49 protein-coding genes and 1 pseudogene (1 of these 50 running past the window's edge) are annotated in these 57,671 nt (G+C 60.3%); 22 read left to right on the forward strand and 28 right to left on the reverse strand.

Annotated features, from left to right (window positions below):
* On the forward strand, positions 1-570 hold a 570-nt coding region (locus tag FJ958_RS25395), incomplete at its 5' end, for a recombinase family protein (RefSeq protein ID WP_140746778.1).
* 95 nt (positions 571-665) lie between these two features.
* Here FJ958_RS25395 and FJ958_RS25400 read toward each other — a convergent pair.
* The 6 genes from FJ958_RS25400 to FJ958_RS25430 all read right to left on the reverse strand — a co-directional run bounded on the left by FJ958_RS25400 (position 666) and on the right by FJ958_RS25430 (position 8,485).
* Positions 666-1,958 (reverse strand): response regulator, encoded by a 1,293-nt coding sequence (locus FJ958_RS25400; RefSeq protein ID WP_140746781.1) that lies wholly within the window; start codon positions 1,956-1,958, stop codon positions 666-668.
* Positions 1,955-2,398: a hypothetical protein gene (locus tag FJ958_RS25405; RefSeq protein WP_140746784.1), complete on the reverse strand. Its 444-nt coding sequence runs from the start codon at positions 2,396-2,398 to the stop codon at positions 1,955-1,957. Before FJ958_RS25405 ends, FJ958_RS25400 begins: the two co-directional genes overlap by 4 nt.
* Positions 2,388-5,087: a hypothetical protein gene (locus tag FJ958_RS25410; RefSeq protein WP_140746787.1), complete on the reverse strand. Its 2,700-nt coding sequence runs from the start codon at positions 5,085-5,087 to the stop codon at positions 2,388-2,390. The genes FJ958_RS25405 and FJ958_RS25410 overlap by 11 nt, the downstream gene beginning before the upstream one ends.
* A gap of 765 nt (positions 5,088-5,852) precedes the next feature.
* The gene (locus FJ958_RS25420) at positions 5,853-6,293 is read right to left on the reverse strand and encodes a MucR family transcriptional regulator (RefSeq protein WP_140746793.1); all 441 of its coding nucleotides are present in this window, start codon (positions 6,291-6,293) and stop codon (positions 5,853-5,855) included.
* An 80-nt stretch (positions 6,294-6,373) separates the two neighbouring features.
* Positions 6,374-7,363 (reverse strand): hypothetical protein, encoded by a 990-nt coding sequence (locus tag FJ958_RS25425; RefSeq protein ID WP_140746796.1) that lies wholly within the window; start codon positions 7,361-7,363, stop codon positions 6,374-6,376.
* A gap of 183 nt (positions 7,364-7,546) precedes the next feature.
* On the reverse strand, positions 7,547-8,485 hold the full coding sequence (locus FJ958_RS25430; protein ID WP_140746799.1) for a DUF1353 domain-containing protein: 939 nt from the start codon (positions 8,483-8,485) through the stop codon (positions 7,547-7,549).
* Positions 8,486-8,742: 257 nt separating this feature from the next.
* Between FJ958_RS25430 and FJ958_RS25435 the strand changes: the two genes are divergently transcribed.
* Positions 8,743-9,054, forward strand: coding sequence for a helix-turn-helix transcriptional regulator (locus tag FJ958_RS25435; RefSeq protein WP_140746802.1), 312 nt, complete (start codon positions 8,743-8,745; stop codon positions 9,052-9,054).
* A gap of 25 nt (positions 9,055-9,079) precedes the next feature.
* Here FJ958_RS25435 and FJ958_RS25440 read toward each other — a convergent pair whose 3' ends face one another.
* The 4 genes from FJ958_RS25440 to FJ958_RS25455 form a co-directional block, all read right to left on the reverse strand.
* Positions 9,080-10,243 carry an SH3 domain-containing protein gene (locus tag FJ958_RS25440; protein WP_246679756.1) on the reverse strand — a complete coding sequence of 388 codons (1,164 nt, stop codon included), beginning with the start codon at positions 10,241-10,243 and terminating at the stop codon, positions 9,080-9,082.
* Positions 10,244-10,356: 113 nt separating this feature from the next.
* Positions 10,357-11,085, reverse strand: a complete 729-nt coding sequence (locus FJ958_RS25445; RefSeq protein WP_140746805.1) for a hypothetical protein — start codon at positions 11,083-11,085, stop codon at positions 10,357-10,359.
* A 14-nt stretch (positions 11,086-11,099) separates the two neighbouring features.
* Entirely contained in the window at positions 11,100-11,639 is a 540-nt protein-coding gene (locus FJ958_RS25450) for a hypothetical protein (protein WP_140746808.1), read from the reverse strand.
* A 12-nt stretch (positions 11,640-11,651) separates the two neighbouring features.
* Positions 11,652-11,975, reverse strand: coding sequence for a hypothetical protein (locus FJ958_RS25455; RefSeq protein ID WP_140746811.1), 324 nt, complete (start codon positions 11,973-11,975; stop codon positions 11,652-11,654).
* Positions 11,976-12,080: 105 nt separating this feature from the next.
* On the opposite strand from FJ958_RS25455, the gene FJ958_RS25460 reads away from it, so the two are divergent.
* The gene (locus tag FJ958_RS25460) at positions 12,081-12,344 is read left to right on the forward strand and encodes a helix-turn-helix transcriptional regulator (RefSeq protein ID WP_140746814.1); all 264 of its coding nucleotides are present in this window, start codon (positions 12,081-12,083) and stop codon (positions 12,342-12,344) included.
* Between the two features lie 387 nt (positions 12,345-12,731).
* On the opposite strand, the gene FJ958_RS25465 is transcribed toward FJ958_RS25460, so the two are convergent.
* Positions 12,732-13,103 (reverse strand): hypothetical protein, encoded by a 372-nt coding sequence (locus FJ958_RS25465; RefSeq protein ID WP_140746817.1) that lies wholly within the window; start codon positions 13,101-13,103, stop codon positions 12,732-12,734.
* 389 nt (positions 13,104-13,492) lie between these two features.
* Between FJ958_RS25465 and FJ958_RS25470 the strand changes: the two genes are divergently transcribed.
* The gene (locus FJ958_RS25470) at positions 13,493-16,351 is read left to right on the forward strand and encodes a plasmid replication protein, CyRepA1 family (protein ID WP_140746819.1); all 2,859 of its coding nucleotides are present in this window, start codon (positions 13,493-13,495) and stop codon (positions 16,349-16,351) included.
* Between the two features lie 274 nt (positions 16,352-16,625).
* On the opposite strand, the gene FJ958_RS25475 is transcribed toward FJ958_RS25470, so the two are convergent.
* The 6 genes and pseudogenes from FJ958_RS25475 to FJ958_RS25495 all read right to left on the reverse strand — a co-directional run bounded on the left by FJ958_RS25475 (position 16,626) and on the right by FJ958_RS25495 (position 22,890).
* Positions 16,626-17,285: a hypothetical protein gene (locus FJ958_RS25475; protein ID WP_140746822.1), complete on the reverse strand. Its 660-nt coding sequence runs from the start codon at positions 17,283-17,285 to the stop codon at positions 16,626-16,628.
* A gap of 236 nt (positions 17,286-17,521) precedes the next feature.
* Positions 17,522-19,330 (reverse strand): recombinase family protein, encoded by a 1,809-nt coding sequence (locus tag FJ958_RS25480; protein ID WP_140746825.1) that lies wholly within the window; start codon positions 19,328-19,330, stop codon positions 17,522-17,524.
* A gap of 9 nt (positions 19,331-19,339) precedes the next feature.
* A pseudogene (locus tag FJ958_RS32220) lies at positions 19,340-19,522 on the reverse strand (ATP-binding protein); the annotation flags it as partial.
* Between the two features lie 185 nt (positions 19,523-19,707).
* Positions 19,708-20,652, reverse strand: coding sequence for a glutathione synthase (gene gshB / locus FJ958_RS25485; RefSeq protein WP_140746828.1), 945 nt, complete (start codon positions 20,650-20,652; stop codon positions 19,708-19,710).
* A gap of 175 nt (positions 20,653-20,827) precedes the next feature.
* Positions 20,828-21,907 carry an AraC family transcriptional regulator gene (locus FJ958_RS25490; protein WP_140746831.1) on the reverse strand — a complete coding sequence of 360 codons (1,080 nt, stop codon included), beginning with the start codon at positions 21,905-21,907 and terminating at the stop codon, positions 20,828-20,830.
* Positions 21,908-21,930: 23 nt separating this feature from the next.
* On the reverse strand, positions 21,931-22,890 hold the full coding sequence (locus FJ958_RS25495; RefSeq protein ID WP_140746834.1) for an AraC family transcriptional regulator: 960 nt from the start codon (positions 22,888-22,890) through the stop codon (positions 21,931-21,933).
* A gap of 221 nt (positions 22,891-23,111) precedes the next feature.
* On the opposite strand from FJ958_RS25495, the gene FJ958_RS25500 reads away from it, so the two are divergent.
* From FJ958_RS25500 to FJ958_RS25515, 4 genes are all read left to right on the forward strand, one after another.
* Positions 23,112-23,906: an SDR family oxidoreductase gene (locus tag FJ958_RS25500; protein WP_140746837.1), complete on the forward strand. Its 795-nt coding sequence runs from the start codon at positions 23,112-23,114 to the stop codon at positions 23,904-23,906.
* A gap of 116 nt (positions 23,907-24,022) precedes the next feature.
* On the forward strand, positions 24,023-24,583 hold the full coding sequence (locus FJ958_RS25505; protein WP_246679757.1) for a TetR/AcrR family transcriptional regulator: 561 nt from the start codon (positions 24,023-24,025) through the stop codon (positions 24,581-24,583).
* 389 nt (positions 24,584-24,972) lie between these two features.
* Entirely contained in the window at positions 24,973-25,665 is a 693-nt protein-coding gene (locus FJ958_RS25510) for an alpha/beta hydrolase (protein ID WP_246679758.1), read from the forward strand.
* Positions 25,666-25,783: 118 nt separating this feature from the next.
* Positions 25,784-26,467 carry an alpha/beta hydrolase gene (locus FJ958_RS25515; protein WP_140746843.1) on the forward strand — a complete coding sequence of 228 codons (684 nt, stop codon included), beginning with the start codon at positions 25,784-25,786 and terminating at the stop codon, positions 26,465-26,467.
* Between the two features lie 208 nt (positions 26,468-26,675).
* On the opposite strand, the gene FJ958_RS25520 is transcribed toward FJ958_RS25515, so the two are convergent.
* Both FJ958_RS25520 and FJ958_RS25525 read right to left on the reverse strand, forming a co-directional pair.
* On the reverse strand, positions 26,676-27,050 hold the full coding sequence (locus tag FJ958_RS25520; protein WP_140746846.1) for a GtrA family protein: 375 nt from the start codon (positions 27,048-27,050) through the stop codon (positions 26,676-26,678).
* Positions 27,051-27,053: 3 nt separating this feature from the next.
* A complete protein-coding gene (locus FJ958_RS25525; protein WP_140746849.1) occupies positions 27,054-28,055 on the reverse strand; it encodes a glycosyltransferase in 1,002 nt (333 codons plus the stop codon).
* Between the two features lie 163 nt (positions 28,056-28,218).
* Between FJ958_RS25525 and FJ958_RS25530 the strand changes: the two genes are divergently transcribed.
* The 9 genes from FJ958_RS25530 to FJ958_RS25570 all read left to right on the forward strand — a co-directional run bounded on the left by FJ958_RS25530 (position 28,219) and on the right by FJ958_RS25570 (position 37,449).
* Positions 28,219-30,012, forward strand: coding sequence for a GtrA family protein (locus tag FJ958_RS25530; protein WP_140746852.1), 1,794 nt, complete (start codon positions 28,219-28,221; stop codon positions 30,010-30,012).
* 211 nt (positions 30,013-30,223) lie between these two features.
* Positions 30,224-31,573, forward strand: coding sequence for an EAL domain-containing protein (locus tag FJ958_RS25535; RefSeq protein WP_140746855.1), 1,350 nt, complete (start codon positions 30,224-30,226; stop codon positions 31,571-31,573).
* A gap of 257 nt (positions 31,574-31,830) precedes the next feature.
* The gene (locus tag FJ958_RS25540; RefSeq protein WP_140746858.1) at positions 31,831-32,598 is read left to right on the forward strand and encodes an SDR family oxidoreductase; all 768 of its coding nucleotides are present in this window, start codon (positions 31,831-31,833) and stop codon (positions 32,596-32,598) included.
* Positions 32,595-33,539 carry a 2-dehydro-3-deoxygalactonokinase gene (locus FJ958_RS25545; protein WP_140746861.1) on the forward strand — a complete coding sequence of 315 codons (945 nt, stop codon included), beginning with the start codon at positions 32,595-32,597 and terminating at the stop codon, positions 33,537-33,539. Before FJ958_RS25540 ends, FJ958_RS25545 begins: the two co-directional genes overlap by 4 nt.
* Entirely contained in the window at positions 33,536-34,174 is a 639-nt protein-coding gene (locus FJ958_RS25550; protein ID WP_140746864.1) for a 2-dehydro-3-deoxy-6-phosphogalactonate aldolase, read from the forward strand. Before FJ958_RS25545 ends, FJ958_RS25550 begins: the two co-directional genes overlap by 4 nt.
* Positions 34,174-35,049: an SMP-30/gluconolactonase/LRE family protein gene (locus tag FJ958_RS25555; protein WP_140746867.1), complete on the forward strand. Its 876-nt coding sequence runs from the start codon at positions 34,174-34,176 to the stop codon at positions 35,047-35,049. The genes FJ958_RS25550 and FJ958_RS25555 overlap by 1 nt, the downstream gene beginning before the upstream one ends.
* A gap of 134 nt (positions 35,050-35,183) precedes the next feature.
* On the forward strand, positions 35,184-36,242 hold the full coding sequence (locus FJ958_RS25560; protein ID WP_140746870.1) for a D-alanine:D-lactate ligase-like protein: 1,059 nt from the start codon (positions 35,184-35,186) through the stop codon (positions 36,240-36,242).
* A 141-nt stretch (positions 36,243-36,383) separates the two neighbouring features.
* Positions 36,384-36,794, forward strand: coding sequence for a RusA family crossover junction endodeoxyribonuclease (locus FJ958_RS25565; protein ID WP_140746873.1), 411 nt, complete (start codon positions 36,384-36,386; stop codon positions 36,792-36,794).
* Between the two features lies 1 nt (position 36,795).
* Positions 36,796-37,449 carry a hypothetical protein gene (locus FJ958_RS25570; RefSeq protein WP_140746875.1) on the forward strand — a complete coding sequence of 218 codons (654 nt, stop codon included), beginning with the start codon at positions 36,796-36,798 and terminating at the stop codon, positions 37,447-37,449.
* A gap of 28 nt (positions 37,450-37,477) precedes the next feature.
* Here FJ958_RS25570 and FJ958_RS25575 read toward each other — a convergent pair whose 3' ends face one another.
* The 6 genes from FJ958_RS25575 to dnaK form a co-directional block, all read right to left on the reverse strand.
* The gene (locus FJ958_RS25575) at positions 37,478-37,765 is read right to left on the reverse strand and encodes a DUF1330 domain-containing protein (protein WP_140746878.1); all 288 of its coding nucleotides are present in this window, start codon (positions 37,763-37,765) and stop codon (positions 37,478-37,480) included.
* Positions 37,766-37,793: 28 nt separating this feature from the next.
* A complete protein-coding gene (gene pyrF / locus FJ958_RS25580) occupies positions 37,794-38,507 on the reverse strand; it encodes an orotidine-5'-phosphate decarboxylase (protein ID WP_181176519.1) in 714 nt (237 codons plus the stop codon).
* Positions 38,504-39,100: an NADPH-dependent FMN reductase gene (locus FJ958_RS25585; RefSeq protein WP_140746883.1), complete on the reverse strand. Its 597-nt coding sequence runs from the start codon at positions 39,098-39,100 to the stop codon at positions 38,504-38,506. Before FJ958_RS25585 ends, pyrF begins: the two co-directional genes overlap by 4 nt.
* Positions 39,101-39,333: 233 nt before the next feature.
* On the reverse strand, positions 39,334-39,939 hold the full coding sequence (pmtA, locus tag FJ958_RS25590; protein WP_140746886.1) for a phospholipid N-methyltransferase PmtA: 606 nt from the start codon (positions 39,937-39,939) through the stop codon (positions 39,334-39,336).
* 169 nt (positions 39,940-40,108) lie between these two features.
* Positions 40,109-41,239: a molecular chaperone DnaJ gene (gene dnaJ / locus FJ958_RS25595; protein ID WP_140612585.1), complete on the reverse strand. Its 1,131-nt coding sequence runs from the start codon at positions 41,237-41,239 to the stop codon at positions 40,109-40,111.
* 303 nt (positions 41,240-41,542) lie between these two features.
* The gene (dnaK, locus tag FJ958_RS25600; RefSeq protein ID WP_140746889.1) at positions 41,543-43,459 is read right to left on the reverse strand and encodes a molecular chaperone DnaK; all 1,917 of its coding nucleotides are present in this window, start codon (positions 43,457-43,459) and stop codon (positions 41,543-41,545) included.
* 486 nt (positions 43,460-43,945) lie between these two features.
* On the opposite strand from dnaK, the gene FJ958_RS25605 reads away from it, so the two are divergent.
* From FJ958_RS25605 to FJ958_RS25625, 5 genes are all read left to right on the forward strand, one after another.
* On the forward strand, positions 43,946-45,928 hold the full coding sequence (locus tag FJ958_RS25605; RefSeq protein ID WP_140746892.1) for a hypothetical protein: 1,983 nt from the start codon (positions 43,946-43,948) through the stop codon (positions 45,926-45,928).
* A 10-nt stretch (positions 45,929-45,938) separates the two neighbouring features.
* Entirely contained in the window at positions 45,939-49,796 is a 3,858-nt protein-coding gene (locus tag FJ958_RS25610; RefSeq protein WP_140746895.1) for a hypothetical protein, read from the forward strand.
* Between the two features lie 223 nt (positions 49,797-50,019).
* Positions 50,020-50,697, forward strand: coding sequence for a ribulose-phosphate 3-epimerase (gene rpe / locus FJ958_RS25615; RefSeq protein ID WP_140746898.1), 678 nt, complete (start codon positions 50,020-50,022; stop codon positions 50,695-50,697).
* A 506-nt stretch (positions 50,698-51,203) separates the two neighbouring features.
* Positions 51,204-51,947 carry a GntR family transcriptional regulator gene (locus tag FJ958_RS25620; protein WP_140746901.1) on the forward strand — a complete coding sequence of 248 codons (744 nt, stop codon included), beginning with the start codon at positions 51,204-51,206 and terminating at the stop codon, positions 51,945-51,947.
* A gap of 172 nt (positions 51,948-52,119) precedes the next feature.
* A complete protein-coding gene (locus tag FJ958_RS25625; RefSeq protein WP_140746904.1) occupies positions 52,120-53,634 on the forward strand; it encodes a malonyl-CoA synthase in 1,515 nt (504 codons plus the stop codon).
* A 20-nt stretch (positions 53,635-53,654) separates the two neighbouring features.
* Here FJ958_RS25625 and FJ958_RS25630 read toward each other — a convergent pair whose 3' ends face one another.
* The 3 genes from FJ958_RS25630 to nagA all read right to left on the reverse strand — a co-directional run.
* Positions 53,655-55,748 carry an ABC transporter ATP-binding protein/permease gene (locus FJ958_RS25630; protein ID WP_140746940.1) on the reverse strand — a complete coding sequence of 698 codons (2,094 nt, stop codon included), beginning with the start codon at positions 55,746-55,748 and terminating at the stop codon, positions 53,655-53,657.
* 73 nt (positions 55,749-55,821) lie between these two features.
* Entirely contained in the window at positions 55,822-56,934 is a 1,113-nt protein-coding gene (locus FJ958_RS25635) for an NAD(P)/FAD-dependent oxidoreductase (protein ID WP_140746907.1), read from the reverse strand.
* Positions 56,935-56,944: 10 nt separating this feature from the next.
* A protein-coding gene (gene nagA, locus FJ958_RS25640; RefSeq protein ID WP_140746910.1) for an N-acetylglucosamine-6-phosphate deacetylase crosses the window boundary here: on the reverse strand, positions 56,945-57,671 show its 3' portion. Its footprint extends 446 nt past the window's final position; the window shows 727 of its 1,173 coding nt (coding positions 447-1,173); the start codon falls outside the window, past its right edge; it ends in the stop codon at positions 56,945-56,947.

Raw genomic sequence — 57,671 nt, forward strand, 5'->3', positions numbered from 1 at the left:
CCAGCAGACATGATGAATCAGATATTCTCGCCGATGGGAATCCCTCGCGATTCCATCAGGTCAGATTATGCTCTAGCAAAAACGATAAATGCCGCGAAAAAGGCCGGAGCTTCCCTTCTAATCGCCAGGCTTGACCGCTTCTCCAGGCGTGTCAGCTTCATTTCAGCGATGATGGACAAGGGAGTCCGCCTGGTCGTCGTTGAAATGCCAAATGCAACGGACTTCCAACTGCATATCTTCGCCGCGCTTGCCCAGGAAGAGCGTCGGCTGATCTCTGAGAGAACCAAGGCGGCTCTTGCTCAGGCTAAGCTAAGGGGGACCGCTCTCGGAAAAAATGGGAACGTCCTGGCAAGGATCAACAAAGAAGCAGCGGCGGATTTCGCAAACCAAATTCGAGAGAAGCTGCCCAGTGCTTGGCAAACGATGTCATACTCAGAGTTAGCCCGCCGCTTGAATCAGAGGGGCCTTACCACCATTAATGGCAAACGCTTCCACCCTCAATCCGCAAAAAACCTAGCTAAAGCGCTAAATTCACCGCTTAGAGCTCTTAGTATATGGCGCAGTGGCTAAAGAACCGCACGGCCGGCGTCTCACCCCGACGCGAGATCGAGAACGATCGTGAGATTACCTCTCTAAGCGGTCACGGAGGTCGGGTGCGGTATGGGTCAATTATCTCGGGAGCCCGTCAACCGCTGCAGAAATGTCTTAAGAACTATCGCTGATAATTCGCTTGCGAGGGATTGTGCCTCATCCCCTTTCTTGCCGTCGGCAAAGTCTGCGACGCCCTTGATTGCTAACAGCTCGCCCCTGGCTCCCTTAGCCATCTTAGCTGCCATGTAGACGGCAAAAATCTCCATCTCAAGCCCAAGTGCGCTCGGAAACCGTTGATTGATTTCCTTTCTAGTCTCCTCGCTAGCGACGATAGACGAGCCACTTACCACTAACCCCGGCTTTAAGCGAGGAGCCCTGGAAATAGCAGCGCCGTACTTGTCGACAAGTCGCGTGAATTCAACCGACTGTGCGACCTTCCTCATTGCTCCTTCGTATATGTCACCATCAATCTCCAGGCTCCGATCGAACTGCTCGCCAAACCCTTCGGAGCAAGACAAGATCTTTCCCCTTGGGTCGAACAATTCACCTTCCGCGTCGTCATAAGTCTTTCCTTCTTGCCAGCAGCCTGACTCCCTCGCCACCAACACGTCTAATAGCCGGAGCCCCTTAATTTCGAAACCGGCACACATCCCGAGCATGACTATCATCCGTGGACGCAGGATCTGTATGGCCTGGGTGGTCAAGGCCGCTGCGGGTGCGAGGCCAGTAGAGCCGATGCAGAGCAAGCCGGCCCGGAGCGCCTTGCGCTGGCCAAGAGCAATGCGGCCGAAGTGCGAGCCCTTGTCGTTCCACAACGGATGTTTCTCACCGGATTTGCTGCCAAAAAGTACCTTCTTAACGGGTAGGAATTCGTTGCGATAGCGAGCTGTTACAATCAGGAGGTCGTAGTCAAAGCCGTTCAATCTGTATGAGGCGCCACTCGCTACGGCACTGGTCAGGTATTCGATCTTGCTTGCGATCGCCTGAGCCCAGCCGTCTTCGTCCCATAAAAATACGAAGAGGCCGAAGAGGTTTTTGTCGTAGTGTTCTCTTTCCTTCTGCACCACGTCCCTATACTCGGTTAGCCCGAAGACGTGCATCGGAAAGCACAGGCTGCCCTCCATAATTTCTGAGAGCAGAAAGCGAGACCACTTCTCCGAGGGTAATTCGTCTCCGGCAGGAATCATTAAATCCAGAATGACAAAGTCATAATTATTTTGTCTAAGGGCATCTCGCGCTGATTCGTAATCATCCGCTTCATCAAAGACAATCTCGACAGAATGGGAGTGCTGAAGCAGCCGGTTTATTACCTCCAAGCGTTTCTTGTCTAGATCGTCGACAACAAGGACTTTTACATTCGATTTCAAATGAAATGCTCCCGCATCAAACCTATAAGCTGGTCGCGCCAGCGCGTTTCCCCCAGGTCGACCTCAACAATTCCCCGATAATTTCGTCTAAATACACGGCGGAGGCGGTCCCCGAGCTGGTCGGCACTATCGAAGTTTCCGTATTTTGTGTTCACAAATGAACCGTGCTGGGTCGCTATAACCACCGGACAAGAAATTCGCATTTCATTCAACTGTTGCAATATTTCAATTCCGGCCAGGTAAGGTCTGTCAACCATATCCGCAGTCTGCTGCGTCTTATGAAATGCTAGGTCAAGAACGATACCGTTCCACAGTTGTTGCTCGATGAGCTGGCCCGCGATCGCAATTGTATCTGTTGTTTGAGGTTCGCACTTTCCTAATGCCTGGATCACGCATTCGCGGATCGCTATTGCTTTCGTTTTTGAATCTTCAACGATCAATATGCGCTTTTGTGACAATAGACCCACCGTTGTATCTAATATCGACCGAGACCTTCAAGCTCAGTGGCTTAGCCCCTAACGTTAGCTGTATACGCGGGACGACGCCGAACTCCTTATTGCAGGACCATGCGATTTTGGAGAACCCGGATGAACTGTCCTCAGACGCCTTGGCTAGAGCGGGGTTTTTTGCCTCCTTCCGAAGCGAATCTAACGCCTGGCTCAATTGTCTATATCTCGGCGTGCTCAACGAATTGGTTAATTCAACAGTCAAGCGTCCGTGTCCAATAACTACCTCGATAACAGCACGAGTGTCGGTTCCCTGACCGCTGTGCCTGTAGCAATTTCCAATTAAGTTCTTACAAATACTTTCGATCAGTTCAAAATAGCGTCCGTCTATCTTCGGCTCTCCGGCGAAAATAACGATCCCCTCGCCCTTTCTGCGCCCCGAAACCACGACTTTTAAAGAGTGCTTCTTTCCGCTCGTAGGAACGTGCGTTACAAGGCAAAGCTGCACAATTTCGGTTATCGTAAAGGCGCGTGGGGTGCCGCTTATCTTTGACAGCGCGATCCATTGCTCTGATTCTTCAAGAGCAACATACACCTGCTGGCTCAGTGATTCCGAAAACGCTGCCTTGTTAAAAGATGCCGTTTGGTGATTGCCACCAAATGAAATGGTATTTATAGCACTGGATACGTATGCCTTGATGCGCTCAGCGAGCTCTGCCCGAGCGTACCTTAACATATCTTCTATCTCGCCTCGGACCTGTGCTTGCCATTCTTCCGTGACAGGGCTGATAGGCTCTTGAATGATTAGCGCCGCTACGTAATTGACGAGTTTCGATTGGACTCTCCGATACAGCGATCCAGATTCATCCACAGTGAGGCACTGCTCATTGAATGCCCGGATGGTCGCGACCAGCTCCACACGCAGGGTCAAGATCCAGTGTAGAGGGTGCTGTGCGGACACTAAGGTCGCGATGAACGCACTAATTTCGCTGATAGAGGGCGATGTGAGCGATAGTGCCTTATCGAAAGCTTGTAGGAAGCGGTTCGGAAGTTGACCATGCCGCAAGCTGTCACTAATTATTGTCTTAACGTCACTGGGTCCGCTAAGAAGGACGTGATTGGCGAGGATAGTTCCCAGCTGATTTGCTACATGGTCAATATACTCTTCGGGACCTAGGAGATCGGGTGTCGTCAGTAGCCTTTTCACAAAGAGAATTGCGTCCCCAAGCTCTTCAGCGAGGAATCTTTGCGAGTGAGCAAAGTTGAGGTGGACCAACCCTTCAAGCTGTCGCCCGCGCAGATATGCCACCTTGAGTGACGTTTCGGCTTCCGACTGAATCGCTTTCGCTTCGTCAACTGAAATTAGTTTGGCACGCTGGAATGCTCTAGCTGCGTCTCTACGAAAAGCGGTACCGCGAGCATCAAATGTCAATGCCTTGGTCTCCACAAGGCGTTTGGCCCAAGGTGCGTCGTAGCTCAGTATGCTACATAGCATTGAGGCGGTGTCGTTTCGCAATACGGACTCTATAAGTAAACGTCTGCATCGACCAGTTACGATCGCAATTCCTTGGGCCAAAGCTTCTAGCGTCTTCTTTTCTAAGCCTCTCACGGCCGCTCTTAATGAGCTTTCGAACGCGCCATCACCTTCGGCCAGTTTTATGTCCGGGAAGCTCTCCCCGACGAATGCCTGCCCTAGCAGCAGATGGAAGGTCGCTATTGGAAAGCCCTCCATCCTCTCTGCTATAGCGATACATTCATAGACGTCGTCCCAGTTTATCCAACTGACTAACAGATCGTCGGCATTGTAAATATCCAGAACGGTGGATACTGCAGCCTCTGCATTTATGTCATCAACGAAACGGTTCAGCGAGCGAAGGCGAGTTAGACCGGAGCTAAGAACGTCATGGCTGTCGGAGGGCAACCGAAATTCACCTTTATTGAAAAAGCCAGCCGCTTCCGCATCGACATTCGTTTTTCGAAGTTCCCGAAGTTCCAGGCACTTCAGAAATAACGGCCCGCACCTCCATCTTGATGTGATTGCCAAGGCACGGGCGATGCGCTCGTCCGACAACATGTAGCCGGGATCTATTAGCCTCTGGAAAATTGAGGTTAAGTCCGGACCGAGAATGTGTACCGTTGCTTCCTTCAATACCCCTAGCATACGGTGTACGTCGGAGAGACTCTTCACCGGACCAATCTGCGGCTTTGCTATCCGGCCGTAATGGCTGGCGAGCTTCTCGAAACTGTCAATCTCGATATCACCGGTGCACAATATTTGACTAAGCGACTCAATGCCATCTGAAACGACTCGACACAATTGCGCGTCACCGAGAACGTCATTTTCATGTAATGTTTGAACAACAACGCTCATTTGCTCGACGCTATAGAACTCGCCACCTATCAACCCGTATGGATTCTTGGCCAGGTCGCCAGAAAAATAATAGGATAGCATCAAATCGCGATATTGATCAGGAAGTAGGTTCTCTAAGCTCGCGATGTATTGCGTATACGACCATGACTCAGAAAGAAACCGTCGCGAAAACTCGCGCAAGTCGAGCTGTGTGAGGTCGTCGGAGGGCGGTCGCCTGCCATAGCCGCCACCAGTAGCTCCAGAAATAAGCTCCGACAGCTGCTTTGCTCGCAGTTCGAAGCCCAGTCTAAGCTGATCAATACGTTCCTGCACAAGAAGGCTCTGACTTTATCGCTCTCGCTCTCAATGTGGCGATCGCGAAGATCGATTCTTATTTATGGTTTGGACTTTACCGACGCGTTGTCCGCTTCCCCGTCGGTAGCGGATCGCTATTTTGCGATGAAGTCAAGCGCGGGAAGAATAATTGGCATCGTACAGTATTAATACAGACATATTTGGCTATATGCAGCAGAGGCTGTCGGTGTGGAGTTGGTGGGAGTTGCTATCCCGCCCGCTCCTGGGTTGACATCGTCCACTCAGGAAGCGGGGTCATAAAACTGGCTTCCCCGTGCTGCCTAAGCCCGTCCGGGCGGTATGGCTTCATCACATTGTACTGCAGTACCTCCGACAGGGCGAACCTGTCCAAACACACCTACTCATGAAGTGTCGCATTGACCGGGGTGGTTCTCACGAACGGTGCGATGAACCGGAATACGGTGCCCTGACGTTCGTCATGTTGTGGGCCTGCTGCGTCCGGAAAGACATTCAGCCAGTCGTCATCGCAGAGAAGGCCGGCAACCTTTGCCGAGTCGACCATCCATTTCAAAGAGGCGTCAGAAAGTCGGGAGTCGTTCTCCGTGTAGCTACCGCCAACATCGGAGTGATCGCCCGCGAGCCACATTCGTTAAAGGCGATTTGCCCCTTTCATCAACCTCGTTTGGATCGGTTTTCGTGCCTCCAGCCTTGCCGGTCTGCCGGCTATTGCCACCTGGATGCTAGCCCTGCTTGCCAGGTAGCTGCCGTTAGATCGCGAGACTTCTAGCCAGCCTTCTTCCTTCCCTTGCCCGCAGCTTTCTTAGGGGGTACGGCCTTACGGCCGAGACCCATCGGTTTCGCCAGAGAAGATCGAGCCTCTGAGTAGCTCGGCGCCACCATGGGGTAATCGCGCGCCAAACCCCACCTCTCGCGGTAGGCTTCCGGCGTAAGGCTGTAGTGAGTCATTAGATGCCGCTTCAGCGATTTGAATTTTTTCCCATCCTCCAGGCAGACAATGTAGTCCGGAAACACGGATCGCTTCGGATTGACCGCAGGCGTCAAAGCCGGCTTCTCCGGCTCAGCAGGTTGTCCGACCTTCGAAAGCGACGAATTCACGCTTTGGATCAGCTCCGGCAGTGACGTAACCGGCACAGGATTGTTGCTGACGTAGGCGGAAACGATATCTGCGGTTAATTCGATCAGGTTTATGGTCTCGTCGGCCAAGGGCTTTCTCCTTTAAAGCATTTAGCCTTCCTAGCTTTTGGAGACCGGCTAATCAACGGGCAGGCCGAACCCTCAAAATTCTACCTCGCACAAATCCACTCCAACATTCCTCCACCTCCGTTGCCGATGAACACATAGGGCACGCCAGCCAGCACTTCGCTAATCTGGTTTATGGTGACACTTGGTACGCGGGCATTTGCTGGACCCGCCCGCTCAGATAATACCCAACCGGCGGGACCACATCTGCAAAACGCTAGCAGCGTCGGAGGACAGCCATCCCAGCGATAGAAATAACGCCGACCCGATTGGACTGATGCGAGCGCGAACGCGAGTTCCTCCCCGCCCTTCAGGCAATTATTGAACTCCTTGCCGGCATCTCGAAGCTGCTCTGCCGTGGTGATCGGAATGAAAGAGCCAAGCTGCTCGAAAGGCGGTTTGGGGAACGGCGCCAGGCTGAACACGTTTGCCAGGATCGATCCCGGTTGGCGGCCCTGAGCGACGCATTGAACCATTTGCTGCTCGCCGTACGTCAGTGTCAGCCTTGAGATCACCCAAAGCAGCTCCAGCAGTACTTGGGCGGGCATCTTGCACTTTAGCAGGGCTCGGATAACTCGATTCGGCACTGGCAAGTGAACCGCTGATGCAAAGGCCATTAGCTCGTCGTCTTCGATTTTCGACGATTGGTGGACATGATTTGCCAGCGATCCACCGGCCGAAAGAACCTGGTGGAGCGAGAAATAGGTACGTTGTGGCCTTGCAAACGGTCCAAACTTGCCGAGTGCGGAGACTATGCCAGGAGGGCAGTTCCCGAATGTATCCTTGAGGATTTCTCGGGACTTGGCGAAGGTGAGAAACCGGTACATTTCTGCCGCGTCGCGGACCGTTCCATGAACGGCGAGCCATGCATGCCAGGTGTGTCGTCGGCTATCCGATGCGAGCAGGTATTCACAGATGCGGTCATTCTGCCAAATCAACCGAACTTGAGCGCTGTCATGCCGCGCCATGAAGTCTATGATCGACTTCCCCGATCCAACGCGGCTGAGTTTCGGGCTGTTTGGATTGTGATGCATTTCGGCTATCTCCTGATAGCCCGCTTGTCCTTTGGAGACCCGGAGCAGACAACGCAGCCTCTAGACTCGCATTGGTCTCACACTGTCTCTGTGAAAGTTGCCGTTCTAATGGCTTTATCCGAGTCAAGCGGCCGGATCACCCGCCACGGCATCTCACACCTGCGGCGTCCCGCTGCGAACAGCCTATTTGTCTGTGCTGTCTTTCAGCAGTTTATCTGGAAAGTCCGTGGTTTGAAGCTTGAGAGCGTCGTAGGTCACATACGGTTGGTATTCAGCGCCGTTTAGCTGGAGCAGCTTGGGGAATGTCAAGTTTTCAGCCTTCATGTAAGTATCGAGAGCGGGTATTTGGCCTTCCGCCCACGGCGATAGGGGCACCGCGTATTTCTCATACCTCTTCAACTCGGCCTCAGACACCACCGAGAACAGACCGAGTTTGTCCTGCTCCACGTCGAAATTCTTCTCCATCGCAGATCGTAGAAAATCGAGGTGCCTTTCTGCTTCGTCCGTTTGCGCTAGGATGGCCTTGCCATCGACTACATCCAGCACTTTCCCGTTGCTGGTCTTGAGCGTCCTGGCCATACCAGCGAACTTCCCGATCGCGATGGCGCGAGTGCGTTGATCGCTCATTTCGTACAAAGATTTCGAGACGACGTTGTCGGTGCGACATGGAACGGGGGCAACGGCGCTCGGATCGATGCTCCAGAACGCTGGCCCACCGAACCGTACCGCTGACCACATGATATACGCCATCGTGTCGCTTACACTGGCAGCTCTCATCCCCATCCAAAACGCGTGATGTGTGCTGTAGTACTCGCGGCTTTTGGTGCAACAGTAGTAGTCATGGATTATTGCGGCATCGAGGTAAGGCCCGTCGAACGGCCCGCCTACAATGCTCCAAGCAAACTGCGGAATGCTCGCACCATCCGTGACTTCTCCCGCAGGAACAGTCCAATCCAGGCCGTTCGGGTCACGATAGACAAATGGTTTGTTGAGTTTGAATAGTGGTCTGTCCGTACCAGGTATGAACGTTCCGTCCGGATTGCTTAGAAACTGACCGTACTCCTGGCCAAACGCACCTGTGCTCAGGCCGCAAAAAGTCAGTATTAGAAGTAAAATCCGCATTTACTCTCCCCCCTTTTTGTGCTGCCAGCAAATCACCACACAGGCTGCATTGCAAGGCCGATTACCCGGTTGGCGAGCCGGAGTGACGCTCCTAACTCGATCCTAAAGGACATTCTAACTCATTCCTTGGCGGAATTGCCTTTTACATACGAGTTCGCGAACGTCGTCATCGAAGAAGCCACAATGTACACCGTTGTCGATAGCCGCTTACTTCAGGATAGCGCCACTCATCGGAAACAAGCTTTTGGAGAACGGTCATGGATCCTCGCGTCATCAAGGCGCTGGCTTGTGAAAGCAGGATGAAAATCCTCGACTTTCTGAACTGGCCCGAGCTGTATTTCCCCGACCTTCCCAACGCGCGACAAACCGGTCTGACGAATAAGCTGATTTGCGGCCGACTTGGCATCACGCAGGAGTCAGTTAGCCTGCACATGCGGTGGCTGACGGAGGCCAGCTTGGTTTCGGCAACGAAGGTCGGAACCCGCGTTTTCTATAAGCGAGATGAGCGCGGGATCGACGATGCCGTCGCCGGTCTGTGCGAGTTGCTGCAAAAGCAGACATCGACATAAAATAGCCAATCAGGCCCTAACGTGGCTATTGGCAGCACACCTTGCGAACGTAGGTGTTGCCGAAGGTCGCGTAGGCGTCGTCTGGGATCGCTCCCCTTGCTCTCATCTCGCTGACGAGGCTCTTAGCCATTTTCTCGTCGAATGTGCTGTCGAGGGTGATCGCGAACCACCCATTATTGGCAAGATAGGCTGACAGTGGGATCGATGATGAGCGGACATATGCCTCGGCTTCAGCGTAATTATCGAAGCTCTTGACCTGGATGTGGCGCCGACCAAATGGGCCGCCGTCGTACTGATCCCACGTGTCATGCATGTAGCCGATCTTGTTCCCAACCTGAACGCGATACCAGCGACCCGCGTTACCGATGATCGTGACTGCCATTCCGTTTCTCAGAACGGCTACATTCGTTGACCTCGCCTCTGGCAGCGCCTTTAGCGGCGCAGAACCCTTTGGATAACCGATACGGCCGGAACGGGCGTCGGGAATCGAGAGCGACGGACTTGCGGATGGTGGAGGCTGCGAGGCAACGGTCGGGGGCTCAGGCTGAGGTGGAGGTGGTGTGTAGGATGGCACCTGAGTAGCTACGGCCGGTCGATCGCCACCAGGCGAGGACGTGACAACCCGATATTTGGCCATCTCGCTCATCGACAGATAGCGGATGTCGTTGCTGTCATACTGAAGCGAAAGCTGAAGCAGGGCAGGGTCCACACCCATATCGATCATGTATGTGATGACGTCGGCGGTGATCTGCTGAACAGCGGAAACAGCATCCTGTGTGCTCAGGTGAATATCGCCTTGGAACGACGATTTGTGGACGCCGATCGACCCAGGATCGGCATAGCGCATCACTCCACCTAGGAAAGCTAGGGAGCATGCCGATGCGCACTCGGCAGCCCTGAACTGAGCCGTGTTAAGGCCCAATTTGCGGATCAGCCGGCCGAGTTCCATCGCCTTGTGGATGTTTCCGCCAGGAGACTTAAACGTGACAGCGCTCACTCCGTTGGTCCTAGCTAGATTCTCGAAAGCCGATAGATCGTCCTCGTAAGCGAAGTCACCTGAGACGACTATAAAATGAAGCCCGCCCGTGGTCTGCCCGGCGTCGAATTGCAAGCCAGCGTGAGCCGCCGGTGAGTCCAGCAAAGCCAATGCAATAAACAGTGATAAGCAAACGGAAAAAACGCGAAACATGGCCCAGAGCAACCCCGGCCATACGTCTAGCGCCGATAGCGAGTGCCTGTCGATTCAATGTTGGGAAATTGGTGAACTTCAGGCCAGATTTCCGCGCCGCTCGTGTAGCGGCGCTAGTAGTGGATCGAGCCCTTGCCGCACCGATGCCATTTGTACTGGTAGCCAGATTGGCCGTTCTTGCCATAGCACCACTTGGCGGTTTCAAGCTGGCGTGCGAACGTGTCCCGCACATCGCACGCCTCCATGGTTTTGGGATCATCTCCTGAGCCGCCACGGCAATTCTCATTGGCGACCTGCCATTGACCTATCAGCTGGCCTGGCGAATTTGCCTTTGCAAGCTTGGCCTTCGGGACGGGCGCTTCGCCTGAAGGCACCATCTGAATTCCTGGAAGCGAAGCGCCTTTAGCCGGCTTGCCGTCTGATGTGCTCAGCTCACATGAGGTCAGTTGCTCGCCGTCAATTCGTATCGTCTTGGGGCTTTCTACATCCAATATGAACGAGCGCTGGAACGGGTTGCCCGTCTCCAGGCAATCGGCATCAACCGAATAGCGATCTGCACGAAGCGGTTTGACTGTCGCGACCACGCATCCCACTTCGGGAACATCGTAAGCATGACCTCCCTTGGAGACCGAAAACTCGATGGAATCCAGCTTGCCGTCCCGAAATTGTCCGCACAGGTCGGCTGATCTCATATAGGCGCCGTCGGAAATCGGCAGTGCATCTGTCGCATTGCCAATCTGCACGCCCGCGACCAAGAAGAGGAGCGGAAGCATGCACCTGGAGGGATGTCGTGCTAGCAAGCCGGCCAAAAAACCCTCCATACGCTGCGACATCAGCGTCATCGAACAGATATAGCCTAGAACTTCAAACCCTTACCCGATCCTGGCTTGATCTCTACAGCGACATATAGCGCCCAGGCGTTGCAATCCTCTTCTATCCGAAACAGTTCGCCTTCGGAGGTTCGGCCCTTGAACGCAAACGGCTGAGCGCCTTTGCATACCTCATCGGAAATCACTTCCATCTCGGCCGATCCACCGAACTTATCGACGAACTCCTGTGTGATTTGGCGCAGTCCAAGCCCTTCAGCCCCGAAAAAACATGCGGCAAACGCCATTTTTTCGACCTTGCTGTCACCGTTGAACGTGATCCATCCACACTCGTTATTCCCGTCAAAAAGTGTCAGATGCTTGCCTTCGCTATCGTCGCCTCGCCATTCAAACTTGAACCCCTGGCTCTTCGCAGTGGTTTCGACCTGATCGGGGCTATCCGACACGGTGAACCCACGGAAACTACTGTCGGCCAACAGTTGGGTCGGGGTGGCAATAGCAATCGCGAGCGCAGCCAAAACGATTAGACAACGACGTTTGCGGGGAGAGACAACGGAAAAGATGCTCATTTCGGGCAGCCCTCAGTAGTAGTATCGCTTATTTCGAAACAGATACATCAGCAGGTAGACCGGAGCCCACAGGCCGCTGGTAATGATCGAAAGCAGGATGTGAAACCAGTGGGGGAAGCGTCTCAACGTAGCGATCCCTGATGCAGCCGCGGCTGCTCCGCCGCCCGCATTCATGAACACCTGAGGGCTGTTTCGCTGGCTCTTGAGAAGCTCGATCTCACGCATTTGCGGATCGAGGATTTCCCCACAGTGCTTACACTTCTTGGATTTGGCATTGATCGGCTCCGCGCAATACGGACAGTCAATCGTAGCGGCCGGCGAAGCGGTCTCGTCCATTATTCCCCCAACAAGTTTGACACCCCGAGGAGATGAGCCCTCGACCCTTAATCATGGTCTTATATTACGTGGTTTCGTGGAAGGGCAACTGATTGCTTCCTGAAAATGGAAGTGCAGTCACTGGTCGCTTGGAATCTCCGGCGTTTGAGGGTTGAACGAGGCATCTCACAGGATGACTTGGCCCTCACGGCCGGCGTTGAGCGGGCCTATGTCGGATATTTGGAGCGCGGAGCGCGCAACCCAACCATTGTCACGCTCAGCAAGCTGGCTGATGCCTTGAGCATCCACATTTCGCAGCTGTTTCGAGAGCCAGTGGAAGGAGAGAACGTACCAACCACCTTGAAAGCCGGGCGAAAAAGGACAGGTTAGCCGTTTTTTCCGGGGCTTTGGGTGCGATTGATTTAGTAGTTTGAGGGGGATTGAATGGCGCTAAGCCCAAAACAAGACGGTCAACTAACCCGTGAGCTGGTGAAGCACTGCGACCGAATCCAGCAAGAAACCCCATACAACCCGAAGGAGCTTCGAAGAATGTTGAGGGCAGATGGGGCGCAAAACATCCTCCGGAGGATAAGTAGGCGCGAAACCACGGGGCTTGCCAGGCTTTATGAATTGAATCGCCCAGACCTAGCTATCGAGAGACACATTTTGAACAGCAACTGGGCCACATTGCTCGAACCTGCCATTGTGGCCCAGTGCCGGACTAACCTGGGACTGACGGACTGATCCTCCATTGCCGTCCTTGGATCGACCGCTTTTCTAACGTCCCTTCTTGAACCTGGCCCTGACCTGCTCGGAAACAGTGGCCAACTGAGCATCGAACGTGCCGTCAACCGCAGCAGCGCGTGCCTTCTGAAGAGCATCGGTTACGCCGGCGATATCAGCGCATGCTATCGCATGCTTGCCTTTGGCAAGCTCCAGGGGGATTTTGCCGTACTTGATTGCCAACGTCGGCTTGCCGTCGATACCGGTTGTCCACCAGCGGCCACGGAATTTCCGGCCGACGTTTTCCGGTTCGGCCATATACAGCTGATGGTCGATCTGCATGACCAGCCTTTGCCGACGCTTGGATGCGGGGTCCGATGCGTCCTGCGTCGGTGTAGCGACCAGCTTCAATCCTTCGAATGCCATTGTTGATCTCCTTCCGTTTGATCGACAGCGGCATCCCGTAGAACGATTGAGAAGGTCAACGCGGCCCAAGTCAGGCATCTTGAAGCTAACTTTTTTCAAGCTCAGCAGCGTGGGTTTGACGGCCGTGTGGCTTGTCCAGCCAGGGGTTCGCACAACCCACTGATATCTCGCTGTTTTCTGCGCAATAAGTTAAACCAATAGAGTATTGGTTTAACTTAAGTATAGATCAGTCGAATTTGCCAAGATCTTGCGATATTCGAACAAAAATGCTATACCGATGTCAGTGATAAAGCGGTTTCACATTTTTAAAAATTCATATTTTCAAAAATTCCAGCATCCCGCTGGGCCACCAAAACCTTAACTCAAAACCCAACATAAAGGATATTCTAATGAATGGTTTCACAACCAAACCCCTCCGCTTGTCTATAAACAAGCGGCTCATCAACAAAGACGAACTCGGCGACACTCTAGCAAGGGCGGATGGGTTCGAACCCTGCCAGGTCACCGTCGGCGAGCTGATCGCCAACATTAAAAACGGCTACGCCTACTGTGCCGAACTTAACGGGAGGCGTAAGGCCGATAACTTCGTTGCCACGGACATTTTGTCCGTGGACGTCGATGGAGGGATGACCCTTTCAGAGGCTCTGGCCCATCCCTTCATCCAGGAAAACGCGTCTTTTATATATTCGACGTGCAGCCACACCCCTGAGCGGCATCGGTTCCGGGTGGTCTTCACGCTTGAGGAAACACTGCTCGACGCTAACGATGTCAAGGCAGCTACCCGCTCTCTTGCGTTGAAGCTCCATGGCGACCCAAAGGCAATCGATCCTGCTCGCATGTTCTACGGCAACACTGACGCCGAGATCTTTGAGATCAGGATGACACTTGCGCCGGCTTTGGTTCATGCATTGATCGAGCAGACGGCTGCCGCCGGATACAACGACCGGTCAATTGGTGCGATTGGCACAGGGCGTTCTAGAATCCAGTTGCCGCCAGAACAGATTGTTCGCACCGCAAAGGGCATCGAAATTCTCCTCGTAAACGCTCCCGCCAAAACAGAAGTGCATTGCCCTGTTCACGACGACAAGAACCCGAGCGCCTTCGTCGTTGAAAACGCCAACAAACGGAACAAAGGCGTCCATTGCAGCGCTTGCGGTGTCACCTATTGGCAAGGATACCCCGAACCGCAGGATTTCGATGATTTCGACAAGGGGGCACAGAATCTCTCGCGTTCGTCACAAGGTCAACCGAGCTCAGCTCATGAGGAGCCAGCTGCCGGTTTGGAGGGTGCGAAAATCGCGTTCCGCGATGAGAAGTTCATCAGCGCAATCCGTGTCAAAGACGGCACTACGTTCATAAAGAGCCCGAAGGGTTCCGGAAAGACGAAGCTGCTTGCCCAGATTGTCGCGTCGACGACAGGTCGCGTCCTTCTGATAGGGCATCGACGTGCCTTGATTGACTCGATGTGCTCGGCAATGGGCCTTGCGTGCTACCTCCATGACGATCAGGTCGACGAACCTTTGACGAAGCGCCGACAGCGCTATGGCATCTGCCTCGACAGCATCTTGAAAGTGGTTGAGGAGGCCCCGTACAAACTCGTAGTGATCGACGAATCGGAGCAGGTGCTTGCGCATCTACTTTCTCAAACGCTCGCTGAGAAGCGTCCCGACATTGTACAGGCATTGATCTGCATACTTGCTAGAGCAAAGCGGGTCATCGCTTCGGATGCGGACCTATCGTGGACATCATTCAACTTCATTAAGGAGTGGGCCGAGCGCAGGGACGGGCCGACGAGCAGCCAGGTCGTCATTAACCAGTATCAGTCACCTAAGGGCAAACTTGCGGTCTTTGCGTCGGAGACCCACCTGATTGGCGACTTCGTAACCGCCATCAAAGAAGGCAAGCGTTGCTATTTCACGTCGAATTCCAAGGAGAAGATAAAGGACATTGCGACGCAACTCGCGGAGGAATGCCCGGAGATCGCATATCTAGTCGTCACGTCCGAAGAGACGGCAAGCAAGGACCCTGCCGCGATGTCATTTATCAAGAGCCCATCCGTCGAGGCGCGGAAATACCAGGCCGTCTTGTCATCGCCGTCCATTGGGACTGGCGTGGACATTACGTTCCCAAATGAGGAGCAGTTCTATGACACCGTGTACGGCCTGTTCGTCCCACAAGTGCTAACCCATTTCGAGTGCGACCAACAGTTGGGCCGCGTCCGTCACCCTAAGCAGGTTAAAGTCTACGTTTCACCGGCTACATATGCCTTTGAAACCGACCTCAGCGTAGTGAAAAAGGACGCGCTCGACGCCTACGTCTTCAGCAGTTCAGCTCGTGAATGGACAATGGATTTCATACCCACAAGGATTGTTCGCCCCGATCCGCTTCTGGACATCGCAACGGCGATCATCTCACTACAGAGGGCATCCAAAAACCACCTGTGGAGGAACTTCCTGCATTACAAGGTGCAGCAGGGTTGGGAAATCGACCACATCGGTCAGCATGCGGAAATCGCTCACTTCGGATCGGACATCCTCTCACACGGCATAGAAATTCGGGCAAAACTCCGCGTCAATCGACTGATGCAGGCAGAATCCTTGTCAGAAGCCGATTTCCAGCGAATTGATCGTCGCATTAGAAGGTACGAGTTCGCCGACGATCGCGAGCGCGCAAGCTATGAACGATCGGCGACAGAGCGCTTCTATAACCAGCCCATCTCGAACGAACTGATTACGCTCGATGATAGGGGTCGCTTCCGTGCCTGTGTGACCAATTTCGAAATGATGCTGGACCCCAAGACCGGCGACGCACTCGGTGGTGGAGTCCATGATCCAGACAGGCGTAAACAGTCAGGCATGCTGATTCCAAACGCCGGGAGTGGGCGTATTTTGCTGATGGAAACGCTCTCCACGGCACCTTTCTACCGGAATTTTGCGTTCCGGTCCGACCTCACGTTTAGTAAGGGTAACCTCAAGCCGTTCATAGATTGGATGAAGGACAATCGGATAGCTATCCAACAGCAGTTCAACATCGCTTTGAACAGGAGCCTCGACCATAACCCGATCAGGCAAATTCGACCGTTTTTGGAGATGGTAGGGCTGAAGTTGGTCAAGCTGCCCAAAACCCGTGCAGGTGGGGCGCTCGTTATCCGATATAAGATCGATCCTGTCAGCTTGGATCAAATGAAGGAGATTGTGGCAATCCGCAAAGCCAAGAATTGGTCTGACCGACTTCCATTAGCGGCATAAGGGGACTGACAGTCAATTAGCTATATCTAACACATGCCCTGCCCCTCTCTGTTAGGGGGTGGGGCATCTTCTTTTCGGTCGCTGAGCAAATCCCATCCTCGTCCTTGAAAACCACACCAAGACACACACGCCGGGCTCACGGCGAATCCTGCTTCCTCAGTAAATTCGGGCAGGGTTATGTTAGGTCCAGGGAGATTTCTGGCGGTGACGTCACACTCGATCCAACATGCTGAATCCGACTGCCAGATAGCCTGCACCCTGCCTGCACCCTGGATCACTTCACCGTTTTCTCGACCTGAAATGGCAGCACCCTGAAATCGTCAGCGACTTTCAGCTCGTGATTATTGTGCACCATGAATTTCGCCATGTACGATGATGCACGACTCTCACCCATCGAATTTCGATGGTCATGATCCAGCTGCTGGATATCTAGCTCTCGAATCGAGAACCGTTCTTTGATGGATAGAAGCCGTTCTTTGTCGGCTAATAACTTTAGGAATCCATCTCTAGTTTGATCGGTGAATATCCAGATCGAATGGATGTGAGCGTTCTCTAGCTCTCCCATCGATCTCCAGTATCTCGATCCGTTCATGTCCAGACAACCGATAGCTAGAGGTTTGACGTCATGGAATGAGGGGCGATGGTAGTTCCGTCCAATCAGGTCCCGGCAGATCAAGTTGTATAAGTCCTGGAACGTGTCCATCTCCGTTTTGGCCCCTGGGCCATCGATCAGTTCGGAACCTTCTTGCCGCTGTTTGCGACTGCTGTGATCGAACGAGATCGTGATGAAAAACCCGTTCCGTCGTTTGAAGAAGGTGGGATGGTCGAATTTCCCTTTGTGAGCTTCGATGAATTGCTCGATCCTGTCATCGAACCAGCATGCATATTGAGACGAGATTGAGGATGGAGAGACATGTGAGTGGCTTTGCTGCATGTGAGTTGGACTTCTTTCATACGGGTATAGACCCATCGATTTGATGGGGTGAAATTGCGTTGGGTGTTTGAAATCGTGCGAGGATGGCCGTCGGCACGGTTCAAAGACCGATGTCGGGGAAATGAGAAAAGGGAAAAGCGGTTCTGAAGGTTCTGAGAATGATGGCCGGATGATCAGGCACGGCTATTTATGGCGATGAGATCGCAACCACTGTGGGTTGGGTGGAAAACGTCAGATCACTGAGCCGTCGGAGGCTGGTCAAACACGTTTTCCCACCCTTCAGACCCAATCGGCATACGACGATCACTGCCGGAGATCGTGCCGTCCTTGTCGACGAGAACTTCGGCGATGATGTCAGTCGGGTCGTCACTTTTCACCACGACATAGCGTGAAACGCCATCCGCAAGCACGACCCGGAAGCTGCGATTGTGCCGCTGCGCCTCTCCGTTGGACTTTTCGATGTGCCTGAGCAACCGATCTCGTTCCTCCTTGTCTAGCTCCTGACTTTCCAAGAAGGTTTTAATTCCCTTCATTTTGGGGCGTCTCCCATCTGCTGCAACCCGCAACGAGGTTACGAGTATGCTCAGCCGGTTGGCCACCGCCGCACGACGCTCGAAAATGTCTGGTGCAGACATATCTTGGATCGACGCGATCAATGAACGCAACTCGTCGGCAGAGATGGTTGGCAGCATATCGGCGATCGATCTTTGCCCACGGATTTGCGCGATGAGTGCTACTTCGGCAGCGATTGACGCTTCACACTCGTCAAGCTTGCTTTTGATAAATACCGTGGATGATCCTGGCTCGGTCAACAGGTCGAAAATCCGCTCCCGCTTGGCGCTGAGTTGGTGGATCTTCTCCTCGATGGCCGTGATTTGCTGCTCGACCGATGCACGCTCCGAATTCTCCGCTGCAGCCTTCAGCGTAGCGGTGAGGTCAATCTCTTTGACGAAGTAGAGGAACGATGTCTCGAAATCGGAATATCTCCAACTGATGCTCTCACACCCGAGGCCACGAACTGCGTTTGTGCATTTCAACGCCTGCGACCCTTTGGGAGGACGCCCCTTGTGGACGAACCTCATCGGGGCGCCGCAGTACTCGCATTTGGCTATCTTCGTGAACAGGTTGCGGTATTCAGGGCCCTTTCGTCCTGCTCCTTCAACGAGCCTCCTTCGACGTGAGGCTTGGACACGATGGAACTGGTCTTCTTCAATGATCCTCGGAAAGTAGTCTGCAACCGGTTCGCCGTGCGGGACACGGTCCCCATGGTCATCGTAGCGATGCGGCTGGAACTCGCCAATCACGGCTCGATTATTGAGGATCTTGGTCACGTAGGACTCGTGCCAGCCATTTGATTTGGTAAATGTCGGCACGGCTGACTGATTGAGCCGGCGCGCAATGATAAATGAGCCGTGTCCCGCGTCAGCCATCTGAAAAATCTGGCGGACAACAACGACACGTTCGGAAATCGTGTCGAAACCCGTCCGGTCCTCCTGCAACGATAGCCAAGCCGGAGCTACTTTGGTGAGTTTCCTGTTGCCGGCGTTCTTCCGCTTGTTCTCCCAAGCTGCACCGACTCGGATGCTCTTGGTCTTGGATTCCTCATAAGCTCGACCAAGGACCACAACCGAATAGATCACGTCAGCAACATTGGTGTCACCCGCTCGGTAGATATGGTTATCGGCAAGGGTGACGACATTGATCCCGCTTTTCACGAGATCGAAGAAAATCGGCACTGAATCCAGTATCTGCTGACGGCTAATACGATCTAACGACTCGACTAGCAGATACGAGCCCTTGATGATCTGCCCGGTCTTCACAAGGTCTAGGAACCGGCCGAGTGCCCCCGATGACACGTTGGCGCCTTTGAAAGCGGAGACGCCAATATCCTCGAGTTTGAAGTCCTCAACGAGATGCAGGTCATGTTGCTCTGCATATCTTTTCGAGGCCTGTTCCTGCCTCCGCAGACTGTCTCCCCGCAGCTGAATATCGGTCGACATCCGAATGTAAGAGTATGCCAGTGGGCCTGAGACATCTGAGGTCATAGAAAGCTATGTAAACCGGCTGATATCCAAGCTCAACGCGCTTCCTAGCAACCGGCACCGACCGCTGATTTAGAAGAAATTAATCCACCTTACCATTTGCATGCCGACCTTGCCCGGCGCGACCATCACCTGCACGTCGACCGGCACGGCCTCGATGCCCTGAAAAGCGACCGTGCGAACCCGCGCCACCATCGTGTTGCCCCCGGATACAGGCTGGCCTCAGCCCGTGCGATCAGGCCGAAATGGGCCTCTTCGGCAGACAATCACAGTTTCTTGATCAAATCAAGAACATTACAGGAACAAGCCGTCGCGGAAGTTGCAACGGAATTGTAGCCGATTGCATAGACAGAACAGGGTTAATACGACATGAAAACGGCCTACTTCCGCCTTTTGTCCTCGACCGCGCCCCAGAACAGGCTGGCGATGTCGGCGCCGCCGAAGCGGGCGACTTCGCGCACGCCGGTCGGCGAGGTCACGTTGATCTCCGTCATAAAGTCGCCGATGACGTCGATGCCGACCAGGATGAAGCCGCGTTCCCTGAGCGACGGCCCGATGCGGGCGCAGATCTCGCGTTCGCGCCCCGTCAGCTCCGTCTTCTCGGCACGGCCGCCGACATGCATGTTGGAACGGGAATCGTGCTCGGCCGGCACCCGGTTGATGGCGCCGACCGGCTCGCCGTCGATCAGGATGATGCGCTTGTCGCCCTTGCGGACGTCCTTGAGGTAACGCTGCACGATATAGGGCTCGCGAAACAGCTGGCCGAACATTTCGAGCAGCGAGGCGAGGTTGCGGTCGGCTTCCAGCAGATGGAAGATGCCGGCGCCGCCATTGCCGTAAAGCGGCTTGATGATGATGTCGCCGAACTCCTTGCGGAAGGCGGCGACTTCCAGCGGATCCTTGGTGATCAGCGTCTCCGGCATCAGGTCGGAAAACTCGGTGACGAAGATCTTTTCCGGGCTGTTGCGCACCCAGGCCGGATCATTGACCACCAATGTCTTCGGATGGATGCGCTCCAGCATATGCGTCGTGGTGATGTAGTTCATGTCGAAGGGCGGGTCCTGGCGCAGCAGGACGACGTCCATCTCGGACAGGTCGGTGCGCACCTTCTCGCCCAGCGAGTAATGATTGCCCTTCTCGTCCCGCACCTGCATCTCCTCGATGCGGGCAAACACCTTGCCGTCGCGCAGCGACAGCCGGTCGGGCGTGTAGTGGAACAACTGGTGGCCGCGCCGCTGCGCTTCCAGCGACAGCGCGAACGACGTGTCGCCGGCGATCGACACGCTGGAGACATGGTCCATCTGGACGGCGATTTTCAACTTCATGGCGGGTCCCCAGCGCAGTCGACGAGAGCGATATAAGGGTCGCCGCGCCTTCTGCCAATCCGGCCAGCGCCTTAACGGTTGAAGACCAGCCCGGGATAGCCACCGGCGGCATGGCCGGAATGGCAAACGGCGGCCTCCGGCGCGGGATCAAAAGAAGGCGCCAGCCGGCCGCCGTCTAGTCCGCCACGGCGTCGGCTCCCTGTCTCCATAGGCGGGGCGTTCGGCCCACGCTGCTGCGAAACACCCGCGTCAGATGGCTTTGATCGACGAATCCACAGGCCAAGGCCACTTCGGAAATGCCGAGCCTGCTTTGGCGCAGCAACGTCTTTGCCTTCTGGATGCGCTCGTTCATCAGCCACTTGTAGGGCGGAACGCCAACGGTCTGACGAAAGGCGCGGGCGAAGTAGCTGACCGACAGACCGCAGGCCTGGGCGATGTCGGCGATGGCGATGTCGCCGCTCAAATTGGCCAGCATCATCTCGCGGGCCCGCTGCATTTGCCATGGCGCCAAGCCGCCAACGAATCTGGCAGGCCCGTGACTGGGGGCGTAGGTCCTAACGAGGTGGGCATGGAAGGCCAGCGCCACTTGATCGACGAACAAATGGTCGCTCGATCCGTAGAAGGCAGCCTTCGCCTCCAGGGCGCGGCTCAGGCCATACAGGATCGGATCGTTCACACCGCCCAGGATCGTTCGCAGACCGACAGGCGGCCGCTCACCAAAGTCGTATGCGAGATCGTGCAGGGTCCGCCTCGATATTTGCAGGCGCAGAAAGTCCACGGATTGATGGAGATGCGCGATCGGAGATGCCTCCAGGTCCAGAAGGACCACATCGCCGGCATTGACTTCGGGATAGTTGACGTGACGACCGTCGATCCAGCCCTCCATCTTGGCTATTGGCGACAGGTAGACGATCACCGCGAACCCTGGCTCGGGTGCCACCGCGCGGGTGAGGCATGGCCCGGCCTGGAGGCGGCTGATCGCGATCGGGTCCTTCGAGATCGTCTTGGAGAAAAAGGCAGTCTGGACCGGGGCCTTATACCGAAATGCCAGGTACGATTTGAAAACCGCCAGGTCCATATTCTGGCGCGGCACGGAGGCTTCGTCCGAGGCGTTGAATGGTCCGCCGTCTTCGGCGTCGCTTTGCAATGCAGAGCCTTCGCCTGCGCCGAACATCCCGCGCAGAAACGTCTGACGCTGCCGCGCGTGCTCCGGTGACAGGTCTTCCGGGCTGAACGAACGCGAACCGAAAGTCATGGGATGCCTACTCCAGCCAAGTCTCAGGGCATCGCCGCCGCTTGGAAGCGCGGCAGATATTGCCTTGGGTCGTCGAGGCGCAACCGCCGCCACCGCGCAGGGCTCTTTCCTTCAAGTTGCGAGAATATGCGCGTGAAATGGCTTTGGTCGGTGAACCCGCAGGCCACGGCGACCTCCGCTGCTGGCATTTCCATGTTCAGGAGAAGGTTCTTCGCCTGTCTGACGCGCTCCCTCATCAACCATTTGTGAGCGGGCATTTCGGCCGTGCGCCTGAAAGCCCGGGCAAAGTAATTCACGGACAGTTCGCAGGCCTCCGCCAGTTCCGCGAGTGTAACGCCTTCCGCGATCCTTGCGGACATCAACTCGGTGGCACGCCGGTATTGCCAGGGCGCCAGTCCTCCCCGCAGAGGCTTGATGCTGCGGAGTTGGCCGTAGGTCTGGGCAATGTGAAGGTGAAAGGCGAGCGCCACGTGGTCAAGGAATAGAGCGTCCTCATCGCCGAACATCTGCGTCTTCTTCAGCATGGCGGTGCCTAGCCCGAAGAGGACCGAGTCCTCCACGCCGAAGGTGGGACGCAGCGACCCGATCGGCGGCCGGCCGAACTCATCAGCGAGATCATCCAAGCTGCGCTGCGACATCTGCACCCGCAGGGTTTGCATTGGATCTCGGATCAGAACCCTTGGCGAGGTGCCGAGGTCAAAGATACAGATTTCGCCGGCTCTCATCGCCCCCAAGACTTCCTTGCGCCCCTCCATTCGCGCCTCCAGTCTCGGCAAGGGCGTCAGGACGATATGGACCGAAAAGGCCGCTTCGGGTTCCGGCTTTAACGTCCATATGCCGGAAGGTTCGGGTACGGCGACATGCGTGAATATCGTTGGGTCTTTCGAGATGCCCTTGGCGAAACAGCTTTTGGTGGAGGCCGCACGGAATCGACGCTGTATCAGGGCGTCGTGGTGGTCGATCTGCGTGGCCGGATCATTCATCCATCTTCACCATCTGAGCTAACCTTGCGCTCTGCGGCCTCCGATTTCCAGAGGCTCTTACGAAGGGGCGGACTCCGCACGGCCAGCGAACCGTCCTCGGCCGCCGCTCGCAAACACAAGAGATACCTTGTTTTCATTGGCGTAGGCGTTATGGACAAATTTGTCCATAACGCCTACGCTCAATTCCGTGTGATCAATGGAAAAGCGAGGCAAAGAAGCTGATGACCACCACTGTCTTCATCACCGGCGCATCACGAGGTGTCGGGCGCGCTTGTGCCACCGCGTTCCTCGACGCTGGCTGGAATGTTTTCGCGACTGCTCGTGATCCATCCCAAATCGGCATATCTCCAAGCGAAAGGTTGGCCACGGCCAAGTTGGATTTGGAGGATGATTCGTCGATCTCGGCGGCCGTGGGGCACGCCATCGGCCGTTTCGGATCGGTCGACATTCTACTCAATAATGCCGGGATCGGCCTTGGCGGCCCTGTGGAAGCGGTGAGCCGCGAGGAATTCCACGCCTTGCTCGACGTAAATGTGGTCGGCGCGGCGCTTGTGACGAAAGCTCTGCTCCCGACGATGCGGCTGAAGCGAAGCGGCTTGATCATCAATGTGGGATCGCTGGCCGGAGCCGTCGGCCTTCCATTTCTGGCACCTTACTGTGCAAGTAAATTCGCATTGGCAGGCTTGAGCGAGGCCATGCGGTATGAGCTTGGACCTTTCGGCATCCGGGTAAAGTTAGTCGAATTGACTGGAAGTCGGACGCGGTTCAAGCAGCCAATTCTTCACCACGAGGCCTATGCAACGAAGGCCGCCGCGGTTGAACGGCGTCTGCAGGAAGGGCTGGCTTTATCCACTCCTCCTGACACTGTCGCAAAGGAGATCTTGCGGATCGCGGGCTCGAGTTCCGATCGGTTGCGATATGTGGTTGGAACCGGCGGCCTTCTAGCGAGGATAAGGGGGTTCCTGCCCGATAGGATGATCCGCTCGACGTTGGCACGCGCATTCGGCTTGATCTGAAACCGCGAGCCTGCCTCGTCTCGACCGGGACGAGGCCGAGCCGCCCCATATTTGGATTGTGAGCCCGGAAGGAGCAAATCGTGGCCAGGCCCCGGCAATTCGATCATGACGCCGCATTGAACGAAGCGATCAAAGTCTTCTGGATCAAGGGATACGCCGGTACATCAACCGATGATCTGAGAAAGGCCATGGGATTGGGCCGCCAAAGTCTCTACAACGCCTTCGGAGATAAGCGGCAGCTCTATCTGGAAGCTCTTTCGGCCTATCTGCGACGCACCATCTCTACACATCTCGATCGCCTCAGTTCGTCTTCATCACCCTTGGCGGGCATTCGGGCGCTGCTGCTGGGAGTAATCGCCGAGGATCAATTTGAGCGAGAGCTTGGATGCCTGGGTGTGGCATCTGCCAGCGAGTTCGGAACGCGTGATCATGAACTCGCCCAACTGCAAAGCAAAGCAGGTGCCGCGTTGTCTGCCAGACTGATCGAACGGGTAGGCGAAGGCACAGCCAGCGGAGAAATTGACCCGCAGGTGAACGCCGAGGATGGCGCGTTCTTTATTCAGATGACCATGAACGGACTGCAACTCGCCGCCCGCGCTGGCGCACCCGTGAATGTACTGCGCACCATGGCAGATTTCGCTGTCGAGCGTTTGCAGGCGCGACTGGCAGCCGAATAGCGGCCTGACGCGAGCAGAGAGTCCATGCAAATGGGCTAGGAAATCGCGCTCGCGCCAGAGCAGTGGACGCTCAGGTCAAAGATGCCGATCTCACCGGCTTTCATTGCCCCCAAGGTTTCCTTGCGCCCTCCATGCGCCTCCAATCTCGGCAGGGGGCAGCACGATATGGGCCGAAAAGGCAAGCCTCGGGCAGATTGGGCTAAGCCCGTCCAAAACACGCCATGAATCTACCAGCGGCAGCGGGTGCCTTCGTCCATCGTCAGGACGTCGTCGAAGTTCTCGGCGCCTCGACATGGCTACAAGGAGCTACTCACATGACCACGTTATCAGTTGTCTTCCGGCGGATTCACATTGTTGCGGCCGCCGTTTTCAGCCTCTCGATCATACCGGTGGCCGCCTCGGCGCAGTCCGCGCAAAACGTCATTCTCGTGCACGGCGCCTGGGGCGATGGAGCGAATTGGTCGAAGGTCATTCCCATCCTTGCCGCAAAGGGTTTGAACGTCACCGCGGTCCAACTACCGCTGACTTCGCTCGCTGACGATGCAGCGACGGTGAAACGCGCGATCGACCTTGTGGACGGGCCGGTCGTGCTGGCGGGGCACTCCTATGGAGGTGCGGTGATCACCGAGGCCGGAAACGATCCCAAGGTTTCCGCGCTGGTCTATGTCGCCGCGTTCGCGCCCGATGCTGGTCAATCCGCGGGGTCCTTGAACGCAACCGTAGCCCCCACGCCGCTGGCGGCGGAAGCCAAACCCGACGCGGAGGGCTTCATCAAGCTGACCAAGACGGGCGTCTACGACGATTTCGCCCAGGATGTGACGCCGGCTGAAAAGCAGCTTCTCTACGTGACGGAGTCGCCAACCAGCGTGAAGTCCCTGGGAGGCAGCATCACCGACGCCGCCTGGCACAACAAGCCCTCCTGGTACATCGTGGCTTCCCATGACCGGGCGATCCAGCCGGCGCTGGAGGCGGAAATGGCCAAGGCGATCAAGGCGAAGACCACGACGGTCGAAGGCAGTCACCTGATCATGCTCTCGAAGGCCTCCGCGGTGGCCGCGGTGATCGAGCAGGCCACCCACTAATCCTCAGCTGAGCGGCATCCCGAGCTCCCGCGCTTTCAGTACGCGGCGAACCGCGGATGCCGCTCGGCCTGACCTGCAATTGCTGCAGTCCCATCAACGCGAATGTGGAGTTTCTTCCATGACTGCGAAATCTGTTATCCTGGTACACGGGGCATGGGCGGACGGATCGAGTTGGAGCAAGGTTATTCTCGATCTCGCAGCCGAGGGGTTGTCCGTGACGGCAATCCAGATGCCGCTTACGAGCTTCGGCGATGATGTCGCGACCCTGCGCCGCGCCCTTGCGCTCGTCGAAGGCCCAGTCATTCTTGTCGGACATTCATACGGTGGTTCGGTCATCACCGAGGGAGGCAATGACAAGAAGGTGGCCGCGCTTGTATTCATAGCCGCCTTTGCGCCGGACAGCGACGAGTCCGCCGCTTCGCTCGGGGAGACCGTGGATCCCCCTCCCATGGCCGCTGAGGTTCGGCCCGACTCAGCGGGATTCCTGAAACTGACCGAGAGCGGAATCCGCGATCACTTCGCCCGGGATCTTTCCGACAGTGAGAAGACGGTTCTGTTCGCCGCCCAGGCGCCTACCGCCGTTGCGTCCTTAACAGGAAAAATCACGGAACCCGCGTGGCAATCGCGCCCAAGCTGGTATCTGTTGGCAACCGAGGATCATGCCATCGCGCCCAAACTCCAGCACATCATGTCGAGCCGGATAATGGCCAAGGTCACGGAAGTCGCTTCGAGCCATGTGGCGATGCTGTCCCATCCCGACCTGGCCACCCGTCTCATCCTCGAGGCCGTTCGCGCGGTCTGACTTTCAGCCAGGCCGGCTGACTGCCCAAGACGCGGCTGGCCGCGTCGTCATCCATGCAAAAGCTTTCAAGCATCACCTTGAAAGAATCCAAGGACCGCGACTCCGCCCTCGCACGGCATCTGAGCCGAGGCCCGAGCTTCGCGATCCCCTGGATTGCGGGGGCCTCGGCCCGGTCCGGGGCGGGCTCTTTGCCAATCCGGCCAGCGCCTTAACGGTCGAAGACCAGCCTGGAATAGCCGAGGAAGGAAAGCGCCATGGCGGCCAGCGAGGCGGCGGCAAGTGCAGCCAGCGGCGGCATGGCTGGGATGGCAAACAGCAGGGCGCAGTAGACGAGATAGTTGGCGACGCTGGTGGCGATGCCGACGCCGCCATAGCGGGCGCCCTCTCGCGCAATGCCGCGGCTCGATGGCGCGAAGGTCAGGCGGCGGTTGATCTGCCAGGTGACGCAGAGCGCGAATCCGATCGACAGGATGCGGGTGCCGAAAGGCCCGAGCGGCGTGGCGGCCAGCAGCAGCCACAGTGCGGCGGCATCGGCGACCAAGCCGATGCCGCCGGCGAAGACAAACCTTGCGACGCGTCGCATCGTTCAGGCCGCGCGCGGGGTCTTGCCCGGTTCCGGCTTCTGCGCCACCGCGCCGGCGCGACGCTCGGAACGGCCCGAGGGCATGGAGAGATAGAAGATGCGCTTCTGCTCGGCCCGGCCACGCGACACCGAATCCAGGATCAGCCCCGTCACGGCCGCCAGCATCGACAGCAGCAGCAGCCCGACCGACAGCACCCAGGTCGGCATGCGTGGCACGAGGCCCGTTTCGGCGAACTCGACCAGCACCGGCGCCATCAGGAACAGGCTGGAGGCCAGGAAGAAGAGCGAAAAGGCGCCGAAGAAGCGCAGCGGCTGCGTCTCCTTCATCAGCATGACGAACATCCACAGGATCCTGGTGCCATCGCGAAAGGTCGACAGTTTCGAGGAAGACCCGACCGGCCGGCGGCCGTAGTCGAGAGCGATTTCGGCGACCGGCAGTTTGAGCTGCGAGGCGTGCACCGACATCTCGGTCTCGATCTCGAAGCCGCCGGAGACGGCCGGAAAGCTCTTGACGAAGCGCCTGGTGAAGACGCGGTAGCCCGAGAAGATGTCGGTGAAATCGCTGCCGAAGAGCCATTTGTAGAGGCTGTTGAAGACACGGTTGCCGAAAGCATGGCCGGTCCTGCCGGCGTCGTCGATCACGCCGCGCCTGGTGCCCACCACCATGTCGCAATGCTCGGTCAGAAGCGTATTGATCAGCTGCGGCGCGTCCTCGGGCGCATAGGTGCCGTCGCCGTCGGCCATCAGATAGATGTCGGCGTCGATGTCGGCGAACATGCGCCGCACCACATTGCCTTTGCCCTGGCGCGGTTCGCGGACCACGATGGCACCGGCCGCACGGGCCCTGAGCGCCGTCAGGTCGCGCGAATTGTTGTCGTAGACATAGATGGTGGCGGCCGGCAGCGTCTCGCGGAACCGCTGCACCACCTCGGCGATGGTCAGCTCCTCATTGTAGCAAGGCAGGAGCACGGCGATGACGGGTTCATGGCTGATGTCTTGCGGCATTTTCGTCTCCGGATGCCTGGCCGACCACACGGTCGCGCGCCGGAAACCGGCCTCGTCCAGGCGGTTTTACTATTTATTGAAGCCGTTAAGGCTAGGTTTAAGGCCGACTTCATGAGTGTCGATTGGCCTTGAAAGGTCCGGCATTCCCGCCAGGGGCATCGGGATGGGCACAGCAAGGGGAACTTCCACCTGGAGGTCCGATATCGCGTTCGCGCTGCTTGCTGCACTGCTGCTGCTGGCTCTCAACGCCCAGGCGGGGTTCCCGCAGCTGGCCAATCCAGCCGGGGACAATGATAGCCTGCTGCAATTGGTCGAAGTCCGTGACCTCATGGCCGGCCAGGGCTGGTTCGACCTGCACCAGTACAGGATGGGTCTGGAAGGCGGCTTCGTCATGCACTGGTCGCGGCTGCTCGACGCGCCGCTGGCGCTTGCCATCCTCGCCGTATCGGCCCTGACGGGCAGCCGCGCTTTGGCCGAACAAATCGTGCAGATCGCCTGGCCTGCCCTGCAATTCTGGCTTGCTGCCTTCTTCATCATGCGCGCGGCGCGCGCTTTCGCCGGTGCTCATGCGGTGCTGCCCGCCGTCGTCGTCGGCGGGGCGGCCCTGTACTATATCGGCATATTTTCCCCCGGCTCGCTCGATCATCACAATGTCCAGCTTGTGCTGACCCTGGCGAGCCTCGCCTTGCTGCTCGAGGCGCCCACGCACCGGCCGGCTGCCTTGGTCGCGGGCATCTGCGCCACGCTGACCCTGGCCATCGGCATGGAAAGCGCTCCCTATGCCGGAACCCTCGGCGCCGTCGTCGCCCTGCTGTTTCTCGGCAATGGCGCCGGCGAAAGGCTGATCGCCAGGGATTTCGGTCTCGGTGTCGCCGCCGTCGCGGCTTTGGTCTTCGCCATCACCGTCCCCGTATCGTCCTGGGGGCAGGCCCAGTGCGATACGTTCTCGATCGTGCAGTTCGCTCTCGCCGCGCTTGCCGGCGCCGGTCTGGCGGTCGTCGCGTCATGGAAGGCCGCCAACGCGACGCTCGTCCGGCGCCTGATATCGCTCGGCTTGCTTGCCGCCGTCCTTGCTCTTGTCGTGGTGTTCCTGTTCCCGCAATGCTTGGCCGCGCCCTATGCCAGGCTCGACCCGCGTCTCCAGCAGATGTGGCTCGGCCATATCGAGGAGGCGCAGTCGATCTTCCAGCTTGTCTTCGATGATCCGGCCAGGGCCGTGGCGCGTTTCGCCACGCCGCTGGTGGCGATCATCGTGATGGCGCTTCACTTCAGCCATGGCGGATGGCGGCGGCAGGACAGCCTCGTCGGCGCGCTGCTGGTGGCGGCGTTCCTGGTCAGCGCCTGGGAAGTGCGCGGCTCGACCTTCTCCATCGCCTTCGCGGTGATCCCGCTTTCGGCATGGATCGCCAAATGGCGGCAGCGGGCCGAGACCAGCCCGTCCGGCGGCTCGGTGCTGAGGATGGCCGCGGCCTGGCTGATCTCGGTCAATGCCATCTGGTCGGGCGCCGCCGATGCTGCATCGAGCGCCTTTGAAATCGGTGCGCCTCCCAGGGACGCCAGTATCGATTCGCCCTGCAACAGCAGAGGTTCGTTCGCCGCACTTGGGCGGATGGCCCCCACCACGGTTCTTGCCATCTCCAATCTTGGGTCACCGATCCTCGCCTTCACCGGTCATCGCGTCTTCGCCGGGCCCTACCATCGCAACGTCGCCGGAAATCTGCTCGCGCTCGATGCCTTGCTGGGCTCCACCGCCGATGCGAAGGCAGTCATCGAAAGCCACCATGTCGGCCTCGTCGCGCTCTGCCGCGGCAACCCGGAAAGCCGGCTGTTGGCGGCCAGCGCGCCGGGCGGCTTCCTGGCCGGACTGGTGCACGGCAGCGTGCCGGAATGGCTGGAACCGGTGGCTGAGACCCGTGGCGCCCCGCTCGAACTCTATCGCGTCAGGTCCAGCGGCTGAAATCCCATGCGAAAACAAAGGTTTGATGCGAGGCCGCGCCAGTTTCGCAAAGGCATCCGGCTTCGCGTTTGGGCATGATCTCCAGCGAAGGCCGGATCCCATTTTTCGGGATCATGCTCCGGCTAAAAAAAATCGTTTTCAGGATACGTTTCCTAAAGGGTTTGCTGCCAGTCTCGGCAATAAATACCGACGTCAAAAAACAGGGACACCGATGCAAACTCCGTTTGGCACCGGTCAGGCAAACAGGGAGAGCACGGATCTGGCCTTCACCGATCCGTTGACCGGGCTTGGCAACCATCGCCGCTTCTTCGACAAGGTCGATCGCCTGATCAGCGACCGTGCCGACGATCCCGCACCCTTCACCGTCGGCATCCTCGACCTCGACGGCTTCAAGCCGATCAACGATCTGTTCGGCCACAAGGCCGGTGACGATATCCTGATCCAGGTCGCCATGCGGCTGCGCGCCTCGATGGATGGCCATTCGACGGTCTGCCGTATCGGCGCCGACGAATTCGCCTTCCTCTATCCGCTGGTGTTCAGCGAGGAAGCGGCGGCGGAAAAATCCCGCATGCTGATCGAGATCCTGTCGGCGCCCTATGATGTCGGCGAACGCACCGCCAGACTTTCGGCCTCGGTCGGCTGCTCGCTGTTCTATTCCGGCGACGAGACCACGGAGATCCTCATCAACAAGGCCGAAACGGCGCTCTACCACGCCAAGCGTTCCGGTCGTGGCCGCGTCGTCGTCTATACGCGCGAGATGGAAGAGGCGGCCAAGCGCGTCACCCGCATCGAACAGGCGCTGCGCCGTGCCGTCTCGGCCGGCGAGGTGGAGCCGCACTTCCAGCCGATCGTCGATCTCAACACGCGCCGCACCATCGGCTTCGAGACGCTGGCGCGCTGGACTGATCGCGATCTCGGCGCGGTGCCGCCGACGGTGTTCATTCCCATCGCCGAGGAACGCGGCATTATCGGCCCGCTGTCGCAGCTGGTGCTGCGCAAGGCGACCGAGGCGGCGAGAAGCTGGCCCAAGGACCTGTTCCTGTCGTTCAACCTGTCGCCCTCGCAGCTCGTCGACCAGAACACCGGCCTGCACATACTGGCGATCCTCGACCGCACCGGCTTCGATCCGCGCCGGCTGGAGATCGAGATCACCGAGACCGGCCTGATGAACGACCCTGCTTCCGCCGCGCAGATCGTCGAGGATCTGCGCCGTGTCGGCATCCGCGTCTCGTTGGACGATTTCGGCACCGGCCAGTCGTCGCTCGGGCGCCTGCGCGAATTCCATTTCGACAAGCTCAAGATCGACCGCGCCTTTGTCTCTTCCATTCTCGAAGACCGTCCTTCCGAACACATCATCCGCGCCATTCTGGCCATGTGCGAAGGGCTTGGCATGGATGTGGTAGCCGAAGGCATCGAAGAGGAAGCGCAGGCCGACCGCCTGGTCCAGTTCGGCTGCGCCGGCGGACAAGGCTATCTGTTCGGCAGGCCGGCCGATGCCGACGCCACGCTCGGCTATCTCCGCGATTCCTTCCGCGGCGCCCTGCGCGCCAAGGCGATCTGACCGGCGATCCCGGCGCTGCCCACCGTCGCGGCTTCGCGCCGGGCGGGGCGCAAAGTCGTTTTGTCCGACATAAGCACGGAAATCCGACGTTTCGCCCTTGCCCGCGCGACTTGCGTGGCTAGGATGCGCGCCGTTCTGGCTACAGCGCCGCGCATCTTTCAGAACGCGCAAAGGACGCTGTAGAATTTTATTTGCGCATGATCCCTTTCCGAAGATCGATCCGATTTTCGGGGGGTCATGCGCGCGGAGAGAAAGATATGATGCCATCGGCGCATTTTCCCGACCTCGAAGGAGCGTCGGTGCTGATCACCGGCGGCGGGTCCGGGATAGGCGCCGCCCTGACCGAAGGGTTTGTGCGCCAGGGCGCCAATGTCGCCTTCATCGACATCGCCGACAAGCCCAGCGCCGCGCTTGCCGACCGCATCGAGAAGGAGTTCGGCCGGCGGCCGCTCTACCTCAAGACCGATCTGCGCGATGTGGAGGCCATGCGGGCATCGGCAGCCAGGGCGGCCGAGGCGCATGGCGATGTCACCGTGCTCATCAACAATGCCGCATGGGACGAGCGCCACGATGTCGTGGACGTCACCGTCGAGTTCTGGGACGACAACCTCGCGATCAACCTGCGGCCGCATTTCTTCACCGCGCAAGCTGTGGCGCCGGGGATGAAGCGGGCGGGTGGCGGCTCGATCATCAACTTCACCTCGACATCCTATCTCATCAACCATCCCGACATGCCGGCCTACACCGCCGCCAAGGCGGGCATCCTCGGCCTCACCAAGGGCCTGGCCGGCAAACTCGGGCCCGACCGCATCCGGGTCAACGCCGTTGCCCCCGGCTGGGTCATCACCGAACGGCAGCGGGAACGCTGGGTGACGGAAGAAGCGCTTGCCGCCCATGTCGCCAAGCAGTGCATCAAGGACGTCATGCGGCCGGACGACATGATCGGCACGGTGCTGTTCCTGGCGTCGGACGCTTCGCGCATGCTGACGGCGCAAATGCTGATCGTCGACGGAGGCTTTTTGTGAACGCGGTTCCCGCGGTAGCGGCGCTCGATTGGGGCACGACCAGGCTCCGGGCATGGCTGATCGACGGCAGCGGCAAGGTGCTTGCCGAGCGCCGTGGCGATGATGGCCTCCTCACCGCGCGCGAAAAGGGGTTTTCCAACGTGCTCGAGGGCCATCTTGGCGCCATGGGGGCACCGGAAACGCTGCCGGTTATCATCTGCGGCATGGCCGGCTCCCGGCAAGGCTGGCTCGAGGCGCCCTATGTGACCGTGCCGGCGCCACTCGGCGCCATCCTGGGCGGCGCGGCCCGGGTGCCGGATCGGAAACGCGACATCCGCATCGTCCCAGGCCTTGCCCAGCGTCTGACCGACGCGCCGGACGTCATGCGCGGTGAGGAAACACAGCTTGCCGGCGCTGGTTTGCCGGCAAAGGGGCGGCATCTCGCCTGTATGCCCGGCACGCACTCGAAATGGGTCGTGGTCGAGGATGGCGCGGTTGCCGGCTTCGGCACATGGCCGACGGGCGAATTGTTTTCGGTGCTGGCCGCGCATTCGATCCTCAAACATTCGCTGGGCGAGCAGCCCGCTCCGGTCGCGGCGGACAATCCATTCTTCCGGCAATGGTGCGAACGGGCGCTTGGCGAGGGCGGCGACGTCACTTCGAAGCTGTTTGCCATCCGTGCCGCCGGGCTCCTGCAGGACCTGAAGTCGCAGGATGCGGCGGCCTGCCTGTCCGGGCTTTTGATCGGCGGCGAGATCGCCTCGGCCAGGCGCCGCTATGGCACCGGCGATGCGCCGGTCGTGCTGATCGCTTCCGGTGCACTGGCGGGGCTCTACCAGGCCGCGCTGGTCCTTGCCGGACTTGATCTTCGCACCGTCGACGCCGATGAGGCGGTGCGTGCAGGGCTTATCGAAGCCGCGCGCGAGAACGGCATGATCGCCAGAACCGGAGCTTTGGCATGACCGAGACCGCCCCATTCCCGAAGCTCAAGCGCGGGCTGGTCGCCATCCTGCGCGGCCTGAAGCCCACCGAGGCGATTGCCATGGGGCAGGCGCTGTTCGACGCCGGCATCGAAGCCATCGAAGTGCCGTTGAATTCGCCTGAGCCATTTGCCTCGATCGCCAGCATTGTGGAAGCGCTGCCGAAAACGGCGCTGGTCGGCGCTGGTACCGTGCTGACTGCGGCCGATGTCGACAGGCTGCACAAGGCCGGCGGGCGGCTTCTGGTCAGTCCCAACATCGATGCCGAGGTGATGGCGCGCGCGATGCATCATGGCATGGTGACCATGCCCGGCGTGTTCACGCCCACCGAGGCCTTCCAGGCGATCCGGCTGGGCGCTTCGGCGCTGAAGTTCTTCCCGGCGAGCGTGCTCGGGGCATCAGGCATTTCCGCGATCCGGGCCGTGCTGCCGGCGCAGACCCTGGTCGGCGCCGTCGGCGGCGTTTCGGAGAAGGATTTTGCCGGCTACAAGGCGGTCGGCGTCACGGTCTTCGGCCTCGGCTCCAGCCTGTTCAAGCCGGGCATGAGTGTCGATGAGGTGGCGATACGCGCGCACGCCGCCGTATCGGCCTGGGATGCGGTGTTCGGAGACGCATGATGAGCGAGGTTTCGGTTTTCTCCGATCATATCTGCCAGCTCGGCGAAGGGCCGAGTTACGATCCCGCCACCGACGCGCTGTTCTGGTTCGACATCGTCAACGGCCGTCTTCTGGAAAAACCGGTGTCCGGCGGCGCGCGGAAGATCCATGAGCTCGGCCAGATGGCGAGCGCCATCGCCATCATCGATGAGCAGCGACAGATGATCGCCACCGAAACCGGGCTTTTTGTCCGCGAGGTCGCGACCGGCAGGATGATGCTGCACACACCCATCGAGGCCGACAATCCGCTTACCCGCTCCAACGATTCCCGTGTCCACCCCTGCGGTGCGCTGTGGACCGGCACGATGGGCAAGAAGGAGGAAAAGGGCGCCGGTTCGATCTATTGGTTCCTTAAGGGCGAGTTGCGCCGCCTGTTTTCGGACATCACCGTGTCGAATTCGATCTGTTTTTCGCCGGATGGCGCGCTCGCCTATTACACCGATACCGCGACCGGCCTGTTGATGCGCATCGCCTGTGATCCGGCGACCGGCCTGCCCGCCGGCGAGCCGAATGTGTTTGTCGATCACCGCTCGGCCAAGGGCTATGTCGACGGATCGGTGGTCGACCGCGACGGCGTGCTGTGGAACGCCGTCTGGGGCGGCAAGGCGGTCAAGGCCTATGCGCCCGACGGCACGTTGCTGCGCGAGTTGGCTATGCCGGTGACGCAGCCCTCCTGCCCCGCCTTTGTCGGCAAGAACGCCGACCGGCTGGCGGTGACTTCCGCCTGGTCGGGCAAGGATGAGAAACAGCGGCAGCTCGATCCGCAGGCGGGCATGACCTTCCTGCTCGATATCGACGTCAACGGCCGGTTCGAGCCGCGCGTGCTGATCGCCTGAACAGGCCGGGCGATCCGCGCTGCTCATCCTGGCGGTGCTGTCACGCAGGCGTCCGGCTTGGGTCGGTTTCGCGAAAGCTGTTTGCGTCGGCCGTGCGATGGTAGGCGATCACAGCGTCGGGAATCATTCATCTCATGTCGAGCCACAAGCCAAAGCTGATCCTTGTCTACGAGCCGGAAAAGGCTTGCTTCGATCACTTGATCGCCGACGGTTTCGCACCGCAGCGCGCCACCGAAATCTCGTCCTATCTGGCGCAGTCGACCGATCTCGCCCTCGAATTCGAGGCGCTGGCCGCCGCCTGCGGGGCGCGCGGCCTGTCCTTTGCGCCGGTTGCGCTCGACGATGCGGCCCAGGCGCTCGATGGCGAGGATGCGCGGAACACGCTGGTTTGGACGTTGTCTGACGGCATCGCCTATTTTCGCGGCGGCGCCGCGCCCGCGCTGGCCAGGCTCAAGGGGTTGCGGACGATCGGTGCCGATGATTCGCTGTTCGCGCTCTGCCAGGACAAATTCCGCTCCGGCGCCGTGCTTGGCGCGCTCGGCCTGCCGGTGCCGTCGGCGGGTCTTGCCCGGGATGGCAAATGGCTGGTCGAGCCGCCGGCTTCCGCCGCCGGCTGGTTCGTCAAGCCCAACCGGCTCGGCGCCAAGATCGGCATCTGGCCGGATTCGCGTGCGGCTGATCTCGGCCATGCGCTGGAGCTCAGCCGGCGTGTCTTCGCCGCCTATCGCGACGACGTCGTCGTCCAGCCCTATGTCGCCGGCCGCAACGTGCGCGCCAGCTTCCTCGGGCTGGTGCCGGAAGCAGGCGTCGAGGCGCTCGGCATCGCCTTTGTCGATTCAGGCGCGGATTTCCAGACCATGGCGGACAGCCTGGCGCTCTATGGTGAAACCGGCGAGGCGGCGAAGGCGGCCGGAAATTATGTCGAACCGGAACTCGTTGCGGTTGCCGATGCCCAGCCGGCCGCCGACGCCAGCATCAGGGCGATCGCCAACCAACTGATCAGCGGGCTCGGCCTGCGCGACGTGTTCTCCGTCGATCTGCGTGTCGAAGCCGACGACACCGTCCATCTCATCGAATTCGAGGTCTGCCCCGGCCTGCCTTGCTTCGATTTCCGCGCCTACTGCCGCTCGCAATGGGGGTTGAGCCTGGCTGACGCTATGGCCGAGACCGCGGCGAACAGGCTGCTGGGCTAACCGCGCCTTGACGCTTTCCGCTCTGCTTTTACGATCTGATTCGGGCAATATGTTTGCGACGATTAATAGCTAGCCTATGGAGTGTGGTGCTTCTCGCAACATGATAGAGAGATGCTAAATACCTGTCACAGAGGGGGATGATTGGAACCTGAATTCCCCATTGACTTCATCGTGTATGGCACGCCGCCTTCACTCCAGCGTAAGGGGGTAAAGGGGAAAACCGAGTGGAAGCAGGCTGTGAAGGACGCATGCGCGCCTTTGCTTCCGGAAATGCATTTCGCCACAGCCCGTCCGCTAGGAGTTACGCTCTACTATTTTCCTGACGGTGAGATGGAGGGCGATATCGACAACATTGTGAAGCTCACTTTGGATGCGCTGTGCATGTACCTCTTTCAGGACGACCATCAAATTGAACGAGTTGTCGTTCAAAAGTTTGAAGCCGATAGAGTTTTTACGTTCTCGTCGCCGTCCGCGACACTAGTCGATTGCGCCCTGGGAGATAAGCCGGCGCTCTATATACGGATCAGCGACAACCTCGATGAGGGACTATGACATGAGTGATGCAAAAGCTGCTGAGACCGAAATCCTGCGAAACGTTGCCGCAGAACTCAAAAGTGACGGGTATGATGTAGTGCTAGAGCCGCCTCCCGGCGCACTGCCCCCCGCGCTAAAAGACCTTCACCCTGACGCCATCGCCATAGGTAGAGAACCAAACCTCGTGATTGAAGTCACGGGCGCGGGGCAACAAGCTACCGACAAAGTACGAGCTTTGCGCGAAGCAGTAAGCCATGAGAACGGGTGGGTTCTTAGGGTAATATATAACAGCGGTGCCCATGAAAAACGCCTTTCGGCTCCGTCGATAGAGGAGTTGTTCTCGACGTACGAGATGATCCCACAATTGCAAGGTATTGATGAGCGCGCTGCCTTGTTGACCGGATGGGCCGTTCTCGAAGGGTTAAGCCGCTCAGTTGATCCGACGCAATTTGAAAAGCGGCAAACTCCAGGTCGAATCGTGGAGCGGATGTCGGCTATGGGGCAGCTGCGGCGGGAAGAAAGCGATCTGCTCAGAAAGCTAGCCACCAAAAGAAATGACTACATTCACGGTGGCCTGGACACAGTTGTTACGAATACCGAAGTATCGCGTTTTTCAAGAGTGCTTGCCAGATTGCTAAAGGAAGCTCAACGACGGGTGGTGCCCACGAGCTAGTCCTCCTATCACATTGGCTTGACGGCGTTCAAACGCCTTCGACCAGCACGATCTCGCCATCGGCGACCTTCTGGCGGATGGCGACGGCGCGCTGGTATTCCGGCGAGTGATAGCAGTCATGCGCGACCGCGAGCGATTCGAATTCGATGATCACGTTGCGTGCACGGCCAGGCCCTTCGGCCTTTTCATGCGCGCCGCCGCGCGCCAGGAATTTCGCGCCGAAGCGGTCGAAGGCCAGCTTCGAGGCGGCGACATAATCCTTGTAGCCTTCGGCGTCGCGCACATCGACACGAGCGATCCAGTATCCCTTGGGCATGTTTTTTCTCCGGGTTTGTATCGGGGCGTCAGGCCGAGCGCATTTCATCGAGGATGGCTTCGGCCGCTTCGCGTTTGTTGGGCGCGGCGACGATCGGCCGGCCGACAACGAGGTGGCTGGACCCGTTCCGGATCGCTTGTCCCGGCGTTACAACGCGCTTCTGGTCGCCGTGGTCGCTGCCCATAGGCCGGATGCCGGGCGTCACCACAGCCATGTCGGGCCCGACGATGCGGCGCACCGCTTCGGCCTCGGCGGCCGAGCAGACGATGCCGCCCATGCCGGCATGCAGCGCCTGTTCCGAGCGCCTGAGCACGAGCGTGTGCGGATCATACTCATAGCCGACGTCGATCATGTCCTGCTCGTCCATCGAGGTCAGCACGCTGACGGCGAGCAGGCAGAGGTCGCTGCCCCTGGCCGCTTCCACCGCTGCCTGCATCGCCTTTGGATAGGCATGGATGGTCAGCATGGTCATGCCCATCCTGACGATGTTCTCGACGCCCTTGGCCACCGTATGGTCGATGTCGAGCAGCTTCATGTCGAGGAAGACTTTCGTTCCGCCGCTGGCCAGTTCCCTGGCGAAGTCGAGGCCGCCGGCGAAGGCCAGTTGATAGCCGATCTTGTAGAAGGAGACGATGCCGTCGAGCTCGCGCACCGCCTGCTCGGCTTCTTTCACGGTCGGCAGGTCGAGGCCGACGATCAATCTTTCCTGCATGGATTGGGCCTGCATGGTTGCGGCGTTCACGCCTCGATGCGCGTGGACAGCATGCGGGAGGTTTCGATCAGCGTGCGGCATAAATGCTCCATCGAATTGTGCAGTCTTTCGTCACGGAAATGGCCGTCTGCGTCGAAGGCGTCGCCTCCATCGGGCACCGAGCATTCCGTGGTCACCACCTCCATCTGGCAGCGCACCAGCACGGCGCGCAGATGGTTGATACAGCGGATGCCGGCAAAATGGCCGTTGGAGGACGAGCAAAGGCCGGCGACCTTGCCGGCAAGCGGCCTGACCGATCGGCCGCCATCCCGGCGCACGCGGCTCACCCAGTCGATCGCGTTCTTGAGCAACGGCGGGATCGAGCCGTTATATTCCGGCGTGGCGATCAGCAATCCGTCATGGGCGGTGATCAGCCGCGCAAGCTTCTGGGCGTTTTCCGGGACGCCGTTCTCCTTTTCCAGGTCCTCGTCGAGGATCGGCAAGGGGTAATCGGCGAGCGAAATGCGGGTGACCTCGGCGCCTTGTACCGCGAGTTCCTTCTGCGCCACGTCAGCGGTCCTGCCGCTATAGGCGCCGCTGCGCACCGAGCCGGCGAAGACGAGGATTTTCGGGATCACTGCCATTGGCTCCCCTTGTTCCCGGACAGGTACAGCCGGAGGCTGCGCAAATCAACGCTCCAGCCCGAAAATCGAAAACGATCTGGGCGCAAACGCGTGAGGGTGCGTCGAGATTCAGGTCAGGCCGAGTCGAAAATGGCTGATGCCGAGAACCGGAGCGGAGCGTACTTTCGTACGTGAGCACCGGAAGCGCAGGTATCAGCCATTTGCAGGCGGCCTCACCTGAATATCGGCGTACCCTAATGCGCCTCGCGCCGGTAGATCCACAACTGCGTCGGCGGGATGTTGCGGAAGATGAAGTCGAAATGCTTGACCGTGTAGTTGCCGCGGCCGGCCGGGATCGGCGACATCGGACCATAGGTCAGCTGCACGACCGGCCGTCCGGCCGGGATGCGGTCGAGCAGGCTCTCTATATAGGCGATGCGCTGGGCGACCGGGAAGTTGAGCAGCGGCACGCCCGAAACGACGGAATCGAAGATCATCCCGCTTTTCTCGCCGAGCGTGGCGTTGAGGTTGAAGGCATCGCCCTCGATGACGTTGACGCCGGGATAGAGCCGGCGCAGATGGCGGACGAAATCGGCGGAATATTCGACCGCGTAAAGGTTTTCGGGCCGCACCCCCTGCGCCAGGATGGCGCGGGTTATGACGCCTGTGCCGGGGCCGACCTCGAGCACCGGCAGGCCGGACCTGGGATTAACGATAGAGGCCATCTTGCGGGCGGTGATCGAGCTGGTCGGAACAATCGAGCCGACCGTCTTCGGCTTGTCGATCCAGCCCTTGAAGAATTTGAGTTCGTCGTCGAACTTTTCGGCAAGCGCCTTCCGCAGTCCGTGACTACGCGTCATGCAAGCTCTCCTCAGCGCTCCCCTTGAAGCTACTTAACACCTGGTTGACGCAAGGCAAGGCGCGGCCATGCCGACGTCGTGGATAAGATAGATTTTGTCGCGCCTCAAAATGCGCGGTTTCTGGCGGCACCCTCGCGCTTCCGCCCAATGCAGAAGCCGGGCGGCGTGCTCAATGCTCGCCAAAGGATTCGAAGAAATCCTTCATGCGGGCGAAGAACCCGCTCGATTGAGGCGAATTGTCCTTCGATGAGAGTTGTTCGAACTCCTCCAGCAGTTCACGCTGGCGACGGGTGAGGTTCTGTGGCGTCTCGACCGCGGTCTGGATGTAGAGGTCGCCGACATTGGGCTGGCGCAGCACCGGCATGCCTTTGCCCTTGAGCCGGAACTGACGTCCGTTCTGCGTGCCTTCCGTCACCTTCACCTTGGTCTGCGTGCCATCAAGCGTGGTGACCTCGAAGGAGCCGCCAAGGGCGGCGGTGGTCATCGAGATCGGCACCTTGCAGTAGAGGTCGGCCCCGTCGCGCTGGAAGAATTCGTGCGGCTTCACCGCCAGGAAGATGTAGAGATCGCCGGACGGGCCGCCGCGCAGGCCGGCCTCGCCTTCATTGGCAAGCCGGATGCGGGTGCCGTCCTCGATGCCGGCCGGAATGTTGACCGACAGCGACCGCTCCTCGGTGACGCGGCCCTGGCCGGCACATTTCGGGCACGGATCCTTGATGGTCTGGCCGCGGCCCTGGCATTGCGGGCAGGTCCGCTCGATCGAGAAGAAGCCTTGCGTGGCGCGTACCTTGCCGTGGCCATTGCACATCGAGCAGGTGACAGGCTGGGTGCCTGGCTTGGCGCCGCTGCCCGAGCATTCCGAGCAGGAGATCGAGGCCGGCACGCGGATCTGCGCGGTCTTGCCGGAAAACGCTTCTTCCAGGGTGATTTCCATGTTGTAGCGCAGGTCGGCGCCGCGCTCGCGGCCGCCCGACGATCGGCGCTGGCGCCCGCCCATCATGTCGCCGAAAATGTCCTCGAAGATGTCGGCGAAGCCGCCGGCGCCAAAGCCATGCGCGCCGCCATTCATGCCGCCCTGTTCGAAGGCGGCGTGGCCGAACCGGTCATAGGCCGCGCGCTTCTGCGGATCCTTCAGCGTCTCGTAGGCTTCGTTGATTTCCTTGAACTTGTGCTCGCAGGCATGATCGCCGGGATTGCGGTCGGGATGGAACTGCATGGCGAGCTTGCGAAAAGCGCTCTTCAGCTCCTTCTCGTCGGCGCCCTTTTGCACGCCCAGCGTTTCGTAGAAATCAGCTTTCATTTTTTCCCGCAGTCCGGATGCTCAACGTCTTGATGCATGTTGTTGCGTCGTTTGCCGGCACGTTGTCTCGATTTAGGAGCGGTGCTGCCCCGATGCTAGAGCCGGCACGTTTCTGTTCGTGTTTTTCAGCGATTTTTCTGCAAGGGGTTGCAAAAAAGCCCGGCTTTGCGCCGGGCTTCCTACAGCGCCGCGCGTCCTCTCGGACGCGCAAAGGACGCTGTAGCACCTTTGAGTGGGCGCATGATCCTTTCCAAAATCGATATCGATTTTGGGGTCATGCGCATTACTTCGCCGTCAGGCCGTTCAGGCCGACTTCTTCTTGTCGTCGTCTTCGTCGATTTCCTCGAAATCGGCATCGACCACATCGGAGTCCTTGGCGGCGTCAGCCTTGGCGTCGGCTTCCGCCGTTTCCTTCTGCGAGGCCTCGTACATGGCCTGGCCGAGCTTCATCGAAGCTTCCGCAAGCGCTTGGCTCTTGGCCTCGATATCGGCCGGGTCATCGCCCTCGGCCGCGGTCTTCAGCGCCGCGATCGCATCGGCGATCGCCGTGCGGTCGGCCTCCGAGACCTTGTCGCCATATTCCTTCAGCGACTTCTCGGAAGAGTGCACCAGCGCCTCGGCCTGGTTGCGGGCCTCGACGACGGCGCGACGCTTCTTGTCGGTCTCGGCATTGGCCTCGGCGTCCTTCACCATCTTCTCGATGTCGGCGTCCGACAGACCACCCGAAGCCTGGATGCGGATCTGGTGCTCCTTGCCGGTGCCCTTGTCCTTGGCCGAGACGTTGACGATGCCGTTGGCGTCGATGTCGAAGGTGACTTCGATCTGCGGCACGCCGCGCGGCGCCGGCGGGATGCCTACCAGGTCGAACTGGCCGAGCGCCTTGTTGTCGGCGGCCATTTCGCGCTCGCCCTGGAAGACGCGGATGGTCACGGCCGACTGAGAATCCTCAGCGGTCGAGAACACCTGGCTCTTCTTGGTCGGGATCGTCGTGTTGCGCTCGATCAGACGGGTGAACACGCCACCCAGCGTCTCGATGCCGAGCGACAGCGGCGTCACGTCGAGCAGCAGCACGTCCTTGACGTCGCCCTGCAGCACGCCGGCCTGGATGGCGGCGCCCAGAGCGACGACCTCATCGGGGTTGACGCCCTTGTGCGGTTCCTTGCCGAAGAACTGCTTCACGATCTCCTGGATCTTGGGCATGCGGGTCATGCCGCCGACCAGGACCACCTCGTCGATCTCGCCAGCCTTGAGGCCGGCATCCTTGAGCGCCGCCTTGCAGGGGTCGATGGTGCGCTGGACGAGGTCTTCGACCAGGCTTTCGAACTTGGCGCGCGTCAGCTTCAGCGTCAGGTGCTTCGGCCCGGTCGCGTCGGCGGTGATGAAGGGCAGGTTGATTTCGGTCTGCGTCGTCGACGACAGCTCGATCTTGGCCTTTTCAGCCGCTTCCTTGAGGCGCTGCAGGGCGAGCTTGTCGGCCCTCAGGTCGATGCCCTGCTCCTTCTTGAATTCGGCCGCCAGATACTCGACCAGACGCATGTCGAAATCTTCGCCGCCGAGGAAGGTGTCGCCATTGGTCGACTTCACCTCGAACACGCCGTCGCCGATTTCGAGCACCGAAATGTCGAACGTGCCGCCGCCAAGGTCATAGACGGCAATGGTCTTGCCATCCTTCTTGTCGAGGCCGTAGGCGAGCGCTGCCGCGGTCGGCTCGTTGATGATGCGCAGCACTTCGAGGCCGGCGATCTTGCCGGCGTCCTTGGTCGCCTGGCGCTGGGCATCGTTGAAATAGGCCGGAACGGTGATGACCGCCTTCTCGACCTTCTCGCCGAGATAGGCTTCCGCCGTCTCCTTCATCTTCTGCAGGATCATGGCCGAGATCTGCGAGGGCGACTGCTTCTTGCCGCCGGCCTCGACCCAGGCATCGCCGTTGTCGCCCTTGACGATCTTGTAGGGGACAAGCTTCTTGTCCTTCTCCGTCACCGGATCGTCATAGCGGCGGCCGATCAGGCGCTTGACCGCGAAGATGGTGTTTTCAGGATTGGTGACCGCCTGGCGCTTGGCCGGCTGGCCAACGAGACGTTCGCCGTCGCTCGAGATGGCGACGATGGAAGGCGTCGTGCGCGCGCCTTCAGCATTCTCGATCACTTTCGGCTCCTTGCCGTCCATGATCGCGATACACGAGTTGGTGGTGCCGAGATCGATACCGATTACTTTTGCCATTTTTCTAGTCTCTCCGCTAAGCAGGCTTTCAGGACCCGTAAGGCGTTCCGGCGAAAGCCCCTGTTCACAAGAAATCCCGTTCGGCAACCGGTATTCCGGCGCCGGACGGCTTGGCGCGTATATAAGAACAGCCAGCATCGGGCGCAAGCATTCTGCGCGAGGCTTCCATGAACCTTTCCACTCCGGCCTGCGACTGACGTCCAGGTGCCGCATGGCGCGGCCCGGAAAGGAAGCCCAATGACCAGCAATCCAGAGACTCCAGGGTCTCCGGGAACAACAGGAACTCGGCGCGGCCACCGCCTTCGGGACGGGGTCGATGCGCTGGGCTTTCGGCTGATTCCGTTGACCCTGCACAGGAGCAGGCGTATCGTGGAAATGAGGAAAGCAGACAATTCGATCAGGGAAGAACGTGCCGGAACGCCGCGCCTTGCCCTGGTTTGCGCGGCAACGCCGGATGTTTCTCCCGTGGCTAACGGGGGTAGCGCCATGTCTCGCGTCCGCGGCACGCTTGTGTCCTCTCTGAACAGCGGCGTGCGCGGTGCGGCGCGTGTTGGCGGCGGATTGCTGGCGCTGGCATTCACCGCCAGCCTGTGGCTTGGCGGCGCCCAGGCGCAGGAGAGCCAGACCCGGATCATTTATCCCGGCTCGATGGCGGTCACCGGATTTTCCGGCACCATCATCCCCAATCTCGACCCTCCCGATTCCGAAAGCGGGGGCTTGCCGCCCGGCGTCGATCCCGTCGATGAAACCTTCATCGACACCACCCAAGCCACCTTGCGCGTGTTCGACGTCTCCCATCTTGGCGGGCCGGCTTCCGGTCAGCTCGTCTTCACGCCGCCGCCATTCGAGGTGACGGCGGGCCAGATCGGCCAGGTGTTCGGCCTCACCTACGACGACGGTGTGCGCGACGGCGTTCCGTCGGGCATTCCCAACCTCTACGCCGCCGCCACCTCGCTGCATGGCGTCGAGATCGTCACGCCGGACGCCGACAAGGACGGCAGGCCGGAGCGGCAGCGCCGCGGCAAGGCTGGCGCCACTTTCATGGACGGCCAGTTCGGCACCGAAAACGGTGGCGGACCGGGCACCATCTGGAAGATCGACGGCATCACCGGCCAGGTCTCCAAATTCGCCGATGTTGGCACCAACAGCGGTCCCGGTATCGGCAATCTCGCCTTCGATCCCAATCACCGTCAGTTCTTCGCTTCAGACCTCGACACCGGCCTGATCCATCGCATCGACGCCAACGGCAAGCTGATCGACACGTTCGACCATGGCGTTGCCGGGCGCCCGGCGCATGGTCTGGCTCCGGTCGCCGATGACGGTGCGGTGATGGACATACAGGGCGCGGCCTTTGACGCCGAAGACCCCGAGACCTGGGGCTACACACAGGACGGGCGCCGCGTCTGGGCCGTCTCCTATCATGGTGGCCGGCTCTACTATTCGGTCGGCGAAAAAGCCGAGATCTGGTCGGTGGGCATTGCCCGCGACGGCACCTTTGCCGGCGACCCGCGCTGGGAACTGACGGTCAAGGCCGACAAGGACTACGCCGTCACCGACATCGCCTTCGACAACAGCGGCTTCATGTATCTCGCTCAGCGCGGCCCGGTCGAAAACCGCTATGACTACAGCCGCTTCGCCGATTCCGGCAAGGGCGAGGCGATCCGCTACTGGCGCGAAAATCCCGGCGATCCGGCGACGGAATCGGCCTGGGTGCAAGTGCCGCAGGAATATGCCGTCGGTTTCCCGCAGGCCAACCGGCAATCGGCTGGCGGGCTCGACCTGCAGTATGGCTATGACGCCGACGGCAATCTCGACACCTCGGTCTGCACGCAGACGCTCGTGAACACCGGCGACCGATTGCGTGACAATCCAGCACTCGCAGAGAAGCTCGCCGCCGGCGGGCCGCTCGCCGTGCATGGCGTGCAGATCACGCCCAAGGACCTGGTCAAGCCGGCCAATGTGCCGCCCTTCGGCTCCTGGTTCGTCGACTTCGACGGCTATTTCGAGGATCCCGAAGTGGAAAGCCATGTCGGCGATGTCGCCATCTGGCATCCCTGCGAGGGCCGCGCCGGCTATTATGAAGATATCCCGGGTGGCTATCTGCCCCCCTTCTACCCGCCGGACTTCCCACCGCCCGGAAATCTGCCTCCCTGTCTCAATGTCGACGACGTCCAGTATTACTGCACGCCCTCAGGCCTCGAGGCCGATCTCTATCTCCATGACCATGCCGGTTTCGGCGGCGATTCGATCAAGGTCCAGTCCAGGACGCCAGGCGTTGGGGTGACCACACCCATGTCGCATGCGCCAGGCAGGCCGTACACGATCGGCATCACCGGCCACAGTCCAGGCGACAGGGTCGATGTTGGGCTTTGCTTCTACAGGAGGTCCGACAAGGACAAGGGTGGCTACTACCCCTGCTGCAAGATGACCTTGCCGCTCCGCACGCCAGCCATCAGCTGCGAACGTTGAGGAGGGAAAGATGACCATTCTTGCTCCTTCCCCGCTCGCGGCAAACCCTCAAAGAACCGTCATGGAGACGATCATGAAACCCCTGTCATATGCCAGGCGCGGTGCGCGCTGGCTGATGGCGGCCGGTATCGCGGTCGCTCTCGCGCCCGCACTGCCGGCTGTCGCCGCCCAGGACGTCCAGGCCGCCAGCCCGGATGTCCAGCCGCTGCAGTTCGACAATCCACGCATCATCAATCCTGAACCCGGACGCGTGGTCCCCTTCTTCACCAAGACGGGCGGCCAGCGCGGCTGCGACTACGTCTTCTACACCTTGACCTTCGGTCTGCGCGGCGATCCCCAGAGCTTTGCCAACCCAGGCCTCGCGGCCGCATTGAAGGCGGCAAAACTCGAATTCAAGGACCAGCTTCCACATGGCCTCTCGATCGTCGACGTGCAGGTCGCCGGCGACGGCACGGATGCCTCCGGCGGGCCCTTGCCCGGTGCCGTCATCAGCAATTCGGCCGGTCCCAACGATACGGCAACGGTTTCCGATTTCCGGATTTCGGCTTCCGACCTCGATGGCTCGGGCGCGCTGAACGAACGCGTCATCACCTTCAGGATCACGGCCAAGATCGACCATGCGGCGTTCCCCGCGCCAACCGTGGTCGACAACCAGGGCCTGATCAAGGTCACCGTCGGCACCGGCACGGGCACCATCATCCCGTCGCAGGATCCGGGAAAGCCGGATGACGGCGACCTGCTGACCGGCGAAAAGACCTCTGTCCGCATCGACGTCACCAAATGCGAACCGCCGCCCCCACCCCCGACCGACCATGAATGCTTCAAGGTCGAGCGCGGCACGGTCGATTGCGTGCCCGGCGGCGGCGCCTTCATCTACCACATGCCGGTCGGCCCGGAGATGGGCGGCAAGTGGGTGCAGCTTTCGACGACGACACCAGGCATCGCCATCATCCCCGACACCCAGCAGGTGCCGGCAGGCGGCGGCATGCTCAACTGGAAGATCGTCGGCGCCTCACCCGGCGAGACGATCCACATCATCGTGACCGGCATCAACACCTATGCCGGGCCGAAAGAGGGCTGGGGGCTCTGCTGCACGCAGACCATCGACATCGTCATTCCGCCCGAGCTGAAATGCCCGCCCAGGGACAAGGAACCGGACCTCAAGGTGGAAAAGCATGCCGATGTTCCGCGCTGCACGATGGCCGGCGGTTGCGACTTCACCATCCGGGTCACCAATGTCGGCACCGCGCCCTATAACGGCAAGATCGTGCTCGACGAGGTGACGCTGCCGGCCGGCTCGACGCTGAGTTCCGGGCCCAATCCGCCCTGGGTCTGCGTGCCCGGCACCACCCCGATGACATGCACCTATCCGGTGACCACGCTCAATCCGGGTGCCTTTGTCGACCTCACGCTCGGCTTCAAGCCGGCCGCGGGCTGGCAAGGCGGTGTCCTGCGCAACTGCGCCGCCTACGACTACGCGGCCAGCGGCAAGCCGCTGTTCGGCAGCCAGGCCAACGACCGCGGCTGCGCCTCGATCCCGATCTGCCGCCGTGGCGATCGTGACCGCGATTGCCAGCCGCCGGTCGAGAAGAAGGTCGACCTGATCCTGAAGAAGCGTGCCCGCTCGGAAGTCTGCACCGCCGATGGCGTCTGCAGCTTCGTCATCGACATCATCAACAATGGCTCCGCTACCTATAACGGGCCGCTGACGGTGATCGACAATTACCCCAGCGGCGCGCCCACATCCTCGACCTTCGGCCCGAGCCCGCCCTGGACTTGCGGCCCGAATGGTCCCGGCCAGTTCCGTTGCGACAATCCCGGCATCTCGCTGCCTCCGGGCGCCTCGACGCCGATCGTCGTCAAGGCGGTGGTGCCGGCCAGCTATCGCTCGGACATGATCGAGAACTGCGCCGAAGTGAAGCCCATCCCCGGCGAGGCCGATCTCACCAACAACAAGGCTTGCGCCAAGGAACGCATCCGCCATCCCAACGCTGGCCAGCCTGGCCTGCGCATCACCAAGGTGTGCAGCGGCTCGCTCGCCGGCGCAGCAGTGGTCTCCTGCCGCATCACCGTCACCAATGCCGGCACGGCTGCCCCCACCGGTCCGGTGCGGGTCAACGACGCCGCTACGTTGGTATCCGGCGGAGCGCCGGTCCAGATCCAGACCGTCACATCAGACGGCGCGGAATGGGCGTGCGGTCCGGTGCCCGCCAACACGCTGTCGTGCCAGCTTCCCGGTGCCGTCATGACACCCGGAACCTCCAGGCACTTCGACGTGACGGTTTCGGCCGATGGCGAGTTCGAGAACTGCGCGCGCGGCTCCTACGGCCCGGCGCAGGGCGAGGACGCCGTCTACCCGATCGGCCAGGCCTGCGCCAAGGGCGGCGGCTCCTCGACCATCCGCGTCGAAAAGACCGGCGACCGCGAATGCCGGCCCGGCCAGCCCTGCTCGTTCGACATCACCATATCGAACGATGGGACAAGCCCCTTCTCCGGTCCGGTCCGCATTGGCGATGCGATCGGCGTGGAAGGGCTTGGCCGACTGGATGCCGTTGCGATCACTTCGATCGACCCACCCTTCGGCTGTTCGCCCGAACCGACAACCTTGCCTGCCTCCTGCATCGCCAACCTGACGCTCGGTGCCGGCGAAAGCCACACCCATCATGTCACCGTGGTCATCCCTGACGATGGGCGGCTCGCCAATCTGCAGGGAAACGCCAACGGGCAGAACTGCGTCGGCGTTCTCTCCCCCGACACACGGGTGCAGGGCGGCGGCGACGTGCTGTCCGGCGACCAGACCAACCTGCAAGGCGAACGCGGCAAGGCCTATGCGTGCCACCCCTTCACCATCACCCATGAGGTGAAGAACCAGTGCTCGTCGGGCTTCGTCATGAACAATGCCGGCAGGTGCGTCTGCCCTGAAGGCACCACCTTCCGCAACGGCCAGTGCACTGGCGGCGGCACCAAGCTCCTGCCGCTTCCCCTGCCGCCGCCGCCACGCTGCGTGCTGCTCGAAGGCCAGATCCGCACCGAGGATGGACGCTGTGTCTGCCCGCGCGGCACGGAGCTGGAGAATGGCGTCTGCGTCAAGACGAGCAGGCCGAACTGCACGATACCTGGCTCGGTGCCGAGCCCGGATGGCAATGGCTGCACCTGCCCCGATGGTACGTATCTCAACAGACAGGCGAATGCGTGTGTGAGGGGCGGGCCGAAGCCGCAGCAATGCACCATCCGTGGCCAGATCCACGACGCCGAGGGTAATTGTGTCTGCCCGCAAGGGACCGAGGTGCGCAACGGTGCCTGCCGGCCGATCCGGCCGAAGCCCGACCGGTGCCGCATCCCCGGCCAGATCCGCAATGCCGATGGCGATTGCGTCTGCCCGCAGGGGACCGAGTTGCGCAACGGAACCTGCCGACCGGTCCGGCCGAAGCCAGACCAGTGCACGATCCGTGGTCAGGTCCACGACGCCGACGGCAACTGCGTCTGCCCGAGGGGTACCGAGGTGCAAGGCAACGCCTGCCGGCGCAAGCAGCCGCAACTGGAGCAGTGCGATATACGCGGCCAGGTCCACAACAAGCGCGGCGAGTGTGTCTGTCCGCGCGGGAGCGAGGTGATCAACGGCGCCTGCCGCGGGCAGCAGGTGGAATGTGCCCCGGGCTCGCAGATGATCAATGGCCAGTGCCAGCCGATCATCAGGCGGCGTTGCCCGGAAGGCACGGTCGGGCGGTATCCGAACTGCAGGCCGATGCGCGGACAGCCGTCCCTGGAGATCAACCCGGGACTGCTGCTGCAGGTACTGCCTCGGCGCATGCCTCAGGCCGAACAGGATCCGGTACCGAACAGAATGCTGAAACTCCAGCAGCAGTAGCCATCTGCTCGACGCCAGATCAGAGACCCGCCGGAGCAATCCGGCGGGTTTTCTTCATGGCCCCGAGACAAGCAGGAACTGGCTGCAACATGATCGCAGACCCCGCACCGCCGCCCAAGCCTGTGGAGTCGCCGTGCCTGCACTCTCGACAAGTCAGCCGCCGCGCATTAGGCAGTCGATCGAGAGTGAGCGATATGAAAAGGGCGCCCGGAAAGGCCGCGAGATGAGCAAAAAAACCCTGATCGCCCCTTCGGTGCTGGCTTCGGACTTTTCGAGGCTCGGCGACGAGGTCGAGGCCGTGGCGGCTGCTGGCGCCGACTGGATCCACCTTGACGTGATGGACGGACATTTCGTGCCCAACATCACCTTCGGGCCGCCGGTGATCAAGGCGATCCGCGCCCGCACCAAGGCCTTTTTCGACTGCCACCTGATGATCGCGCCTGCCGATCCCTATCTCGCCGCCTTCGCCGAGGCCGGCTGCGACGGCATGACGGTGCATGCCGAGGCCGGGCCGCATCTCGACCGCTCATTGCAGACCATCAGGAATCTCGGCAAGAAGGCCGGTGTGTCGCTCAATCCGGCGACGCCGGAAAGTGCTGTCGAATATGTACTCGACCGGCTCGATCTGATCCTGATCATGACCGTCAATCCGGGCTTCGGTGGCCAGGCCTTCATCCCGGGGATCGTCGACAAGGTGAGACGGGTCAAGGCGCTGATCGGCGACCGGCCGATCCGCATCGAGATCGACGGCGGTGTTTCGCCGGAAACGGCCCCCTTGGTCACCGCCGCCGGCGCCGACGTGCTGGTCGCCGGCGCCGCCATCTTCAAGGGCGGCAGCGTCGAAGCCTATCGCGCCAATATCGAGGCGATCAGGGCAGCGGCCGACAAGGCCGCCGGCTGACACGTCACGGGTTGCGCCGTTTAATTCCAGCAGGCCGGCGAGAGCCATTCTTGGAATGTGCATAGCGGTTTTCCGTCCGGAATTGCATGGCACCAAGGCTTGGAGCGGGTCGACGCGTTCCATCAGACGCGGAACCGGCGCCAAGGGCTCGCGCGGGCACGATGGGTCGAGGGCCTGCTGCCGAATCGCCGGGCCGGACGGGAGGCATGGTTCGGCTGCATTGCCGGTGTCCTTTGCGCGCGGCAGAAAAGGTGATCGCATGGGTACACAAGCACCAGATGATTCCGCGTGCATACAAAACAGGCTAATTTTCTACTGGTTGTACGGCTTCACAAATTCGCGTGATCAGCGGCGGTTGGGGACATATTTCTTTGTTCTTAAGTACAATAACGCTATCCTCTGCTTGAGCGCCCGGAGGCCGGCGCTGTATGGTACATGTACGGAAGGGGAAATGTTTTTCGGACTCGAATTGCCCAAGACAAGAGTTGGGGGACAAGGAGTCGCTTTTGACATATGGCGCTGCCAACCTGAACGACGACAGCACAGGATCCAAGAGCACGCTTGCCAGCACGGTCTATCATCAACTTCGTGACGATCTTCTCGCAGGCAACCTGGAAACCGAAAGCAAGCTACGGGTCGAGTGGGTTGTCTCCAGATATGGTGCCGGTGCCTCTCCGGTCCGTGAGGCCCTAAATCGCCTTGCCTCCGAAGGGCTGCTCGGCCGCCACGACCAGCGCGGTTTCTTCATCATGCCGATCAGCGCGGCGGAGCTCGAGGAGCTGACGCGCACCCGCTGCTGGCTCGAGGAACGGGCGCTTCGTGAATCCGTTGCCCATCGCACCGCCGAATGGGAAGAGCAGCTGGTGCTGGCGCTGCATCGCCTGGGGCGGGCGTCGCGTCTTTCGCCGCAGGATCTCTCCTCGCTCGATCCGGATTGGGAGAAGTTGCACCGAACCTTCCATCGGGTGCTGATCTCGGCCTGCCGGTCGCACTGGCTGGTGAGCTTCTGCGATCAGCTTTCCGATCACGCCTACCGCTATCGGCAAATGGCCAATGATGGCGAGAGCGTTCAGCGCGACGACTTTGCCGAACACCGGCTGATCGCCGAATGCGCGCTGGACGGCAATGCCGACGGTGCCGTTCAGGCCCTGATCGATCAGTACCAGCTGACCACGGCCATGTGCATGGAACGCTTCAAGCAAGCCGGGGATTCAAAGGCCGCCACCCCGCCCCACCGCACCAGACGGTAACGGCCGGGTCCTTTCGCGTCTCATCGCCGCGACCTTTGCCGCGATCCGGTTTGCTGGACCCGCGTTCGCGGTCTTGACGGCATGGCTGGGAAACGCGAACTCTTTGCCGCCGACGCATGCCTTTCCATGGGCAAGCCCGGCGCCGCCATTGCCCTCGCTGCAGGAAGACTTCATGAGCAATCATCTGTTCGACGCGTTCCGGTCCCGGATGCCGGCGCCCGATCGTTTGCTGATGGAAACCGACGATGGGCGATCGCTGACCTATGGCGACATGCTGGCGCGGTCGGCACAGCTCGCGCATGCGCTCCTGCAACTGGATGTCGAGCCCGGCGACCGCGTCGCCGTACAGGTCGAGAAGAGCCCGGAGGCGGTGCTGCTCTATCTCGCCTGTGTGCGCGCCGGCGCCGTTTTCCTGCCGCTCAACACCGCCTATACGCTGACCGAGCTCGGCTACTTCTTCGATGATGCCGCGCCGCGGGTTATTGTCTGCGATCCGGCGAAGTCGGCTGACATCGCGCGCATGGTCGAGCCATCCGGTGCCGTCGTCGTCACGCTCGACCGCAACGGCCAGGGATCGCTGACGGACCAGGCATCGCGGCAATCGTCTGATTTCCATGACGTCCAGCGCGGCAAGGACGATCTCGCGGCGATCCTCTACACATCCGGAACGACGGGCCGTTCGAAAGGCGCCATGCTCAGCCACGGGAACCTCGCCTCGAACGCGCGGGTGCTGGTCGAGCAATGGCGGTTCACATCAGGCGACGTGCTGATCCACGCGCTGCCGATCTTCCATACCCATGGCCTGTTCGTAGCCACCAACGTCATCCTGATGGCCGGCGCCTCGATGCTGTTCGAACAGAAATTCGATCCGGCCCGCATCGTCTCGCTGCTGCCGCGCGCCACGGCGCTGATGGGCGTGCCGACCTTCTACACCAGGCTGCTGCAGCAGGACGGGCTGGACCGCCAGGCAGCGAAGAACATTCGCCTGTTCGTGTCCGGCTCGGCGCCGCTGCTGGCCGAGACGCACAGGGCCTGGCGCGAGCGCACCGGCCACGCCATCCTCGAACGTTACGGCATGACCGAGACCAACATGAACACCTCCAACCCTTATGATGGGGAACGGCGCGCCGGCACGGTCGGCTTCCCCTTGCCTGGCACCGCGCTTCGTATAGCCGATCCCGACACCGCCAGGCCGCTTGCCCAGGGCGAGGTCGGCATGATCGAGGTGAAGGGTCCGAACGTGTTTTCCGGCTACTGGCGCATGCCGGAAAAGACCAAGGCGGAATTCCGCGCCGACGGTTTCTTCATCACCGGCGATCTCGGCATGGTCGACGCCGACGGCTATGTCCACATTGTCGGCCGCGGCAAGGACCTGATCATTTCCGGCGGCTACAACATCTACCCGAAGGAACTCGAAAGCGAGATCGACGCGCTCGACGGGGTCGCGGAAAGCGCGGTCATCGGCATTGCCCATCCCGACTTCGGCGAAGGCGTCACCGCGGTCGTGGTCCGGACGCCGGGGTCGCGGATCACTGGAGCCGAAATCCTTGGCGCCATCGCCGGGCGCCTGGCAAAATACAAGCACCCGAAGCGGGTGATCTTCGTCGACGAATTGCCGCGCAACACGATGGGCAAGGTGCAGAAGAATCTTTTGCGCGATGCCTATAAGGACCTCTACGCATCCTGAAGCGCGTCACCGAAACCGCTTCACTTTTTCTGGGATCGCCAGGATAGCCGCACCTTACTTCCGGCACCGGAGCCCCACAAGGCACGCTGGAACAGGCTGCGTTTGCGATTGCGCGGCGCAAGGTCGATGTCGCTGACCAGTTTTGCGCCGTCCTCTCGCCGTTCCAGGGTGATCTTGCGGGTGTGGAAGGCTTCGAGCTCGGCGCGGTGCGCCACGCTGATGATGGTGACATCGGGCAATTCGTGGATCACCGTCTTCATCATCTGGTCCTGGCTCTTTTCGTCCAGCGCCGAGGTCGCCTCGTCCAGCACGACGATATCGGGGCTGTGCAGCAAGAGGCGCGCGAAGGCGACCCGCTGCCTTTCACCGCCAGACAGGGTCTGGTCCCATGGGGCTTCTTCCTCGAGCCGTTCGGCCAGGTAGCCCAGGCCAACCTTGTCGAGGGCGGCCTTGATCTGCTTTGCCGCCCAGTTGTCGGCGGCGGCGGGATAGGCGACCGCGCGGCGCAGCGTACCGGTCGGGATGTAGGGGCGCTGCGGCAGCATGAACAGCCGCCGGTCGGGGTGGAAATTGACGCTGCCGCTGCCCCATGGCCACAGGCCGGCGATCGCCCGCACCAGCGTCGACTTGCCCGAGCCGGATTCGCCGGACACCAGAACCCGCTCGCCCGGTTCGACCACCACTTCGGTTTCCTTGACCACGGAGGTGCCATCGTCGAGCGTCACGCAGAGATTGTCGAGGCTGAGCATCGCATCGCCCTTGGTCTCGCCATGCTTGATGCGCCCCAGTTCGTCGTTCTGCTCGGCGCGCTCGAGCCCGTCGAGCGACATCATCAGGGAGGCGATGCGGTGGGCCGAGGCATTCCAGTCGGCAAGGCGCGGGTAGTTGTCGACCAGCCATCCGAAAGCGCCCTGCACGATGGCGAAGGCGGAAGCCGCCTGCATCACCTGCCCGAGCGACATTGAGCCTTCGAGGAATTTTGGCGCGCACAGCAGCACCGGCACGACAGGGGCGAACAGGCTCGAGCCCTGCGAGACCAGTGCGGTGCGCATATGCTGGCCGGTCAGCCGCGCCCATCGCTTCAGCACGCCGGCGAAGGTCTTGTCTATGCCGCTGTTCTCCTCTTCCTCGCCCCCCAGCAACGCGATGCTCTCGCCGTTCTCGCGCACACGCGTCAGCACATAGCGGAATTCGGCTTCGGCCTGGTTCTTCTCCTCCGACAGCCGCACGAAATTGCGGCCGATGATGAACATCGAGGTGGAGGTGATCGCGGCGTAGACCACTGCGGTGATGACGAGGAAGCCGGGCACGGTGATGGTCGAGCCGCCAAGCGAAAAACTCAGCGCCCCGCCGATCGTCCACAGCACCACGATGAAGGTCGAGGCTGACAGGAAGGCGGAAGTGACCCCGGCGACGAAATCGACGGGCGACTCGGTTGCGACGCGCAGATCCTCCGACAGGCGGGCCTCGGGGTTCTGGTGGTCGCCCTTGACGAGGTTGAGCTGGTAGTAGCGGCCGTGATCCAGCCAGCGCGCGATGACCGAAGTGGTCAGCCAGGAGCGCCAGCGGCGCTGCATCGTCATGCGCAGATAGACCTGCGCGACGACGAGGCCGATGCTGCCCGCCACGAGCGGCAGGAAAATGGCGCTGAGAAAGTATACCGTATGGGCCTGGCGCTGCTCGATGGCGTCGAAGATGGCGCGGTTCCAGACATTGATGCCGTATTGGAAGCCGACATTGACACCGATCAGGACCAGCAGCCCGATCGTCAGCGGCCAGGCGAGCCTGTCGCCGTGCCGTCCCCAATAGCCGCGCCCGCTGATCCAGAATCGCCTCAGCAGGTATTTCTTGCGCGCCCGAGCCGCCTCCTCGGGCGTTAGTTCCGGATCGGGTTCGACGGCATCCGGCGGTGGGGGCGCGGCGACGCCGACAACCTCGGACGCCGCTTCGGCGGTAGACACCTTCTTGTCACGGGGCTCTTTTTCGCGCGGCTTCTCTTCGCCCGTCCTCTCGTCGCGCGGCTTCTGGCGTCGTGGCTTTCCCCGACGCGGCTTCAAGGGCTCGCGCGGTTTGATGCCATCGGCCGGTTTGGATTTGGGTCTCGCCTCGGACATACGCCCGACAACGACCTCGAAATCAAAAGGTTTCATGGCGTTTGTTCGAGATGACAAATCCCGACAGCGCTTGTCATTCCCGGTACAGCAGCCCGGCGACATGGTCGGCGATCGCCAGGCTTGCCGTCAGGCCGGGGCTCTCTATGCCGAACAGATTGACGATCCGGCCCGCGCGATGATCGGACGGTCCCTGCACCACGAAGTCGGCGGCGGGTTGACCGGGGCCCGACAGCTTCGGCCTGATGCCGGCATAGGCCGGCTGCAGCGCGCCATCGCCAAGGGCGGGCCAATAGCGCCGGATCGCCTCGTAGAAGACGGCGCTTCGGCCCGGATCGACCGTGTAATCCACATGGTCGATCCACTCGACGTCGGGTCCGAAGCGCGCACTGCCGCCGAGATCGAGCGTCAGATGGACGCCAAGGCCACCTCCGGCCGGAAGCGGATAGATCAGCCGCGAAAAGGGCGACTGGCCTGGAAGGGCGAAATAATTCCCGCGTGCCAGCCACTGCCGGGGGATGAGATCCCTCGGGAAGCCATCGATCCGGCCGGCCACGGCCTGTGCGTCGAGGCCCGCGGCATTGATGAAGGCATCGGCCTTCAAGGCGAAGGTCTCGCCCTTGGCGTCGCGCGTGTCGATCCGGATCCCATCGGCCTCGATCGTGGCTCCGGCAACGGCGGTCAGGAAGGCGAAGGATGCGCCAGCCGCTTCGGCGTCGCCGCCCAGCGACAGCATCAGCGCGTGGCTGTCGACAATGCCTGTCGATGGCGACAGCAATGCGCCGGCGCATGTCAGCGCCGGTTCCAGGCTTTCGGCCTCGCCGCGCGTCAAAAGCTCGAGATCGTCCACCCCGCAGCGCCGCGCATTATCCTGGATCGCCCGCAATCCGTCAGTCTGGCCGGGCTCGCTGGCAACGATCAGCTTGCCGCTGCGGGCATGGGCGATGTTGTGGTCGGCGCAGTAGGCGTAGAGCCGTCGGCGCCCTTCGACACAGAGCCGGGCCTTCAAGCTTCCCGGAGCATAATAAAGCCCGGCATGGATGACTTCGGAATTGCGCGAGCTGGTGACGGTGCCGATCGCGTCGGCCTGCTCGACCACCACCACCTCGCGGCCCGACAAGGCGATCGCCCTGGCAACGGCAAGCCCGACCACGCCTGCTCCGGCGACGACACAATCGATTGTCTGCATGGCCTCGCCTTCAGCGGGAAGCGCCGGCCTCGAACACCTTGTCGCCGCCGATCCAGACGCTTCCTATGTCAAGATCGTCCGACAGCGCGACGATATCCGCCGCCGTGCCGTTGGCAAGGCGGCCGAGCCGATGCGACTGGCCGATCGCCTGCGCCGGGTACAGCGAGGCCATGCGCAAGGCTTGCGCGAGCTCGACACCGACGACGCTGTGCATGAAACGCACGGCCGAGATCATGTCGAGGTCCGCGCCCGCCAGCGTCCCGTCGGCGAGCCGCAGGCTGCCGTCCTTGCGGTAGATGGTCCGGCCATTGAGCGTGAACGAGGTCATGTCCGTGCCGATCGTCGCCATCGCGTCGGTAACCAGCACGATTCTGCCAGGCCCCTGCTTGGCATCGAGCGCGATCCTGATCGTCGCGGGATGGACATGGATCCCGTCGGCGATGAGCCCGGCGGACAATGTGTCGATGTCGATGGCCGCGCCCGCCAGCCCGGGCTCGCGGTTGCCGATCTGGCTCATCGCGTTGAACAGATGGGTGACCACGCTGGCGCCGGCTTCGGCAAAGGCTCTTGCGGTTACATAACCGGTGTCGGAATGGCCGAGGCTGACGATGATGCCTGCCCGGGCCAATACCGTAACGCGGGTCGGATCGACGGATTCCGGCGCGATCGTGGTGAGCAGCACCGGCAGCTTCTGCCGCGCCGCGATCAGCAACGCCTGGTCGGCGTCGGTCATCGGC

This window comes from Mesorhizobium sp. B2-3-5 (assembly GCF_006442395.1).
Classification (GTDB): Bacteria; Pseudomonadota; Alphaproteobacteria; order Rhizobiales; family Rhizobiaceae; genus Mesorhizobium.

Coding starts and splice junctions, on each gene's coding strand:
- FJ958_RS25425 (WP_140746796.1), bottom strand. CDS start 7,363: ATGCATCACAATCCAAACAGCCCGAAACTCAGCCGCGTTGGATCGGGG.
- FJ958_RS25430 (WP_140746799.1), bottom strand. CDS start 8,485: ATGCGGATTTTACTTCTAATACTGACTTTTTGCGGCCTGAGCACAGGT.
- FJ958_RS25435 (WP_140746802.1), top strand. CDS start 8,743: ATGGATCCTCGCGTCATCAAGGCGCTGGCTTGTGAAAGCAGGATGAAA.
- FJ958_RS25440 (WP_246679756.1), bottom strand. CDS start 10,243: ATGTTTCGCGTTTTTTCCGTTTGCTTATCACTGTTTATTGCATTGGCT.
- FJ958_RS25445 (WP_140746805.1), bottom strand. CDS start 11,085: ATGACGCTGATGTCGCAGCGTATGGAGGGTTTTTTGGCCGGCTTGCTA.
- FJ958_RS25450 (WP_140746808.1), bottom strand. CDS start 11,639: ATGAGCATCTTTTCCGTTGTCTCTCCCCGCAAACGTCGTTGTCTAATC.
- FJ958_RS25455 (WP_140746811.1), bottom strand. CDS start 11,975: ATGGACGAGACCGCTTCGCCGGCCGCTACGATTGACTGTCCGTATTGC.
- FJ958_RS25460 (WP_140746814.1), top strand. CDS start 12,081: ATGGAAGTGCAGTCACTGGTCGCTTGGAATCTCCGGCGTTTGAGGGTT.
- FJ958_RS25465 (WP_140746817.1), bottom strand. CDS start 13,103: ATGGCATTCGAAGGATTGAAGCTGGTCGCTACACCGACGCAGGACGCA.
- FJ958_RS25470 (WP_140746819.1), top strand. CDS start 13,493: ATGAATGGTTTCACAACCAAACCCCTCCGCTTGTCTATAAACAAGCGG.
- FJ958_RS25475 (WP_140746822.1), bottom strand. CDS start 17,285: ATGCAGCAAAGCCACTCACATGTCTCTCCATCCTCAATCTCGTCTCAA.
- FJ958_RS25480 (WP_140746825.1), bottom strand. CDS start 19,330: ATGACCTCAGATGTCTCAGGCCCACTGGCATACTCTTACATTCGGATG.
- gshB (WP_140746828.1), bottom strand. CDS start 20,652: ATGAAGTTGAAAATCGCCGTCCAGATGGACCATGTCTCCAGCGTGTCG.
- FJ958_RS25490 (WP_140746831.1), bottom strand. CDS start 21,907: ATGACTTTCGGTTCGCGTTCGTTCAGCCCGGAAGACCTGTCACCGGAG.
- FJ958_RS25495 (WP_140746834.1), bottom strand. CDS start 22,890: ATGAATGATCCGGCCACGCAGATCGACCACCACGACGCCCTGATACAG.
- FJ958_RS25500 (WP_140746837.1), top strand. CDS start 23,112: ATGACCACCACTGTCTTCATCACCGGCGCATCACGAGGTGTCGGGCGC.
- FJ958_RS25515 (WP_140746843.1), top strand. CDS start 25,784: ATGACTGCGAAATCTGTTATCCTGGTACACGGGGCATGGGCGGACGGA.
- FJ958_RS25520 (WP_140746846.1), bottom strand. CDS start 27,050: ATGCGACGCGTCGCAAGGTTTGTCTTCGCCGGCGGCATCGGCTTGGTC.
- FJ958_RS25525 (WP_140746849.1), bottom strand. CDS start 28,055: ATGCCGCAAGACATCAGCCATGAACCCGTCATCGCCGTGCTCCTGCCT.
- FJ958_RS25530 (WP_140746852.1), top strand. CDS start 28,219: ATGGGCACAGCAAGGGGAACTTCCACCTGGAGGTCCGATATCGCGTTC.
- FJ958_RS25535 (WP_140746855.1), top strand. CDS start 30,224: ATGCAAACTCCGTTTGGCACCGGTCAGGCAAACAGGGAGAGCACGGAT.
- FJ958_RS25540 (WP_140746858.1), top strand. CDS start 31,831: ATGATGCCATCGGCGCATTTTCCCGACCTCGAAGGAGCGTCGGTGCTG.
- FJ958_RS25550 (WP_140746864.1), top strand. CDS start 33,536: ATGACCGAGACCGCCCCATTCCCGAAGCTCAAGCGCGGGCTGGTCGCC.
- FJ958_RS25555 (WP_140746867.1), top strand. CDS start 34,174: ATGAGCGAGGTTTCGGTTTTCTCCGATCATATCTGCCAGCTCGGCGAA.
- FJ958_RS25560 (WP_140746870.1), top strand. CDS start 35,184: ATGTCGAGCCACAAGCCAAAGCTGATCCTTGTCTACGAGCCGGAAAAG.
- FJ958_RS25570 (WP_140746875.1), top strand. CDS start 36,796: ATGAGTGATGCAAAAGCTGCTGAGACCGAAATCCTGCGAAACGTTGCC.
- FJ958_RS25575 (WP_140746878.1), bottom strand. CDS start 37,765: ATGCCCAAGGGATACTGGATCGCTCGTGTCGATGTGCGCGACGCCGAA.
- FJ958_RS25585 (WP_140746883.1), bottom strand. CDS start 39,100: ATGGCAGTGATCCCGAAAATCCTCGTCTTCGCCGGCTCGGTGCGCAGC.
- pmtA (WP_140746886.1), bottom strand. CDS start 39,939: ATGACGCGTAGTCACGGACTGCGGAAGGCGCTTGCCGAAAAGTTCGAC.
- dnaJ (WP_140612585.1), bottom strand. CDS start 41,239: ATGAAAGCTGATTTCTACGAAACGCTGGGCGTGCAAAAGGGCGCCGAC.
- dnaK (WP_140746889.1), bottom strand. CDS start 43,459: ATGGCAAAAGTAATCGGTATCGATCTCGGCACCACCAACTCGTGTATC.
- FJ958_RS25605 (WP_140746892.1), top strand. CDS start 43,946: ATGTCTCGCGTCCGCGGCACGCTTGTGTCCTCTCTGAACAGCGGCGTG.
- FJ958_RS25610 (WP_140746895.1), top strand. CDS start 45,939: ATGACCATTCTTGCTCCTTCCCCGCTCGCGGCAAACCCTCAAAGAACC.
- rpe (WP_140746898.1), top strand. CDS start 50,020: ATGAGCAAAAAAACCCTGATCGCCCCTTCGGTGCTGGCTTCGGACTTT.
- FJ958_RS25625 (WP_140746904.1), top strand. CDS start 52,120: ATGAGCAATCATCTGTTCGACGCGTTCCGGTCCCGGATGCCGGCGCCC.
- FJ958_RS25630 (WP_140746940.1), bottom strand. CDS start 55,748: ATGTCCGAGGCGAGACCCAAATCCAAACCGGCCGATGGCATCAAACCG.
- FJ958_RS25635 (WP_140746907.1), bottom strand. CDS start 56,934: ATGCAGACAATCGATTGTGTCGTCGCCGGAGCAGGCGTGGTCGGGCTT.